55 protein-coding genes and 4 pseudogenes are annotated in these 57337 nt (G+C 60.6%); 30 read left to right on the plus strand and 29 right to left on the minus strand.

The window, feature by feature from the left end; translation table 11 throughout:
• Positions 1–148 precede the first annotated feature (148 nt).
• Both P9236_RS11170 and P9236_RS11175 read right to left on the minus strand, forming a co-directional pair.
• Positions 149–1090 (minus strand): sugar ABC transporter substrate-binding protein, encoded by a 942-nt coding sequence (locus P9236_RS11170; RefSeq protein ID WP_278074680.1) that lies wholly within the window; start codon positions 1088–1090, stop codon positions 149–151.
• A 382-nt stretch (positions 1091–1472) separates the two neighbouring features.
• Complete coding sequence (locus P9236_RS11175) at positions 1473–2348, minus strand: MurR/RpiR family transcriptional regulator (RefSeq protein ID WP_278074681.1); 876 nt, start codon at positions 2346–2348, stop codon at positions 1473–1475.
• 196 nt (positions 2349–2544) lie between these two features.
• On the opposite strand from P9236_RS11175, the gene iolD reads away from it, so the two are divergent.
• The 5 genes from iolD to P9236_RS11200 all read left to right on the plus strand — a co-directional run bounded on the left by iolD (position 2545) and on the right by P9236_RS11200 (position 8519).
• On the plus strand, positions 2545–4386 hold the full coding sequence (iolD, locus tag P9236_RS11180) for a 3D-(3,5/4)-trihydroxycyclohexane-1,2-dione acylhydrolase (decyclizing) (protein WP_278074682.1): 1842 nt from the start codon (positions 2545–2547) through the stop codon (positions 4384–4386).
• A 382-nt stretch (positions 4387–4768) separates the two neighbouring features.
• Positions 4769–5509, plus strand: a complete 741-nt coding sequence (locus P9236_RS11185; RefSeq protein WP_278074683.1) for an ATP-binding cassette domain-containing protein — start codon at positions 4769–4771, stop codon at positions 5507–5509.
• A gap of 55 nt (positions 5510–5564) precedes the next feature.
• On the plus strand, positions 5565–6626 hold the full coding sequence (locus P9236_RS11190; protein WP_278074684.1) for an ABC transporter permease: 1062 nt from the start codon (positions 5565–5567) through the stop codon (positions 6624–6626).
• Between the two features lie 50 nt (positions 6627–6676).
• Positions 6677–7681, plus strand: coding sequence for a substrate-binding domain-containing protein (locus P9236_RS11195; RefSeq protein WP_278074685.1), 1005 nt, complete (start codon positions 6677–6679; stop codon positions 7679–7681).
• Positions 7682–7769: 88 nt separating this feature from the next.
• The gene (locus P9236_RS11200; protein WP_278074686.1) at positions 7770–8519 is read left to right on the plus strand and encodes a glucose 1-dehydrogenase; all 750 of its coding nucleotides are present in this window, start codon (positions 7770–7772) and stop codon (positions 8517–8519) included.
• A gap of 1199 nt (positions 8520–9718) precedes the next feature.
• Here the strand turns inward: P9236_RS11200 and P9236_RS11205 are convergent.
• From P9236_RS11205 to P9236_RS30855, 3 genes and pseudogenes are all read right to left on the minus strand, one after another.
• Positions 9719–10801 (minus strand): tartrate dehydrogenase, encoded by a 1083-nt coding sequence (locus tag P9236_RS11205; protein WP_278074687.1) that lies wholly within the window; start codon positions 10799–10801, stop codon positions 9719–9721.
• Positions 10802–10884: 83 nt separating this feature from the next.
• A complete protein-coding gene (locus P9236_RS11210) occupies positions 10885–11667 on the minus strand; it encodes an SDR family NAD(P)-dependent oxidoreductase (protein ID WP_278074688.1) in 783 nt (260 codons plus the stop codon).
• Positions 11668–11786: 119 nt separating this feature from the next.
• Positions 11787–11873: pseudogene (locus tag P9236_RS30855) on the minus strand (short-chain dehydrogenase); the annotation flags it as partial.
• 261 nt (positions 11874–12134) lie between these two features.
• Between P9236_RS30855 and P9236_RS11215 the strand changes: the two are divergent.
• The 4 genes from P9236_RS11215 to P9236_RS11230 all read left to right on the plus strand — a co-directional run bounded on the left by P9236_RS11215 (position 12135) and on the right by P9236_RS11230 (position 17439).
• On the plus strand, positions 12135–13577 hold the full coding sequence (locus tag P9236_RS11215) for an aldehyde dehydrogenase family protein (RefSeq protein WP_278074689.1): 1443 nt from the start codon (positions 12135–12137) through the stop codon (positions 13575–13577).
• Between the two features lie 143 nt (positions 13578–13720).
• A complete protein-coding gene (locus tag P9236_RS11220; protein WP_278074690.1) occupies positions 13721–14656 on the plus strand; it encodes a LysR family transcriptional regulator in 936 nt (311 codons plus the stop codon).
• 93 nt (positions 14657–14749) lie between these two features.
• Positions 14750–16270 (plus strand): M81 family metallopeptidase, encoded by a 1521-nt coding sequence (locus tag P9236_RS11225; RefSeq protein WP_278074691.1) that lies wholly within the window; start codon positions 14750–14752, stop codon positions 16268–16270.
• Positions 16271–16305: 35 nt separating this feature from the next.
• The gene (locus P9236_RS11230) at positions 16306–17439 is read left to right on the plus strand and encodes an alanine racemase (RefSeq protein ID WP_278074692.1); all 1134 of its coding nucleotides are present in this window, start codon (positions 16306–16308) and stop codon (positions 17437–17439) included.
• 227 nt (positions 17440–17666) lie between these two features.
• Here the strand turns inward: P9236_RS11230 and ugpC are convergent, their stop codons facing one another.
• From ugpC to P9236_RS11255, 5 genes are all read right to left on the minus strand, one after another.
• Positions 17667–18737: a sn-glycerol-3-phosphate ABC transporter ATP-binding protein UgpC gene (gene ugpC / locus P9236_RS11235; protein ID WP_278074693.1), complete on the minus strand. Its 1071-nt coding sequence runs from the start codon at positions 18735–18737 to the stop codon at positions 17667–17669.
• 25 nt (positions 18738–18762) lie between these two features.
• Positions 18763–19593 carry a carbohydrate ABC transporter permease gene (locus P9236_RS11240; RefSeq protein WP_278074694.1) on the minus strand — a complete coding sequence of 277 codons (831 nt, stop codon included), beginning with the start codon at positions 19591–19593 and terminating at the stop codon, positions 18763–18765.
• Entirely contained in the window at positions 19583–20494 is a 912-nt protein-coding gene (locus P9236_RS11245) for a sugar ABC transporter permease (RefSeq protein WP_278074695.1), read from the minus strand. The genes P9236_RS11240 and P9236_RS11245 overlap by 11 nt, the downstream gene beginning before the upstream one ends.
• A 79-nt stretch (positions 20495–20573) precedes the next feature.
• Positions 20574–21755, minus strand: a complete 1182-nt coding sequence (locus P9236_RS11250) for a sugar ABC transporter substrate-binding protein (protein WP_347405185.1) — start codon at positions 21753–21755, stop codon at positions 20574–20576.
• A 303-nt stretch (positions 21756–22058) separates the two neighbouring features.
• The gene (locus P9236_RS11255; RefSeq protein ID WP_278074696.1) at positions 22059–22934 is read right to left on the minus strand and encodes an NAD(P)-dependent oxidoreductase; all 876 of its coding nucleotides are present in this window, start codon (positions 22932–22934) and stop codon (positions 22059–22061) included.
• 215 nt (positions 22935–23149) lie between these two features.
• On the opposite strand from P9236_RS11255, the gene P9236_RS11260 reads away from it, so the two are divergent.
• Both P9236_RS11260 and P9236_RS11265 read left to right on the plus strand, forming a co-directional pair.
• Positions 23150–23944 carry a glucose 1-dehydrogenase gene (locus P9236_RS11260; protein WP_278074697.1) on the plus strand — a complete coding sequence of 265 codons (795 nt, stop codon included), beginning with the start codon at positions 23150–23152 and terminating at the stop codon, positions 23942–23944.
• Positions 23945–23960: 16 nt separating this feature from the next.
• Positions 23961–24932, plus strand: coding sequence for an ornithine cyclodeaminase family protein (locus P9236_RS11265; RefSeq protein WP_278074698.1), 972 nt, complete (start codon positions 23961–23963; stop codon positions 24930–24932).
• 62 nt (positions 24933–24994) lie between these two features.
• On the opposite strand, the gene P9236_RS11270 is transcribed toward P9236_RS11265, so the two are convergent.
• From P9236_RS11270 to P9236_RS11305, 8 genes and pseudogenes are all read right to left on the minus strand, one after another.
• Positions 24995–25138, minus strand: coding sequence for a hypothetical protein (locus P9236_RS11270; RefSeq protein WP_278074699.1), 144 nt, complete (start codon positions 25136–25138; stop codon positions 24995–24997).
• A 392-nt stretch (positions 25139–25530) separates the two neighbouring features.
• Positions 25531–25683, minus strand: a complete 153-nt coding sequence (locus P9236_RS11275; RefSeq protein ID WP_278074700.1) for a hypothetical protein — start codon at positions 25681–25683, stop codon at positions 25531–25533.
• A gap of 340 nt (positions 25684–26023) precedes the next feature.
• Positions 26024–26203 carry an RNA-binding protein gene (locus tag P9236_RS11280; protein ID WP_278074701.1) on the minus strand — a complete coding sequence of 60 codons (180 nt, stop codon included), beginning with the start codon at positions 26201–26203 and terminating at the stop codon, positions 26024–26026.
• 380 nt (positions 26204–26583) lie between these two features.
• Complete coding sequence (locus tag P9236_RS11285; RefSeq protein ID WP_278074702.1) at positions 26584–27774, minus strand: MFS transporter; 1191 nt, start codon at positions 27772–27774, stop codon at positions 26584–26586.
• An 84-nt stretch (positions 27775–27858) separates the two neighbouring features.
• Positions 27859–28245: a VOC family protein gene (locus P9236_RS11290; RefSeq protein ID WP_278074703.1), complete on the minus strand. Its 387-nt coding sequence runs from the start codon at positions 28243–28245 to the stop codon at positions 27859–27861.
• A gap of 503 nt (positions 28246–28748) precedes the next feature.
• Positions 28749–29090: a hypothetical protein gene (locus P9236_RS11295; protein WP_278074704.1), complete on the minus strand. Its 342-nt coding sequence runs from the start codon at positions 29088–29090 to the stop codon at positions 28749–28751.
• Positions 29091–29346: 256 nt separating this feature from the next.
• Positions 29347–29601: a hypothetical protein gene (locus P9236_RS11300; protein WP_278074705.1), complete on the minus strand. Its 255-nt coding sequence runs from the start codon at positions 29599–29601 to the stop codon at positions 29347–29349.
• A 117-nt stretch (positions 29602–29718) separates the two neighbouring features.
• A pseudogene (locus tag P9236_RS11305) lies at positions 29719–30090 on the minus strand (ABC transporter permease subunit); the annotation flags it as partial.
• 71 nt (positions 30091–30161) lie between these two features.
• Here P9236_RS11305 and P9236_RS11310 point away from each other — a divergent pair.
• The gene (locus tag P9236_RS11310; RefSeq protein WP_278075009.1) at positions 30162–30662 is read left to right on the plus strand and encodes a hypothetical protein; all 501 of its coding nucleotides are present in this window, start codon (positions 30162–30164) and stop codon (positions 30660–30662) included.
• Between the two features lie 145 nt (positions 30663–30807).
• Positions 30808–31599 carry a sulfite exporter TauE/SafE family protein gene (locus P9236_RS11315; RefSeq protein WP_278074706.1) on the plus strand — a complete coding sequence of 264 codons (792 nt, stop codon included), beginning with the start codon at positions 30808–30810 and terminating at the stop codon, positions 31597–31599.
• 370 nt (positions 31600–31969) lie between these two features.
• On the opposite strand, the gene P9236_RS11320 is transcribed toward P9236_RS11315, so the two are convergent.
• Together P9236_RS11320 and P9236_RS11325 are read right to left on the minus strand one after the other, a co-directional pair.
• Positions 31970–32284, minus strand: a complete 315-nt coding sequence (locus tag P9236_RS11320) for a hypothetical protein (RefSeq protein WP_278074707.1) — start codon at positions 32282–32284, stop codon at positions 31970–31972.
• A gap of 1083 nt (positions 32285–33367) precedes the next feature.
• A complete protein-coding gene (locus P9236_RS11325; protein ID WP_278074708.1) occupies positions 33368–33937 on the minus strand; it encodes a hypothetical protein in 570 nt (189 codons plus the stop codon).
• Between the two features lie 23 nt (positions 33938–33960).
• Between P9236_RS11325 and P9236_RS11330 the strand changes: the two genes are divergently transcribed.
• The 4 genes and pseudogenes from P9236_RS11330 to ligD (P9236_RS11345) all read left to right on the plus strand — a co-directional run bounded on the left by P9236_RS11330 (position 33961) and on the right by ligD (P9236_RS11345) (position 36581).
• Positions 33961–34173: a hypothetical protein gene (locus P9236_RS11330; protein ID WP_278074709.1), complete on the plus strand. Its 213-nt coding sequence runs from the start codon at positions 33961–33963 to the stop codon at positions 34171–34173.
• A 270-nt stretch (positions 34174–34443) separates the two neighbouring features.
• Positions 34444–34629, plus strand: coding sequence for a DUF3606 domain-containing protein (locus P9236_RS11335; protein WP_278074710.1), 186 nt, complete (start codon positions 34444–34446; stop codon positions 34627–34629).
• Between the two features lie 219 nt (positions 34630–34848).
• Positions 34849–35616, plus strand: a pseudogene (gene ligD / locus P9236_RS11340) (non-homologous end-joining DNA ligase); the annotation flags it as partial.
• 236 nt (positions 35617–35852) lie between these two features.
• Positions 35853–36581, plus strand: coding sequence for a non-homologous end-joining DNA ligase (ligD, locus tag P9236_RS11345; RefSeq protein WP_278074711.1), 729 nt, complete (start codon positions 35853–35855; stop codon positions 36579–36581).
• A 991-nt stretch (positions 36582–37572) separates the two neighbouring features.
• Here ligD (P9236_RS11345) and P9236_RS11350 read toward each other — a convergent pair.
• The 5 genes from P9236_RS11350 to P9236_RS11370 all read right to left on the minus strand — a co-directional run bounded on the left by P9236_RS11350 (position 37573) and on the right by P9236_RS11370 (position 42135).
• On the minus strand, positions 37573–39171 hold the full coding sequence (locus P9236_RS11350) for an FAD-dependent oxidoreductase (protein WP_278074712.1): 1599 nt from the start codon (positions 39169–39171) through the stop codon (positions 37573–37575).
• Positions 39172–39346: 175 nt separating this feature from the next.
• The gene (locus P9236_RS11355; RefSeq protein ID WP_278074713.1) at positions 39347–39832 is read right to left on the minus strand and encodes a DUF2269 family protein; all 486 of its coding nucleotides are present in this window, start codon (positions 39830–39832) and stop codon (positions 39347–39349) included.
• A complete protein-coding gene (locus P9236_RS11360; protein WP_278074997.1) occupies positions 39832–41115 on the minus strand; it encodes an SDR family oxidoreductase in 1284 nt (427 codons plus the stop codon). Before P9236_RS11360 ends, P9236_RS11355 begins: the two co-directional genes overlap by 1 nt.
• Before the next feature lie 79 nt (positions 41116–41194).
• A complete protein-coding gene (locus tag P9236_RS11365) occupies positions 41195–41758 on the minus strand; it encodes a hypothetical protein (RefSeq protein ID WP_278075010.1) in 564 nt (187 codons plus the stop codon).
• Positions 41704–42135 (minus strand): GFA family protein, encoded by a 432-nt coding sequence (locus tag P9236_RS11370; RefSeq protein WP_347405183.1) that lies wholly within the window; start codon positions 42133–42135, stop codon positions 41704–41706. Before P9236_RS11370 ends, P9236_RS11365 begins: the two co-directional genes overlap by 55 nt.
• A gap of 59 nt (positions 42136–42194) precedes the next feature.
• Here P9236_RS11370 and P9236_RS11375 point away from each other — a divergent pair.
• The 13 genes and pseudogenes from P9236_RS11375 to P9236_RS11435 all read left to right on the plus strand — a co-directional run.
• A pseudogene (locus P9236_RS11375) lies at positions 42195–42647 on the plus strand (ATP-dependent DNA ligase); the annotation flags it as partial.
• Positions 42648–42969: 322 nt separating this feature from the next.
• Positions 42970–43296: a low affinity iron permease family protein gene (locus P9236_RS11380; RefSeq protein ID WP_278074714.1), complete on the plus strand. Its 327-nt coding sequence runs from the start codon at positions 42970–42972 to the stop codon at positions 43294–43296.
• A 266-nt stretch (positions 43297–43562) separates the two neighbouring features.
• Entirely contained in the window at positions 43563–44015 is a 453-nt protein-coding gene (locus P9236_RS11385) for a DUF982 domain-containing protein (protein ID WP_278074715.1), read from the plus strand.
• A 354-nt stretch (positions 44016–44369) separates the two neighbouring features.
• The gene (locus P9236_RS11390) at positions 44370–45152 is read left to right on the plus strand and encodes a heme-binding protein (protein WP_278074716.1); all 783 of its coding nucleotides are present in this window, start codon (positions 44370–44372) and stop codon (positions 45150–45152) included.
• Positions 45149–47029: a methanol/ethanol family PQQ-dependent dehydrogenase gene (locus P9236_RS11395; RefSeq protein WP_278074717.1), complete on the plus strand. Its 1881-nt coding sequence runs from the start codon at positions 45149–45151 to the stop codon at positions 47027–47029. Before P9236_RS11390 ends, P9236_RS11395 begins: the two co-directional genes overlap by 4 nt.
• On the plus strand, positions 47010–47879 hold the full coding sequence (locus P9236_RS11400) for a substrate-binding domain-containing protein (protein WP_278074718.1): 870 nt from the start codon (positions 47010–47012) through the stop codon (positions 47877–47879). Before P9236_RS11395 ends, P9236_RS11400 begins: the two co-directional genes overlap by 20 nt.
• Positions 47876–48409, plus strand: coding sequence for a c-type cytochrome (locus P9236_RS11405; protein WP_278074719.1), 534 nt, complete (start codon positions 47876–47878; stop codon positions 48407–48409). Before P9236_RS11400 ends, P9236_RS11405 begins: the two co-directional genes overlap by 4 nt.
• The gene (gene coxB / locus P9236_RS11410) at positions 48406–49419 is read left to right on the plus strand and encodes a cytochrome c oxidase subunit II (RefSeq protein ID WP_278074720.1); all 1014 of its coding nucleotides are present in this window, start codon (positions 48406–48408) and stop codon (positions 49417–49419) included. Before P9236_RS11405 ends, coxB begins: the two co-directional genes overlap by 4 nt.
• A complete protein-coding gene (gene ctaD / locus P9236_RS11415; protein WP_278074721.1) occupies positions 49416–51392 on the plus strand; it encodes a cytochrome c oxidase subunit I in 1977 nt (658 codons plus the stop codon). The genes coxB and ctaD overlap by 4 nt, the downstream gene beginning before the upstream one ends.
• The gene (locus tag P9236_RS11420) at positions 51389–51994 is read left to right on the plus strand and encodes a cytochrome c oxidase subunit 3 (RefSeq protein WP_278074722.1); all 606 of its coding nucleotides are present in this window, start codon (positions 51389–51391) and stop codon (positions 51992–51994) included. Before ctaD ends, P9236_RS11420 begins: the two co-directional genes overlap by 4 nt.
• Position 51995: 1 nt before the next feature.
• On the plus strand, positions 51996–52337 hold the full coding sequence (locus P9236_RS11425; protein ID WP_278074723.1) for a hypothetical protein: 342 nt from the start codon (positions 51996–51998) through the stop codon (positions 52335–52337).
• Positions 52334–53212: a cytochrome c oxidase assembly protein gene (locus tag P9236_RS11430; RefSeq protein ID WP_278074724.1), complete on the plus strand. Its 879-nt coding sequence runs from the start codon at positions 52334–52336 to the stop codon at positions 53210–53212. The genes P9236_RS11425 and P9236_RS11430 overlap by 4 nt, the downstream gene beginning before the upstream one ends.
• A complete protein-coding gene (locus tag P9236_RS11435) occupies positions 53193–53609 on the plus strand; it encodes a c-type cytochrome (protein ID WP_278074725.1) in 417 nt (138 codons plus the stop codon). The genes P9236_RS11430 and P9236_RS11435 overlap by 20 nt, the downstream gene beginning before the upstream one ends.
• Positions 53610–53794: 185 nt before the next feature.
• Here P9236_RS11435 and P9236_RS11440 read toward each other — a convergent pair whose 3' ends face one another.
• The 4 genes from P9236_RS11440 to P9236_RS11455 form a co-directional block, all read right to left on the minus strand.
• Positions 53795–54304, minus strand: a complete 510-nt coding sequence (locus P9236_RS11440; RefSeq protein WP_278074726.1) for a DUF892 family protein — start codon at positions 54302–54304, stop codon at positions 53795–53797.
• A 73-nt stretch (positions 54305–54377) separates the two neighbouring features.
• Positions 54378–55172, minus strand: a complete 795-nt coding sequence (locus P9236_RS11445; protein ID WP_278074727.1) for a hypothetical protein — start codon at positions 55170–55172, stop codon at positions 54378–54380.
• Positions 55139–56041 (minus strand): alpha/beta hydrolase, encoded by a 903-nt coding sequence (locus P9236_RS11450; RefSeq protein WP_278074728.1) that lies wholly within the window; start codon positions 56039–56041, stop codon positions 55139–55141. The genes P9236_RS11445 and P9236_RS11450 overlap by 34 nt, the downstream gene beginning before the upstream one ends.
• A gap of 534 nt (positions 56042–56575) precedes the next feature.
• The gene (locus tag P9236_RS11455; RefSeq protein ID WP_278074729.1) at positions 56576–56899 is read right to left on the minus strand and encodes a hypothetical protein; all 324 of its coding nucleotides are present in this window, start codon (positions 56897–56899) and stop codon (positions 56576–56578) included.
• Positions 56900–57337: the final 438 nt, after the last annotated feature.

Raw genomic sequence — 57337 nt, forward strand, 5'->3', positions numbered from 1 at the left:
CTCAGCCCGCCAATGCCATGCGATGTCTGTGACACGTCTTCTTCCTCCGAATGACCGCGCCCGTCCTCCCGCCCGGTAGGGCGGGAGAAGGAAGGGAGCGGCGCGCTTGTTCCGATTGGACGCGCCGCCCCGTATCGAGGCGCGCGTCTCAGTTCTTCTTCAAGAACTTGTCGATGTTCGCCGGCGTCACGAGCTGGAACGGGATGTAGACCTTCTTGTCCACCTTCTCGCCCTTGGAAAGCTTCAGCGCCGCGTCGAGCGCGCCGGCGCCCTGGCCGGCCGCATCCTGGAAGACGGTGACGTCGAGATCGCCCGCCTGCATGGCTGCCAGCGCGTCCTGGGTGGCGTCGACGCCGCCGACCACGACCGACTTCATGTCGATGTTGGCGGCCTTCATCGCCTGGATGGCGCCGATGGCGCTTTCGTCGTTGTTGGCGATGACGCCGTCGAAGGCCTTGCCGGACGACAGCCAGTTGGTCATCAGGTTCTGCGCCTCGTCGCGCTGCCAGTTCGAGGTCTGCTTGTCGATGATCTTGATGAAGCTGCAGTCAGGCGTGGCGATGACTTCCTCGATGTCCCTGGTGCGCTGCACCGCGGCCTGGTTCGAGAGCTCGCCCATGATCACGTAGACATTGACTTCCTTCTTGCCGGCTTCCTTGAGCAGGCGGCAGGCTTCCTTGGTCTCGAGCGTGCCGGACTCGGCCTCGTTCGAGGCGACGAAGGCCTGGTTGTCGGGCAGCGTGTCGACATTGATCGGCTGGCGGTTGACATAGACCAGCGGGATCTTGGCCGCGGCGGCCGCGTCCGACATCGCCTGGGTGGCCGAGGTGTCGACGGGATTGACGATGATGGCGTCGACGCCCGAGGCGGCGAAGTTCTTGATCTGATCGAGCTGCTTGGCGACATCATTCTGCGCGTCCTCGACCTGCAGCTCGACGCCGCTCATGCCCTTGGCCTGCGCGATCATGCCGTTGCGCAGCACGGTCAGGAAGTTGTCGTCGAACCGCGCCATCGAAACGCCGATCTTGGCGGCGAAGGCGGATGAACACATCAGCGCCGATAGCGCGACGCCCAAAAGCAGTTTCTTCATTTTATTTCTCCTCCACTTGGTGTCCGGCTGCACCCATTGAACCGGAATCCCCGATTTGCCCGGGGAATCTCTCCGCCTCTCGTTCCGGTTCCTGAAGCCACCATCCCGAGATTGGATGGCAATGAAAAGGATTGGCCGCACTGAACCAGCGATCCTCCTTAAATCGATCCGCAACGATAATTGCAGAGCATCGATATTCTGCAACAGCCGATGAGTCAATTCGCTTTCAATTTTTTTGATGAACAGACCCGAATTGCAAAATTCATTGCGGGGCAGACCGAACGTTTGCCTGCCTGCAATCGGACTATGCTGCCGCCGCCCGTATCTCTGCCATGGCGAGAGGCAAGAAGAGGACTGAAAGCCAACCTGCGAAGCAGGAGAGCTATTGCCCTGTCACTATCGGGATGCGCGGGTCAATGCCGTTGTTCTGCAAGCGCGCTGCCAGCGCTACGGTTAGCGCCTGCGCAAGGCACATCGGGGCCGCAAGCGATCTTGAAAATGTGTATTCGTGCTCGGGCACCGCAAAAAGCACGCGTGCGCTCTTGGCCAGCGGCGACAAGGTGCTGTCCGAAATCGCCACGATGGGGACGCCCCTGCTGGCAGCCTCTTCCACGACATTCACGACCTCATTTGCATAGAAGCGAAACGACACCGCGAAAAGCACATCCTGTGGGCGGATCACGCGAGCCATATGCGTGGCGAGCCCGCCGCCAGGGTCCAGCAATGTGCATCGCTTGCCCAACATCGTCAGTATGTACCGCAGGAGTTCGACCACTGGCGCCGAGCGCAATTGCCCGATCAGATAGATGACGTCGGCCTTTTCCAGCAGGTTGACGGCTTCGGCCAAATCTTCCGGCGGGATAGCCGTGAGCATCTCCTGCAGCGAGGCTATGTCACGAACGACCAGATCGCGCATCAGACCGAACTCGCTGCGGTCGGTTCGCGCCCCGAGTTCCGTCTCCAGCGCCTTCACGCGCGCTTCAAAGCCGGGCGCCGCGGTGGACAATCGCTTCTGGAAAAGGGTTTGAAGATCTTTGAACCCCTCATACCCCAATGCCTGGCCAAAACGCACGAAGCTCGATGCATGAACGCCGCTGCTTTCCGCGATCGCGTTCACGGATCGCACCGCGACATCATTCGGGTTCTGCGTGAGATACAAGGCTATCTTCTGGTATGACTTGCTCATTTGCTCATACCGATCGTGGATCACGCGGATGAGTTCCTCGTAGTCCTTTGGGGCTTTGACTTTCTCTTCCACGACCGACATCCTTGCAATTTTCGTTGCATGATGGCTTGTTTGCGCTTGGTTTACCAGCGGAGAATTCCACCTCGAAAGCCGACGATCCGAGGTCTGCGCTACTTCTTCTGCAATGACACTTGCAAAAAAGTAAATTCTGCAATAGGAATTGAATTCGTCATTCGGCATGAGTTGCCGCGATGCCCGGAGGAGTCAAATGTCAGTGGTCCGTCTGACCATGGCGCAAGCCCTGGTCCGCTATCTTTGCAATCAGTTCACGATCGTCGACGGGGAGCGAGTTCCGCTCTTTCCGGGCGTCTTCGCTATCTTCGGACACGGCAATGTGACCTGCCTATCGGAAGCGCTGGAAGCGGTCCAGGATCGGTTGCCTACATGGCGCGGACAGAACGAGCAGTCGATGGCTCTCGCGGCAATCGGTTTCGCCAAAGCCAAGCGTCGCCGGCAGATCATGGTGGCTGCGACCTCGATCGGCCCCGGCGCCCTCAACATGGTCACCGCCGCGGGTGTCGCCCATTCGAACCGTCTGCCGGTCTTGCTGCTTTCCGGCGATACTTTCATCAATCGCCGCCCTGACCCAGTCATGCAGCAGGTCGAACACTTCGGCAATCCGACCATCAACGTCAACGACGCCTTCAAGGCGGTGACCCGTTATTGGGACCGCATCGTCCATCCCGAAGGCATAATCTCCTCCCTCCCCCAGGCAGTCGCCACCATGCTGGATCCGGCCGATTGCGGTCCGGCATTCATCGCACTGCCGCAGGATGTCCAGGAGATGGCTTGGGAATACCCAGAGGAATTCTTCGCCGAGACGGTGCACGCGATTCCGCGGCCGCGACCCGACGCCGAGCGGCTCGCAGAAGCGGTGGAGTTGCTGAAAGAAGCCAAGCGCCCGCTTATAATTTCCGGCGGCGGAACGCGCTACTCAGGCGCCGAGCAGGTATTGGCCGACCTTGCCCTCATCCACGGTATTCCGTTGTGTGAGACGATCGCCGGCAAAAGTACGGTCAGCCACAATCATCCGGCCTATGTCGGGCCTATTGGCATTGTCGGCTCGACCTCTGCCAACGCACTGGCCGCCTCGGCGGACGTGATCGTTGCCGTGGGCACGCGCCTGATGGATTTCACCACGGGTTCCTGGAGCGCGTTCGCGAAAGATGCCAAGTTCATTTCCATTAATGCGGCCCGCTGGGACGCCACCAAGCATCGAGCCCTGGCAGTGGTTGGCGATGCCTTGGCCTCGCTCAAAGAGTTGGCAGCGGCGCTGGAGGAGTGGCAGGCGCCAAAGGAATGGACCGAGAAAGGCCGTGCCGAGTTCGCCAAGTGGAACAAAGCGCTGGACGGGTACCAGCAGCCGACCAATCAGCCCGTCCCCAGCTACGCCCAGGTCATCGGCATTGTGAATGCACGCGCTGGCGAGCGGGACCTGGTCATCACGGCCGCGGGCGGTCTGCCGGGCGAGGTCATGAAGAACTGGCGCGTCAAGTCGCCTAATACGTTCGACTGTGAATTCGGCTTCTCGTGTATGGGTTACGAGATCGCCGCGGGTTGGGGTGCCGCCATGGCCGACCCGACGAGAACGCCGATCGTGATGGTCGGCGATGGCACCTACATGATGATGAACTCGGACATCTATTCGACCGTCCTGTCCGGCCACAAGATGATCGTCATCGTCTGCGACAATGGCGGATATGCGGTGATCAATCGCCTGCAGAATGCCAAAGGCGCGGCGTCCTTTAACAACCTGATCAAGGACTGCCGCGTCAAGGAGCCGTTCAGCGTCGATTTTGCAAAGCATGCCGAGTCAATGGGCGCCCTCACCCGGCGCGTCGATAGCCTCGCGGACCTCGCGCAGGCCGTCGATTGGGCCTTGGGAACAGACCGGACAACGGTTATCACGCTGGTGTCCGATGGGTTCAGCTGGACACCCGGCGATGCCTGGTGGGATGTGGGTGTGCCCGAGGTTAGCGCCCGGCCGCAGGTGCGGGAAGCGCACGCGGAACAAGCTCAAGCTCGCAAGAAGCAGCGCGTAGGAGTGTGACTTCATCGCAATCCAAGGGTCAAATTCATGTCGGCGTTTGTCGAGTTGCGCGATGTCGCAAAGACGTATGGGCTGAATCCCTTTCTCGAGGATCTCAGCTTGTCCGTCGATCGTGGAGAAATTCTTGCCCTCGTGGGCGAGAACGGCGCTGGGAAATCGACCTCAACCGCATGCTGGCCTGTCCACGCCCGAAGTCCGTTCGTTGCACACAAAGCAGAGCATAGCCAGCGACATCAAAGATCCTATTGCGCCGCAAGTCGCATCCCTGCACCACGCCCCGAAAATCCTGATCTAATAATGATTGTGTTGAATGCGTTTCGCTGATTAGCTGTCTTGCATAAGTCCGGGACAAGGTTGGCAAATGTCGTCCGGGAGGACCGCGATGCCGGTGCTTGAAGTTCGCCACGTTTCCAAGAACTTTGGAGCCATCCAGGCCCTGACCGACGTCAGCTTCCAGGTAGAGCGGGGCGAAGTCGTGGGTCTCATGGGGGACAATGGCGCCGGCAAGTCGACGATAGTCAAGACGGTGGCCGGGAACTTCCCGCCGAACGACGGCGAAATCGTCGTGGACGGCGAGGTTTGTCATTTCCACAAACCCGTCCAAGCGCGTGCCAAGGGAATCGAAGTCGTCTATCAGGACCTGGCGCTCGCCGATAATCTGACGGCCGCGCAGAACGTCTTTCTTGGCCGCGAGATCAAGAAGGGCTTCTGGCCGATCAGGGTGCTCAACAAGCAGGCGATGATCGACCGCTCGGCAGCGCTGTTCGAGGAACTCAAATCGGAAACCCGGCCGCGCGACCTGGTCAGGAAGATGTCGGGTGGGCAGCGCCAGGCGGTAGCCATCGCGCGAACCCGGCTTTCGAACGCCAAGCTGGTGTTGATGGACGAACCGACCGCCGCCATCTCCGTACGCCAGGTGGCGGAAGTGCTCGAATTGATCCGACGCCTCAAGGCGCAAGGGGTCGGCGTCATGTTGATCAGTCACCGCATGCCTGACGTTTTCGCCGTCGCAGATCGTATCATCGTGCTGAGGCGAGGTTCAAAGGTTGCCGACAAGCAGGTCGACAACACCTCGCCCGAGGAAATCACCGGACTGATAACGGGGGCCATCCGTGGCGAATAGTGCTCGGCAGTCGGTTAGTGTCAAGGAGTCGCTCGGGGAAACCGGCCGGCCGGCCATGTCGGACTTCGTCCCGACCAAGGAAAAGACGGCGCTGCAGCATGTGGTTTCAAGTCAGCCATTCTGGGTGACGATCGCGCTCATTGCTCTCGTCATGTTGATGACGGCCATGGAGCCGAGCTTCGGCACCTCCGAAAACGTCGCCAACGTCACACGCAACTTCGCACCTTTCGGCCTCATGGCGCTCGGCATGACGGTGGTGATCATCACCGGTGGCATCGATCTGTCGGTCGGTTCGATCATGGGTCTGGTGGCCATCGTCGCCGGCCTGTTCCTGACCTGGCACTATCCCTGGTACGTCGCCTTCGCCATCGGCCTTTTCTCCGGCCTGGCCTGCGGCGCAGTCAACGGGTTCTTTGTTGCTTATGTCGGAATGCCGTCCTTTGTGGTCACCCTCGGCATGCTGTCCGTGGCGCGTTCGCTGGCGGTCGTGTTCTCGGCCAACCAGATGCTCTACCAGTTCGGGCCCGATGCTCCGATCGTCAAGGCGATCGGTCAGGCGAGATGGCCGCTGCATGGGCCGCAGGACTGGGCACCCCACTGGATACCGGGACTGTCATCGCAGTTTTGGACCATGGTGATTCTGGCCCTGATCGTCGGCTTCGTGTTCAATTTCACTGCCTGGGCCCGGCATCTCTTCGCCATCGGCGGCAATGAGGAGGCTGCCCGGCTTACCGGCGTGCCGGTCGACTGGATCAAATTCCAGGCCTATCTCTTCTCGGCTTTCACCGCCTCACTCGCCTCGCTGCTGCTGCTTGGCTACAACGGCTCGGCCATCAACGCCATGGGCCAAGGCTATGAGCTGCGCGTGATCGCCGCGACAGTCATTGGCGGAGCCAGCCTCATGGGCGGCGCCGGCACGGCGTTCGGCGCGATTATCGGTTCGGCCTTCCTCGAGGTGATCAGGAATGCACTGCTGATGGCCGGTATCGATTCAAATTGGCAGGGTGCCTTCGTGGGCGCCTTCATCGTTCTTGCGGTTCTTTTGGGCATGCAAACCGGCGGCAGATCGATGCTCGCAGCGTCGCTGGCAGCCTTGATGCCCAAAGGAAGCCGCTAGAAACCCGCCGGCGGGAGGCCTGCGGGATCACACCAGGAGGAGAACGTCCCATGAAAAAACATCTGCTGACGGCGGCCGTAGCGCTTGGCGCAATGGTGCTCGCCGTTTCCGGTGCCCAGGCGAAATACACCTTCGCCCTGGTCCCTAAGAACATGAATAATCCTTTCTTCGACCAGGCACGCGATGGCTGCAAGAAAGCCGAAGCCGAATCGAATGGGGCCTTGGAGTGCATGTATATTGGCCCCGGCGAGCATGGCGGCGGCGAGGAGCAGGTACAGATCGTGCAGGACCTCGTTGCCAAGAAGGTGGACGGCATCGCCGTGTCGCCATCGAACGCCGCGGCGATGGCAGTCGCGCTGCAGGCTGCCAAGGAAGCCGGCATCCCGGTCCTCACCTGGGATTCCGACCTCCTGCCCGAGAACAAGGATCTTCGCGCCGCCTATATCGGCACCCACAATTATGAGATCGGCGTGAACCTTGCCAAGCTTGCCATGCAGATCAAGCCCAAAGGCGGCACGATCTGCATCCAGTCGGGCGGCGCGGCGGCGGCCAACCACAATGAGCGCATGCAGGGCATTCGCGATACGCTTTCGGGCACCAAATCGGCAGCCTCGCCCGGGGACCGGCTGACGGGCCAGAATGGCTGGACTGAAATCGAAGGCTGTCCGCTCTACACCAACGATGATTTCCCGCTTTCGGTGCAGCAGTTCGAGGACATCATGGGGAAAAACCCGAACCTCGACGCATTCATCCCAACCGGTGGCTTCCCGCAGTTCATCCCAGACGCCAACCGCGCTGCGGTAGCCCCGTACAAGGACAAGATCGCCTCGAAGGCCCTGGCCCTTGTCGTTGCCGACACGCTTCCCGTGCAGATCGATCAGATGAAGGAAGGGCTCTCCCTTGGCCAAGTCGGCCAGCGGCCGTTCGAAATGGGCTACAAGACGATGATGGCATTGAAGGAGATGAAGGACGGCAAGGCTCCGCCGGCTGACCCGACCTACACCGGCCTCGACGTCTGCACTCCGGAGACGGCGGATACCTGCGTCGCCAAATAGCGCTTTTGGGCGGGAGGAAACTTCCGCCCTTTCGTTGGAGCGAGATGCGGTTAGATTGAAGCATTCTCATCTCGCTCCAGGGGCTTCAATGTCGGAATTGTTCTCGCTCAAGGGCCGTGTCGCATTGGTCACAGGTGCTTCGCGCGGCCTCGGCTTCGCCATGGCTAAGGCACTTGCGGAAAACGGTGCGACGGTAATCGTCAACGCCCGCGGCGTGGACGCCCTCTCCGCGGTGGCGGAAAGGATCGGGGCCGAAGCCCTGCCGTTCGACGTTGCCGACGCGGCGACCTCGACGGCGGCGCTCCAAGGAATCGTCGAACGCCGCGGTCGTCTCGATATTCTGATCAACAACGCCGGCATCCAGCATCGCAGGCCTTTGGTCGAATGGGAGGACGAGGATTTCGACCGTGTGATTGCCGTCAATCTTTCGGCCTGCTTTCGCATGATGCGTGATGCAGTGCGCCTGATGCTGCCAAACAAATTCGGGCGCATCATAAACACTGGATCGGTTGCGGCGATCCTTGGCCGTCCCACCATTCACGCCTATGTGGCGGCAAAGGCGGGCCTGCATGGGCTGACGCGCTCCGCCGCCGCCGAAATGGGCCGTCACGGCATCACCATCAACGCGATCGCCCCCGGCTATTTCGCCACCGAGCTCAATACCGCGCTTATCAACGACGAGACGTTCACCAAATGGGTCGAGGCACGAACCCCTGCGGGCCGCTGGGCCCAGCCTGAGGAACTCGGCGGAGCCGTGGTGTTTCTCGCCTCCAACGCTGCCGGTTACGTCAACGGCCATGTGCTGGCGGTTGACGGCGGTCTGTCGGTTTCCCTCTGACCTGCGAACCGCAGCCCGTCAGAGCCCTATTCCGGAAGGCACTGGCGGCTTCGACGCCACAGCCGCGCCGAAACCGGAGGCAATCACGGGGGCAACGCCTGCCGAATTGCAGCCCACTCAGCGTCTCGCGCAGGAACAGGCACCTAGTCAGCACGGTGTCACCCTGAAAGATATGGTGTGCCAGGCTCGCTCAATCTGCATGGGAACCCGAATATGCTCACGCGAGACGAGGGTACCTCTAACCTCGGGCAAGGCTCCTCCGGGCAGTCCGTGCTTGTCGAGATCGAGAAGTTCTCAGGCACCGCCGCAGTCGGCGGCTTCACAGCACCTGTGACAGCGACATCTCTGACCTGAGCAAATTGTGCGAATAGACGCACTTCACTCAGTAGATCCCTATGATAGCACCACGCATGTCCGCTTTGGAGGACGGCGGCAGCAAGTGGAATGTCCGACATTTGGCGCAAAGCTGCCATTGGTCGGCGAGCGGCTGAACCAGATTCTTGAATCAGCTTTGGCGAACGGCGTGTAAGATGTTGATCTGTAACGATTTTTTTATCGCTGAGGGTATGAGACTCCAACAGAAAAAATCAATGGTTCAGCGGATGGTTAGCCAACCCATATCCTTCGTATCGTCTCGTATGGTCTGGCGAACCGAACAACAAGGAGACAGATTGAGGTGCGTCCCCTCTCCCGCTGCAAAAACGACGCATGCGGCACTGCAAGTACGTTGGTTGCGAGGACCCGCAATCACCCGACACCGCAATCACTGATCGTTTCGATTCGGCGATGCCAACCACACCAAGTTGGTGATTTCTTGGGTCCGGAGGACTGTTGAAGGGCTTGATTTCATTGTTTTTTTCGGGAGGCCAAAATCAAAAGCTTTCCCCTGTGGCTCGGTTTTCTGGCCAACTCGCCCATATCGGGCTGTTTGCGCGTTGAAGGGTCAAGGCCGGAGACGAGAACGCGCGACCGGTTTGGTTCACCAAGGTGGCGAAGCTGCTGCAGGACGAAACTGATAGTCGCGCATATAGGACAGCCGGCAGCAGATCGCTGATCGACGGCCGAGGCGAGATTACGATGCCGAGGGCCGGGGGCGAGCCTCCAGCGCGACAAATGCCGGAGCACTGAAGCGGGCCCGGCATCGCCCTGCCGCTTCGCCAGTTGCACTAGCCGGCCCGCCGGCGAACAGGAGAGCAACGTCAGCCCGTCAAAACGTTGCGCCCTCGTATGGCATTACTGACCGCCTCGGTGACTTGACGCGTGGTTGCATTGCCGCCGATATCGGGCGTCATGATGCCGGCTTCGCCGGCGCGCTCAATGGCGCGCATCAGCTGATCTGCAGCCTCCTGCTCGCCCAGGTGGCTGAGCATCTGCACCGCGGTCCAGAATGTGGCAACCGGATTGGCAATGCCTTTGCCGACGATATCGAATGCCGAGCCGTGAATCGGCTCGAACATGGACGGGAAACGCCTTTCGGGATCGATGTTGGCCGTAGGCGCAACGCCAAGGCTGCCCGCCAACGCGCCTGCGAGATCTGAAAGCACGTCGGCATGAAGGTTCGTCGCCACGATCGTGTCGAGGCTCTGCGGCTTCAGCACCATGCGCACCGTCATGGCGTCCACCAGCGTCTTGTCCCAGGCCACGTCAGGAAATTCGTGCGAGACATTCTCGGCGATCTCGTCCCACATCACCATGCCGTGGCGCTGCGCGTTCGATTTGGTGACGACAGTCAAGAGCTTGCGCGGCCGGGATTGCGCCAATCGGAAGGCGTAGCGAATGATGCGTTCCACGCCGACGCGCGTGAAGACGGACACGTCCATGCCGACTTCTTCGCGCAGGCCGCGATGCACCCGCCCGCCGGCGCCTGAATACTCACCCTCTGAATTCTCGCGCACGATCACCCAGTCGAGGTCGCCGATCCGGACGTCGCGCAACGGAGAAGCGATGCCAGGCAGGATCTTGGTCGGTCGCACATTGGCGTATTGATCGAAACCCTGACAGATCTGCAGCCTCAGTCCCCAAAGGGTGATATGGTCGGGTACGTCGACCGCGCCGACGGCGCCAAAAAAGATGGCGTCGAATTTCTTGAGCCGTTCCAGCCCGTCGGCCGGCATCATGACGCCATTGCGCTTATAATAATCCGATCCCCAATCGAAGTGGCTGAATTCCAGCTTCAGGTCGCCGCGCTGCTCGGCCAGCACCTCAAGCACGGTGATGCCGGCATCAATGACCTCTGGCCCAATTCCGTCTGCAGGAATTGCGGCGATCGAATATTCGCGCACTGTCAATCTCCTTGGCATAAGATGGGCGGCCCTCGCGCTCGATCTTCTGGCCGCCTGAGGCCAATGCGCCAAGTGCACCTAATCTAAAGGCACACATAACCGCCGTCGATCACCAACGCCGCCCCAGTCATGTAGCGAGCGGCGTCGCTGGCCAGATAAACCGACAGTGCGCCGAGGTCTTCGGGATCTCCCAACTTGCCCATCGGTATGGTCTGCATATAGGCTTCGATGATTTCCGGATTCTTCTGTGCCCAAAGCTTGTTCGGCTCGGTTCCGAAGATGCCGGGGCAGATCACGTTGACAGTGATTCCGTGCCGGGCCCAATCCACTGCAAGGCTTCGGGTCAGCATCAGCACCCCGGCCTTTGCCGTCTCGTAATGCCGGCCCTGGATGTTGCGGCCCGCGACCATGGCGTTTATCGAGGCAAGGTTGATCACGCGCCCGCCCTGGCCCCGCCGGATCATCGCGCCGCCGATATGCTTGCAGCACAGGAAGGTCGAGGTGAGGTTCAGGTCGACCAGCGCCTTCCACTGGTCTAACGGCATATCCTCGAGAGGCATGTTCATCCGCCGCCCGCCGATATTATTCACAAGGATGTCAAAGCTACCCTGCGCGGCCACTGCCTCAAGGCAGGCGGCTTCGCAAGTGGAAGGATCGCTCATATCCGCAACGATAGTCGCGACCTTGCGGCCCAGCGCGCGGATGTCGGCCGCGGTCTTGTCCAGACTTTCCACTGTGCGGCCGACCATAGTAATGTCGGCGCCAGCTTCGGCAAGCCCGAGGGCCATTTCACGCCCCAGCCCCCGACTGCCGCCCGTGATGAAGACGCGCTTGCCATCAAGCCGAAGCCGATCAAAAACACCCATGCTGCATTCTCACGCGGCCACCGAAGCAGGACCGTCACGCGTTGCTTACGCGACACCGCACGTCTTGTGGAATGCCAAGCTCGGATATTCCCATGCATCTGCGGCATGGCTCGCGGCACTCAGGAATTCAGCCATTCCTTGAAGGCATCGGTAAAGTCGGGGTGCCAGCGCGACAGGGGCGGACGGTTCTCGGCTATGTCACCTGCCCTGCAGCGAACAGCCCCTGAAGGAAACTCGACCTGGGACGTCCAGCAATAGCCGCCGATCGAAGTTTCTGACCGTCCTATTCGCCCCGCGGCATGGCGTCCGCGACGGAGAGGTTGGAGCCGGTTTCGTTCAGCACGGGCAAGGGAGGTACTGGCGCACACCCTATTCCAAATTTACATCACGTTATCGACGAAAGACATTGGCCCCCTGCCCGTGCAAGCCCTAGCCTGGGACATAATCAGCGGAAACTCAGGTGCATCGTGGCTGCGCAAATTCGACCTTATTGGCGAAACTTTATTGGTGGCGAATGGCTGGATAGTTCTGACGGGCGCTCCATCCCGATCGTCGACCCGGGCAACGGCAAGGTCATCTCTCAGGTCGCGTGCGGAGGAGCCGTTGAGATCGATCTGGCCGTTGCCGCGGCAAGGCGTTGCTTCCAGGAACGCCGGCTGCAATCACTGACGCCGGCGGCCCGCGGCGAATTGATGTTTGCGATTGCCGAGGAGCTCGAAACCCTTGCCGATGAGATCGCGGAGCTGGAAATCCACGACAACGGCAAGACACGCGCCGCCGGCTACAACGAGGTGAAACTCACCCAACGCTACCTTCGGTACTACGGTGGGATGGCCGACAAGCTGGAGGGACGGCAGATCCCGCTTGGAGACAACGCCGTCGACTATACGATCAGAATGCCTTACGGCGTGTCCGCCCAGATCGTGCCGTGGAATGGACCGCTTCCGGTGGGCGCGCGATCTATCGCCTGCGCCCTGGTCACAGGCAACACGGTCGTGCTGAAGTCGCCGGAAGATTCGCCCCTCAGTCTGTTCGTGTTAGCAGAAGCCTGCGAACGCGCGGGCGTCCCCAAGGGCGCCGTCAACATAGTTTGCGGATATGGCCCGGAGGCGGGTGCGGCTCTCGTTGCACATAAAGATATAGACCACATCGTCTTCACCGGGTCAGTGGCAACAGGAAAGAGCGTGTTACGAGCGGCTGCAGAGCGGGTTATTCCGTGCGTAATGGAACTTGGTGGTAAATCGGCCGCCATTGCCTATGCAGACGCAGATGTTGACAATGCGGCGCGAAACATCGCCCGCGGGATACTGCATCATGCCGGCCAAATCTGTTCGGCCGCCTCGCGGCTTGTGGCCCATCGTTCAATCGTCGGGCCTTTGGTTGAAAAGCTCAAGGCCGAGGCAGCTCGCCGCACTGTCGGCCCGGGGGCTGAGGGCTGCGACATGGGGCCCGTGATCTCCGAGCGCCAGCTGCAGCGCATCGAGACGTTGTGTGAAGTTGGCGTTACCGAGGGCGCCACCCTGGCAACAGGTGGAAAGCGGCTCGCGCGCGATGGATTTTTCTTGCCGCCAACGATTTTTACCGACGTTCGGCCAGATATGCGCGTCGCGCAGGAAGAATTCTTCGGACCGGTCCTGGTTGTTATCCCGTTTGACACTCCCGAGGAGGCTATCGCCATTGCCAATGGGACCGACTACGGGCTCGCGGCAGGAGTCTTTACCCGCGACCTCAAACTAGCGCTTTGGACGGCCGATCGTCTCGTCGCTGGCCAGGTCTATGTGAATGACTGGTGGGTCGGCGGTGTCGAGACGCCCTTTGGCGGAACGCGGCGCTCCGGCTATGGCCGAGAAAAGGGACAGGAAGCCCTTCTAGGCTATGTGCAGACTAAGAACGTCGGGATCAAGCTGTAATTTTTCGCCGCAGTCTCGCCAATCTCCAGGCTGTACGCCACGGGCAGGACGGGCAGGAACGGCGAAACGACGTCATAACCTGGCTGGACATGGCTTTCGTTTTGACAATACTGCCACCAAAAAGCGAGTGACTGGGGTGCGAAATGGAAAGCCGTTGGCTTGAGGACTTTCTCAGCCTGGTTGACACTCGAAATTTCTCCCGATCGGCCGAGGCGCGCTACACCACCCAACCAGCCTTCAGCCGCCGTATCAAGAGCCTCGAGGACTGGGTCGGCGCGAAGCTCTTTGATCGGACCACCCAACCGATCAGTTTAACGCCCTCCGGCGAACGGTTCCGGCCTGTCGCCGAGGAGGTACTTAGAAGACTCCTTCAGGGACGGGAGGATGCGCGCCGGGTTGGTGAGACTTCGGCCAATCTCATCCGCTTTTCTGCAACGCACAGCCTTTCACTGACCTTCTTTCCCAACTGGATCAGGTCGATCGAGGCCAAGACACATACCTTCAACATCAGACTGGATTCGTGCCAGTTCAACGATTGCATGCAGTCGCTGATCAAGGGTGAATCCCATTTTGCCATCAGTCACGCTCACCCGCAGGTCGAGATGAATTTACCGCCGATGCACTTCACCTCGAAGCTTGTCGGCACCGACCGACTGCTGCCGGTTACACTGCCCGATTCTGCCGGCTCTCCCCTTGATAAACTTCCTGGCACAGAGGAAGAGCCCGTTCACTATCTAGCCTATACTGAAACGTCTGCGATCGGGCAGGCGGTCGAACACATGATCAACAATGTGGAAGAGCCGGTCTATCTGGATAAGGTTTTCGTCAGCCAGCTGGCGGCTGTGCTCAAAACGCTAAGTCGCGAGGGCCGAGGCATGGCTTGGCTTCCAGAGAGCAGTATTTCAGAAGAACTGGCATCCGGCAGCCTTGTATTGGCCGGTGGCGAAAAATGGTTCATCCCCGTCGAAATTCGCATCTTCCGTTCGCGCGAGCGGCTGCCCGCGATGGCAGAAGAGTTGTGGTCCATGCTGGACGGTGACGCCGGGCAGGCAGAGCTCCTTCCACCCGAGAACTACTGATACCCCTCACGCATCGAACAAGGCCAAGCTTGCATTGGAGAAGGTTGACATACCGGCCTATCCTTCCTGGAGGTGCAAGAGAGAGTACGGTCTATGTTTCGAAAAAAGAAAATCGCCCTTCTGGGACTTATGCTGGAGAGCAACAGCTTCGCTCCGGTAACCGGGCGCGATGATTTCCTCAGTCGGCTCTACGTGGCCGGCATCGAAATGGCCGAGGAACTCCGTAAGGACGAGTCGAAGATCCCTGCGGAAATGCACAGCTTCTGCGCCACGATGGACCGTTCCGTCGAATGGGAAGCCGCTCCGATACTGATCGGCCTTGTCGAGGCAGGTGGACCGATTGACCATGATTTCTTCGCCCAGACATTGGAAGACATGAAAGGTAGGCTTGAAGCGGCAATGCCGCTCGACGGGGTGTACATATGCAACCACGGCGCCATGATCACGACACAAGACCGAGATCCCGACGGCAATATCTTCGAAATGGCCCGTTCCGTGGTCGGAAAAGACTGCCCCATCGTCGCGACTCTCGATCTTCATGGAAACGTCTCCGACCGGATGGTTGCGGCAGTCAATCTGGTGGTGGCCTACCAGACCAATCCGCACGTCGACATGGTCGCTCGCGGTCGCGAGGCGGCTTTTGCAATGAGCTCCATGCTATCTGGATTGCGGCCGGCGTCTGCAATCATCCGCCTGCCAGTTTGCCCGCCGACCGTGACCCTTCTCACCGACAAGGGACCCTATGCCGATCTGATGAGATATGGTCAGGCCAGGTCCGGCGGCGAGATCATGAATGTCTCGATACTCGGCGGTTTTGCCTATGCCGACACCACGAAAAACGGCCTGTGCATCATTGTGACCGCCCGCAGCGACCGCGCCATGGCCGAGGCAGTAGCCCAGGACATTGCCGAATATGCCTGGAGCGACTACCGGCGCTACGACCCGCATCTCACTCCGCTCGACGAGGCGGTGGCAAAGGCGGTGGCGACAGGAGAAGATCCGAGCCTGCCAACCATCATCCTCGCCGATGTCGCCGACAACCCCGGCGGCGGGGCGAACGGCAACACAACATGGCTTCTCGAAGCATTGATCAAGGCTCGAGCCAACGGGGCCGTGCTTGGCATTTTCAATGATCCGGTGCTGGCGCGAGAGGCCATGGAATTGGGAGAAGGCGCTTGTTTCTGGGCAGTCTTCAACCGAGTTGAGCCAGACAAGTTCTCGCGCCGATTTGAAGCCAATGCCACCGTGCTACGGATCCGCGACGGCGATTGTGTCGGCCGCCGAGGTTTCTACGCCAATCGCAGGCTCGATCTCGGCACGACAGTGCTTCTCGACGTCGAAGGCATCAAGGTTGTCGTCATTTCCATACGTACACAGTGTGCCGACCCTGTCTTCTTCGAGATGATGGGGATCGACATCAGCAAGGCGCGTTCAATCGTTGTAAAGTCACGTGGTCATTTCCGTGCTGGCTTTGACGAATTCGTCGGACCAGACCAGGTGATCGAGGTGGACGCGCCCGGCCTGTCATCGCCAATTCTCACGCGGTTCGATTTCAAGTTCTTGCCTCGGCCGATTTTCCCCATCGACCGCGACGTGACGTGGCCACGCGCCTGAAACCCAACACGAATTGCGCAAGGGGAAGCATGGAATTGGATAATCTCAGCACACCGAGCCTGATCCTGGACAGGATCCTGCTCGAGGCAAATACGCGCAGAATGACCCGCAGGCTCAAGGACCATGGCGTCCGGTTTAGGCCTCACATGAAAACGGCGAAATCCATTGAGGTTGCACGCATAGCGATCTCCGGAAATTTCGGCGGGGTGATGGTCTCGACGCTCAAGGAAGCTGAATATTTCGCAAGCCACGGAATCTGCGACATCACCTATGGCGTTACCGTTTTGCCAGACAAACTGGCTCGGATCGCCGAGCTCGTCAAACGCGGTATCAAGGTGAGCGTCATCCTCGACCAGCTAAGCCTTGTCCGGGAAGTCAATCGCCAAGCCCTCGATTTGGGCATTGTGGTCGACGTTCTCATCGAACTCGATTCAGGCGAGCAGCGTGCCGGCGTTCTTAGCGGTTCTGAGGAATTGCTGGATATCGGCCGGGCGCTTACCGAACTACCGGGAACCCGGCTCGAGGGCGTGCTGACCCATGCCGGTCATTCCTATCAATCACGCACCATCGAGGATATCCGCAAGGTGGCGGAGGAAGAGCGTGTCGTAGCCGTGTCCGCCGCTGAACGACTAAGGGCGATTGGCCTGGCCGTTCCGGTCGTTAGCGTCGGCTCGACACCGACAGCGACCCATGGCGTGAACTTTGCCGGCGTGACGGAGGTGCGTTGCGGCGTCTATATGTTCGGCGATGTCATGCAGTCCGAGATCCATTCCTGTGGGCGGGAGGACATTTCGCTTTCGGTTCTCGCGACGGTCATCGGCCATCGGCCCCAGTTCAACACTGCACTCATCGATGCGGGCGCGCTTGCCTTGTCCAAGGATCGCAGCACGGCGGCTTCGGGTCTGACGGAGGATGTCGGCTTCGGCATGGTCATGGACGTGCATTGCCAGGAACGAATTTCCGGGGTCACTGTTGGCTATGTTTACCAGGAACACGGCCTCCTGGTGAGCCAAAGCCCCTTCCCCTACGACGTCTTGCCGGTCGGTTCCAAGGTGCGGATTCTCCCTAACCATGCCTGCATGACCGCAGCGATGTATGATCGATATCATGCCGTTTCCGGAAACCATGGTGGCAACATCGTCGAATGGCCGCGCATCAACGGCTGGTGAGGAGCTGTCGAGGATTTGCTTCGATCGTTCAGCACCGATCTGATTGCAGACCTCGCGCCTGGCAACAAAGAAAGCCCCTGCGCCAACATGGCATCAGGGGCTTTGATGCATCTCGCGCGAAGTGCAGCCGGTCAGCTGGTTTGGGAAGAGGGCGCGTCGCTCGAAGCCTTTTCGACTTAACGCGCTTCGGGATGGCATTCGTTACAGGATACTTGCGGCAGACGCTCTCAAATCCTTGCGCCTGAAGATGCGTCGAAAAGGTGAACGGACGTCTCAGGGCAATGCAATCTGATCTTCTGTCCTGGATTGTGGGTACGACGTTCAGCGGACAGCGCGCAAATTCGCTGTCCCGCGACGTCTGCAAAGATCTGGATATTAGGACCAGTCGGCTCGATGACTTCGACTGTTGCACCGAACCCTTGGCTTCCGCTCGACAAGACAAGATGTTCAGGTCTGGCCCCATAGACCACCTTTTGGCCCAACTTGGCAGACGAATCGCGTGAAATGGCGAGCCGGGTTCTATCCTTAGCCATTACAAAAGGTCCCTCGTTATCAGCAGCGACGATGCCCTCGATAAAATTCATTGACGGCGAGCCAATGAAATCCGCCACAAACAGATTGGCCGGAAAGTCATAAAGATCCATCGGCGTACCAATCTGCTCCACGCGCCCTTTGTTCATGACGACGATGCGATCCGCCATCGTCATGGCCTCTATCTGGTCATGTGTCACATAGACCGACGTGGTCTTGAGCCTTTGGTGAAGGGCCTTGATTTCAGTCCGCATGACAACCCGAAGCTTGGCATCCAGATTCGAAAGCGGCTCGTCGAAGAGGAAGACCTGCGCATCCCGGACCAGAGCCCTGCCCATTGCAACGCGCTGTCGCTGCCCGCCCGACAACTGTCGCGGCGAGCGCTCCAGATAGGGTGTGAGATCGAGTATCTCAGCGGCTTCGTTGATCTTTTCCGAAATCTCCTGCTTCGACCTTTTCCTCAACTTCAGGCTGAAGCCAATATTGTCAAAGACGTTCATATGCGGATAGAGGGCGTAGTTTTGAAAGACCATGGCGATGTCGCGGTCGCGAGCCGGCACGTCATTGATCACCCGTGTGCCGATCGATATCTCGCCTTCCGAGATCGGCTCCAAACCGGCGATCATACGCAGCAACGTGGATTTGCCGCAGCCCGATGGCCCAACCAGGACGACAAACTCCTGGTCCTCAATGTCAATATCGATGCCATGGAGGATCTGCAGGGTGCCAAACCACTTCTCGACGCCGCTGATGGTAACCGATGCCATGTTGGAGGTCCTTATATTCGACGGCTTACTTGACCGCTCCGAGCGCCATGCCGCGGATGAGATAGCGTTGCAGCCAGGAGAAGACGATGGCGACAGGGACGGTAGCAAGCACAGTCGCCGCCATGACGTGGTGCCACTCTACTTGGTAACGTCCAGCCACCTGGGAGAATATCTGTACCGGCAGCGTGTAATCGTTCTGGCTGCGGATCAAGGTGAGCGCCAGCACGAATTCATTCCAGCTGTTGATGAAGGTGAATATCGCGGTCACGACCATGGCAGGAACGGCCAGCGGCAAGAAGATCTTCACCAAGCTGGTAAAGCCGCTTGCACCATCTATCCACGAAGCTTCCTCGAGCTCGCGCGGGATCGTATTGAAGTAGCTTTGCAGCATCCAGATCGTGAAGGCAATGTTGAAGGCGATATAGGTGACGACCAGCGAATTGAGGCTGTTGACCAGATTGAGATGCACCATCAGCCGGAATAGACCTAAGACGAGCACGATCGGCGACATCATCTGTGTCATCAAAAGGAAATTCCTGTAGAGCCCTTTGCCGGAAAAGCGGTAGCGCGACAGCGCGTAAGCGGCAGGAATAGAGAGCACGATGGCTATGATCGTCGAGGTCAGGCTGACGTAGAGACTGTTTAGAAGCGCACCGCCGAAATTGGTCTTTACCCACATTTCGACGAAGTTTCCCCAACGAAATTCACTGAAGGTCCAGGTCGGCGGATAGACGAAGAGTTCGTCGCGTGGTCGCAGGGCGGTCACGAACATGATGCCGAATGGCAGCAGGATAACAACGCAAAGCGGTGACAGCAAAAGCCAGTAAAGGAGGCTCTTTTTCAGTTTAGACGTCATGTTTCATCTCCTCGGCAGTGTTGTCGTGTTCCTGCCGCATCACCATCAGCACATAGGCGATGGTGAAGACGAACAGGACGGAAAACATGATAAGCGAGATCGCGGACGCTTTACCGAGCTGGCCGAAGCGAAAAGCCAATTTGTAGAGATAGGTCACCAGGATATCTGTGCCGTTGGCGGGCCCGCCTTCCGTCATTACCCAGATGATTGGAAGCGAATTGAAGACATAGATGACGTTGAGCACTATCGCGATGTTGATGAAGGGTTTCATCAGCGGCAGCGTGATATAGCGGAACAATTCCCAGGGCTTGGCGCCGTCCACAACCGCGGCCTCATAAGACTCCTGCGGCAAAGAGGACAGACCGCCAAGAAAAATCGTCGTTGTGAACGGAATGGAGACCAGGATACCGACCAAGATCTCGACGGTGAAGGCAAGTGGAGCCGTGGCGAGCCATTCGATCGGCTCGCTGATGATGTGGAAATCCAACAGCGTCGCATTGATGAGTCCAGCGCGACCGTTGAGGCTCCAGCGCCAGAGCACCGCTGTCATGGTCAGCGAAATCGCCCAGGGCAACATGACAATCACGCGGGCAAGGCCCCGACCATAAAAATCGTCGTTGAGCATAATCGCGATCGGCAGTGATATGATCAGCGTTCCACCAACCACCGCGACCGTCCAGATCACCGTGCGCACCAATGATGAATAGAAAAGCGGATCACGAAACACTTCGGTGAAATTCGCCAAGCCGACGAAGCCCATCATCTTTCCGAAGCGGCTGACCTCCTGCATTGACGTCCAGGCGAGGTCAACAATCGGATAGCCGATGATCGACATGGCCAGAAAGAAACTCGGCAGGATCATCAACAGGGGGGTCGTCGGTATGCGCGTCCGCGATTTCATGATCCCGTTCCACAGCTATTGAGGCTCGCTCAGGGAAATGGGCGGGCTACCCACGCCCGCCCATCTTTCGCGGCAGCGCCTACTTGCTGCGAATTTTGTTGATATTGGCAGCGGCAGCCTTGAGCGCTTCATCAGGCTTGGCTTGGCCAAGATAGATCTGCTGCAAGGCGCGAACTGTCGTGTCGGCGATCTCTTCCCAATTCGCGATGGTCGGAGCAAACTTCGCATAGGGCAGACCCGCTGCAAAGCCGGCAATATCAGGATCGCTGCTGTAGTATTTCTCGGCCGCGACATTCTTCGTTACGGGCAGGAAGCCTTCGCCGTGATCGAACTTGGTCCGCCATTCGTCCTTGTAGGCGAACTCGATGAACTTCCAGGCTTCCTTCTTCACCTGTGAGGAGGAGAAGAGCATCAGCGTGTCGGTCACACCATAGGTCGCCTTGGCCTTGCCTTCCGGGAAAGGCAGAACCTTATACTTCAGGTTCGGCGCCTCAGCCTTGATCTGAGGAATGAGCATCGGGAAGGTGAAGACCATTCCGACCTTGCCTTGCTTGAAGAGGTTGAAGACGTCTTCACGGGTGTAGTTGGTCGGGGAAGGCTGGGTCAGTCCTTCGTCGATCATTTTCTTGTACAGCGTCACAGCCTGGAGGGCCTCAGGCGTATCGAGGCCCGACGTCCCGTCAGCCTTCAGGATGTCGCCGCCGTGAGTCCAAAGGCTGTAGTAGAAATAGGCGTCGGTCTCGATTTCCTTGCCCTGCAGACCGAAGGCAAAGGTGTCGGGAAGAGCCTTGAGTTTCTCGGCAGTCGTATAGAACTCATCCCAGTTGGCGGGAGCCCTGGCGCCGGCCTTGTCGAGCAGATCGGTGTTGACCAGCATGGCGCGGGCAGATGCGGCGACCGGCAGCCCCATGGTCTTGCCATCGATGACCGACGGCGCCATGAAAGTGTCGATGAAGGTCGACTTGAATTCCGGCGTCAGGTAGGAATCGACCGGCTCGGCGATGCCCTGGGAGGCGAAGTCAACCAGCCAGCGCGTACCGATGATCGAAATGTCGGGAGCCTGGCCGCCGGCGATATCGGTGGTTAGCCGCTGCAGGAGCGTATCCCACGGAACCACCTGAATGTTGATATGGATGTCGGGATTCTCCTTCTCGAAAGCCGCCGCCACTTCCTCAAAGTACGGGCCAGTCTTGGAGCTGTACTCCGCCACAGTGAAGTTGACCTGCGTTTTGGCATAAGCCGGGCTGCCCGCCCAAGCCATGCCAACAGCGAGGGCTGACGCAGCCATCGCTTTGCGAATGCTGAAAGTCATGAATTTGTTCTCCTCATGAGGTGTTTCTCTTCTTTTCGACCCGAGGCGGCAGCACTCAGGCGCCGCACTGACCAAGACACTGTGCGCCAGCAAAGCGATAGGTTAAAATACAATTATCGCATAGAGGCATGAAGATGCAGCATAGGATGCATTAAGGCGTCTAGGACATTTATCGTAACAAGCACAACACAACAAAAGGCGATCTCCATCACCTTCCGTTGTGTTTCGATAGTAAACTTATGGCGACGCGTTCTAGATTTGCTTGAAATTGAACTCCGGCTCGTAGTCGAGGACATGTCGCGCTTTGTCTATCGACAACAATGACTCGCGACCCTTGATCTCGCGCTTAAATTGTACGTCAGGAAAGACCGTTTTCATGAGCTCAGCGCTTTCTTGCTCCATTACGGTGTCGGCGTTGGCGATAATGAAATGATCTGCGCCGACGAGATCAACATGCAGCGCCTTGCGCACCGCCTGGGCGCAATCGCGCGCGTCAATGTAGCCCCAGCAGTTCCACTCCCTGACATGTGGGTCGTCCTGCCAGGACGAAAAACGCTCGTAATCGGACGGCTCCATGACATTGGAAAGCCTGAGCCCAATGAAGGTCGTCTCGGGATTCCACCGTTGCATCTGTCGGGCCATTTCCTCGCCAAGGTCCTTGGACAGTGAATAGGCGCTTTCCGGTCGCATGGGATGATCTTCGTCAATCGGCACGTAGGACGGTGGGTTGGACGGGCTGAAAGGCAGGCCCAACGTGGTCTCGCTCGATGCCCAAACGATCCGCTTGACGCCCACGCGGATGGCCGCGTCAAAGACATTATAAGTTGTCACGACATTGTTGCGGAAAATGACATCGTCGGGCATCAGGTCGGGTGCCGGAATGGCCGCCAGATGAACCACGGCATCTGGCGTGCGAAACTTGCGGAAAGGATGATCCTTGCCGCCGCTCCACTGCAAGGCGTCGACAACCTGGCCAAGATCATTGAGATCGACTTTGTAGAACGGGCAGACGGGATCCCTTGAAGCTTGCGCGTCAACATTCAAGACGCTGTAACCGTGCTCCACCAGACCACGACAGACTGCCCTACCCGCCTTGCCGCTGCCGCCGGTAACGACGATGTTTTTCATTGACTGTTCCCTGTATCTGCCACGCCGGCCAAAGCTCCTGCGGATTTCACCCGGCCAGCCAATCGAGGACACCCTACGGTCCAGGGTATCGGTAGGCGAATGCGAAATACTGATCCTGCCATGCTTGTTCTGCATTGGAAGACCGCATTGACGGCCGGTAGTGGTTGATCGGTGAGAAGAGCAACCGCCTGGACAGGCGACCGGGGAGATTAGACATGGCTCGCCATGACGGGACGATTGCGGTCGTGACGGGTGCAGGCCATGGGATCGGACGTTCTATCGCCAGTCAGTTAGTCGCCGAGGGCGCTGCGGTGGCGGTTCTCGAAATCGACGAGCCTAAGGGGAGCGAGACAGTCAGCCAGATTGTTGAGGCCGGTGGCCGCGCGGCTTTTGTCAAGGCCGATATAACAAATGCCGATCAGGTGGAGACCGCCTTTGCCGCGGCTGAGAACGCGCTTGGTCCGGTCAACCTGCTTGTCAACAACGCAGCCTTTACCGACGCAGGCGATCTCAAGGGCATGGGCCTCGACTCGTGGCACCGCGAAATCGATGTCAATCTCAATGGCACATATCACTGCATACGCGCCGTCCTCCCGCGCATGCGATCACGGGGCGGCGGCGCCATTGTCAACATCGCGTCGGTAAACGGGATGCGCTATTTCGGCAATTCGAGCTACAGCGCCGCGAAGGCGGGCGTTATCAACCTAACCATGTCGGTGGCCTCCGAATTCGGCCGTGACGGTATTCGATGTAACGCCGTCTCTCCTGGTTCGGTACGCACCGACAACATGACTTGGACCATTCGCCAGCAAAAGGACCCGGGCGTCTTCGAGAAGCTCGGCCGCTGGTATCCACTTGGCCGCGTCGCCGAGCCAATGGACATCGCCAAGGCTGTTTCCTTCTTGGGGTCCAATGACGCCGCGTATATTTCGGGAGTGGTCCTGCCTGTCGACGGCGGCATGCTGGCAGGCATGAACGTCATGATCGACGAATTCATCCTCGAAGCCTGAGAGCCCGGGGGGATCCATGCTGGTTATTTCTGAAACACTTGCTCGGGATCTCGTGGCCATCGAGGAGGCCTTGGACGCCGTCGAGCAGACCTTCTCCGCCATGGCCCGCGGCTTGGCCCGGAACTACCCTGTCGTGCGGGAAGTGGTCGGCCACGCGGACGCCGTATTCGGCGTGAAGACCGGCGCGGACAATTCTGTACCGTTTCTCGGTCTCAAGGCTGGCGGCTACTGGCCACACAATCTGGCACGTGGATTGACCAATCATCAGTCCTCGACCCTGCTCTTCGATCCCGATACAGGACGGGCTTCGGCTCTGGTCAGTGCTAATTACTTGACCGGCATCCGCACCGGGGCGGCAAGCGCGATCGCCACGAAGCACCTTTCGCGCCCGGATTCCGAGTCACTCGGGATCATCGGGACGGGCACGCAATCCCTCTATCAGCTCAAGGCCATCCTGGCTGTCCGCAGCATAAAGACTGTCCATGCCTGGGACCCTTCGGCGGACAATCTGGCTGCCTTCGGCAAGACGGTTGCCGAGTTTGGCATTGCCTACCGCGCCTATAAAAACCGCGAGGACGCCGTCCGCCTTTCTGATATCCTTGTCACGGTCACGCCCTCCACCAAAGCGCTGGTCGAAAGGGAGTGGGTCGTGCCCGGAACCCATATTTCCGCCATGGGGGCAGATACTCGGGGCAAGCAGGAGCTTGATCCGCAGCTTGTCGCCGCCGCAGCGCTCTTCGTCGACGAGATGGCGCAGTCGCTCAGCATTGGCGAATTTCAGCATGCTTACGCGCGGGGCATGATCAAGGAAAATGACATTCGCGGTTCGATCGGCGCCATTATTGCAGGCATGGCCGATGGACGCAGATCGGCGGAAGAGATTACAATTTTCGACGGCACCGGCGTTGCCCTTCAGGACCTGGTCGTGGCAGAGCTCGCTGTGCGGCGCGCGACCGAAAGAGGCCTCGGATCGCGAGTGGAATTCTGATCACTCCCTGTGGCTGGGCTGCCCGCGGCCAGCGGGACTATGCTTTTGTCGGCACAAGCTTGCTAAATGGCGGGGTCGGCGGGAATCCGCACATTTCTTCTTTTGCGTTTCACTTGGCGCAGCTGATCGAAATCATAAAAAGCCAGCGTGGACTGCCGCCCCGTCGCGTAGACCGTCGATGCGGTCAGCAAACCTTCGGCGACCAAATGAGCACACCCAACCGTAAGCGATCAAATCTGCTGCCGATGCACTGCTCGACGTAGGCAAACGCGGCGACGTCGTGCTCGATCCTTTCTTGAGTCGTGCTCGATCCTTTCTTGAATGGAATGATCTCGTGACCGAAGAGAGCAAGCTGTTTGATGGCTCCCTATCCGAGATCCCGCCGTTCGCGTCGAACGGCTGGAATTGAGGCGCTCAGTTGCCGGCCGCATGGCGGCCGTGGGCCGTCTGCTGACAGTCTGTTGTCGGGAGAAGCTGCCTTTCCGCTCGTGATCCATGACAGCTGTAGCGAGTCCCTTTGCCTCGGCGAGAAAGCAGACTCCTCGACAAGTCTCCGCGTTGACAGCACACGCTTTTTGGCGCAGCGCTTGGCTGCCAGTCAGCGACCGAAAAGCATTCCTTTCATAACTCCATTGCCGAACAGGATCGAGTGGACCAGCGCGGACAGGATGTGCAGGCCGACGAGCGCGCGCGGCGAATATCCAGACAGAGTGCCATGGATCGCGATGAAGTCCCGTGCGGTCAGACCCACGACGTTCGGCGCCCGCGGTACCGGGAGGACTCCGAAAAGGCGAGCCGGAGGCCATCAGGGGCATCGGTCGGTAAGCGAGCCAGCCCGTTATCACGATCGAAACAATGAGGCCGTACAAGCAGGCATGACCCGAAGCGCCGCCGATCGCACAAGCCAATGCGCTTGCCGGACGGGAGCCTTGGTGACGGCACGAACGACCAGCCGCAGGACAAGGATGCAGGATACGTTACGCCGATGGAAAGATGCGTGGGCAGCCAGGTCATCGCGATCACGCCCGCCGCTTTCATAGGGCCGAGGGCGACGACGGCCTGCAGGAATGGCTGGTGCGGGAAGGGCTGACCTATCCTTCGATGCCGATGGACGGCGGCATGCCGATTTCTTCACCATCAACGGCTAGGAATTCCCGCTGTTCCCTATCTTTCTTGGCCAGACGGCGCTCGTCACACAACCGATCGAACACCCGCTGGAGCATGTCCAGATCAGCGGGCCAGTACACACCACAGTAGCGCGACAATGACATTGCCGGCGCCTCAAACGCAGCTTGGATATTTATCTCACATACTGACGCTGATGCGAAGGATATGCGCTGTCCCAATGTAGAACGAATTCATGGCTTAATGATTTAAGGTAAGTGGTCGATTCCTTGGTGGCAGGATGTAGCCGCTCCCAATCGCAGGAAGCCCGTCGCTTACGCTCATTAGCAGCGACGGGCTTCTGCGTTCCCCAAAATGCAAACTGACCACTACCCGTCCACGCCACAAGCGATGCTGGCAGAGGAACGCGCCTCGCGCCAATCCACGCATGTCGCCGGACGGCGGCTACGCCTGTGCTTTTCCAGTTAGGCAGCAAACGAGCTCTCCTTGCCCATCGATCCGTCCGACACGAGATGCCTTAGGTCGGTCAGTTTGACCGTCCCCTTCGGCCTACTCTCCGTCCCGCGAGGAGGAAAAGTGGAAGCGAAGCAAGCTGCATCGCGGCGGCGAAGACGGCCAGTTCAAGCGTCGATCGATCATAGAGGAGGCCGATAGCGACGCTGCCCAATAGCCAACCTCCACCATAAGCGGTGTAGAACAAGCCGAACGCCAGGCCGCGCCGGCCTTCCGGAAGCAGGCCCGCGATGATCGCCTTCATCAGCGTATCCTGGACTGCGTAACCGATGCCCCACAATGGCATCGCGATGAGGGCCGCAGCGAGATCGCCGCCCTCAAGAAGAACCGGAGCGAAACAGGCCGACAGAACGATTCCCACGATGAGCGCCGTCTTTCCCGAGCGGTCATAGAGCCTGCCAAGGATCAGGTTGGAGATCACGCCTGATCCGGTGGCGAAGGCAAGCAGGACCGGGATCCATTCGGTCGGGACAGTCCGGGTCCGTTCGAGGTGAAACGCGCCCAACTCATAGCTGAGCAATCCGGCCGCGAAGAGCGCGCCAGCAACCATGTAAAGCCAGTATGACAGGCCGAGCTTTTCCGCTGTTGCAGTGCGACCCCGCTCCAACCGCTCGGGGACCGGGAACGTCAGCCGCGCAGCGACCAGCGCAACGATCGCCAGCACGACCGAGATGGTGAGCAGAGCATAAGCGGTGCGATAATCGCCGCGCATGAATAGAATGAGAGCGGCGATCAATGGCCCCAGGGTTGCTCCCGCCTCGTCAAGGGCAGTGTTGAGGCCAAAGGCCCAGCCTCGCCCGAGTTCGCCGGTAGTATAGGAGATCATCGCCTCGACCGTCGGCTTGCGTATCGCACGGCCTACCCGTTCGGCAATGATCAGGGCGCCTGCAAGCTCCCAGCTGCCGGCCAGCGCCATCGCGGGCACCGCGCAGAGGTTTATCGCATAACCCACGAACGTGACTGCCCAATATGCTCGCGTTCGGTCGGCGACCCAGCCGGCCACAGGCCGCAGCGCATAGCCGGCGAACTCCCCTGCGCCCGCAATGATACTGATCGCCGCGGCACTTGCCCCGAGCATTCCCAAGAACTGGCCGTTGATCGCCGCGCCGCCTTCATAAGTGACGTCGCCGAAAAGATTGACCACACCCATTATCAGGACAAAACGGAGCGCTGACGATCCGGCGACATCGAACGCGAGCTTCAACTGTCATCCCTCCTGCGAGGTCTTGGTCTGCGTATGCGCCGACAAGGCGACCCCGAGCCAGTCGAAACGACGCGCGCCAGATTCTCAGCGACCCGCCGCCGGCTGGAACAGCTCGATGACGTTGCCGGAAGGATCTTCAAGCAAGATTTGCGAGCCGCCTGGACCTTTGACGATGTCGTTGCGGAACTTGACGCCCCGCGCGCGAAGCTTGTTGACCTCTGCGGCGAGGTCGGAGACGACCAGCTCGAAACGGTTCCAGCCGCCGGGCTCCGGACGTCGGCCGTCCGGCATGGGACGACCCGCAGAGCTTTTTTCCCCGCTGAGTAGCAGTCTCAACGGGCCGCGCCTTACGTCTGCAAAGGCCGGCGCCGCATTGGAAATCTCTGTGAAACCCAGATTGGCGATGTACCAATCCACAGACTCCTTAACGTCGTTCACCATATAACGAACATTGACCTGGTCCTGGGGCACGTCACATACCTCATTGCGAGCGGCAACTCCATTCGCAGTAGCTTTTCGCGGGAGCGGCCGTATTAAGGGGAAGCCAAGGCCCATTGTCTCAGAGCATAATAAAACAACGTCCCATTAGTTCCCGCCGCGAACAGTCGCTGATGCCCTTATCGAGCTCACCGGCTGCGTCGTCTCTGTAATGTTTCAAACAATCCCGTTCTGGTAATCGAATTCCCGGCCTTGGACCACCCAAATGCATGCGGCGTCCGTCGGCAACGACTGCTCCATTCCCGTTCTTCGCGTGGCTGAGGGATTTGAGGCACACAAGCGGACTGGCCCGAGGGAAAAGACTGCTAGCATAGGCACAGTTGATCGAAACCAAGTAGGCCGCCGCTACTGAGCATGCCAAGTGGGCCAAGCTATTCATCGTTATCAACATTGCGCACAGAGAGCCCCCGCACGCGCGGACTCTCTAATTATCGGGCTGTGCACTACACTGACCGAGCTCCAACCCTCCCCGTTGACTACCGTCCTTGTAGGAAATCCATGAACGGAGGGAAGGTGAGGAGCAGACCGACGAGGAGCAGCGCAAAAGCGGCGATATTGACCCTGCTCATCGCCACCGCCCTGTTCCCCCAACGACGGGCGAGGATGGTGGTTTGGATCGGCGGCAATGACGTGTTGGCGTTGGTCTTCCCGAAGGTTAGGTTCTTCCTCCGATTGTTCAAGCGTTTGCCGCGGAACCCTTCACCGGAGTGGTTCCGCGAATGCCTGTCAGACTTGGCCGGAAGATTGAAATCACAGACCTCGGCGACCGTCGCACTTGTTCCTTGGCGCCGATAGGCGAGGCTTCGGATTCCATCCATCCCATTCCAGTGCGAGTTGAACCGCCGCACTGCTTAGTATTCGACCATTATCGCCGATATCGCGCGCGCCGAGGGATGCCAATATCTTCCCTTGCACGAGATCATGCAGGCTGAGTTTACAGCCGCGCCCGGTAAGGCCTTCACAGCTTTCCGCTTCCTGCCGTTCTACCGCGATGCCCTTCTGACTGTCGTGCTACGACAGTCCGCCGAACTGGCGCGTAAGCACGGTTGGCGGCTACACAGCGATGGGGTCCATCTAAACAGTCGCGGTGGTCGGATTGCTGTCGACCTCGTGCAGCGGTTCCTCGACAGCACTGACTGACGCGTCCGTACCCATCATGGCCGCGATGATGGTGATGGCATCGCGCAGACATGAGATGGGCCGTTTTCTTGCGACGTTTGGGCAGCGTGTCCTCGGGTGGGCCGTCACCGCGATCATGGCCGGAGCAACCGTAGCGATGTTCATTTTCAGCTGAGACGTGTTGAAGGCAAGCTTGTCAAGCGTGTTCAACCAATGCCTGCAAAGGGGATAATAATTGCGCTGCTTATTTGCAGTTCTCGAAACGTCACGGCGCTCTCTTCCATCGGACTGACGGAGCATCGGCGCCGGACCTGGACCGCCAGCACCTCAGATTGCCAGGAAATTCGTAGCCAGGTAGAACACGCCGGCGATCGCAAATATCTCGAACACTGCAAAGATCTGGCTCATCAGCCGCTTGGCGTAACCAGTGACTTCCAGCACGGTGATCGTGGACGCAAGGCTGGTGCCCTTCAGCGTCAGCACCAATTCGTTGCCATAGGCCGGCAAAGCCTGGCGAATGGCGAGCGGAAACTCTATGCGGCGGAAGCGAAAGGCTCGCGACATGCTGCAGGCCTGCGCCGCCTCGATGAGACCCGCCGGCTCCGACGTCAGCCCGTCCCGCAGGATCTCCGACGTATAGGCGGCCGTGTTGAGCGCCAGCGCCAGCACCGCGCAGCGCGCACCGTCGCTCACCACCCACCGCAGCGCGGCGCAAGGGCCGGAGGTATGGGCATGACGCGGCCCGAAGAATTGCTGATCGAGCTGCCGGAATGGACTGGCGGTCTTTGCTGCATGCGAATTTCCAGACTGAATTGGGAAAGCAGGTTTGCAGTGCGCCAATTTTCGGGAATACGGCGATGGAGCGCAGCGTTGAAGACAACGAAGGGACGGCCGCCCCTGCCGCTGTTGACCTTCCGAGCAACTTAAGGTCGCGCATCGGACAGGATGTTGAACTCCTTGCAATGATTGGAGAACCCATCATGCGAATGCTTATCCTCTTTGCTGCGTTTTCGCTGGTTGCCGGTCCCGCGTCGGCAGCCGATCACCTCTTCAGCGCCACATCGGCAGGTGGCTTGACGACCTCGAGCCAACCCTTCCTGAACGGAACAAACAACAGCGCGCCGACAGCCGATGCCGTACCGGGCCAGGGTAGTCCGCTGTCGGGCGCCGAGCATACCGTGCCGGCCACCGACACGCAGACGGGTGCCTCACTCAGGACCATGCCGTCGGCCACTCAGGGTAAGACGGCGCCATCGGCCAACGCCCGCTGACGGCCTTCCGAATATCCAGGCGGCACTCGGAGAACCGTCAGCGAGCGCCGCTTGGAACATTTGTTCGGACTGCACCGCCGGGCATACAACTGTCATGCGCACGCATCGACCGGAACGGCCGAGCACGGCGCGCGTTTTCCGCCCGATGGACTGGCTGCAACTCGGACTGCTTGGTGGCGCCGGCTTTCTGGCCTGGACCCTCAATACGCTATCGGCGGGCGGCGGCGGTCTGCTGCTGATCCCGGCGGTCACGTTCCTAACCGGCAGCGCCGCCGTTGCTCCGGTAATCACGCTCACCGAGCTCATGGCAAATCCGGTGCGCATCCTGGCGTTTCGCCGCGACGTCGACTGGAGCATCGTGCGCTGGTATTTGCCCGGAGCCATCATAGGCTCGGCTGCGGGCGCCTGGCTGTTTGCCAGCGCGCGTGCCGAGTGGCTGCAGATCCTCATCGGGCTCTATCTTATAGGCGCGGTTTGGGAGTTCCGCGGCGGCGCACGCAAGCGCAGCTATCGGGCACAGCGCTGGTGGTTCCTGCCCGCCGGGCTCACCGTGTCCCTGCTTTCGGCGCTGATGGGCACCGTAGGCCCAGTGCTGAACTCGCTTTACCTGAACTACGGCTCCAGTAAGGAGACGCTGGTGGCGACCAAGTCGGTAAGCTCCTTAGCGACCGATGTGGTGAAGATCGCGGTGTTTACCGGCCTCGGGGTGTTCAGCGGTCACGCCCTTGCCTTCGGCCTGGCGACCGGCCTTGGCGCGGCGCTATCGACGGTTGCGGCAAAGCCATGGCTCGAGCGGATGAGCGGCCGCCAATTCCGCACGGCCGTCGTGGCGCTGATGGCCGTCAGCGGCGCGCTGATGATCTGGAAACAGCACGGGCTCATCGTCGCGATTTATCACGAGTTGACGCTCATTAACCGCGACGGGCTTTTCTTTTAAATTAGGACAACCGGGCTGCGCCAGCAGTTCAGGATAGCATATCATGGTTGAGAAAAAGAGGGTCGGCCGCCAGGGCAACGAAGCGACCGGCCCTCTTGTTAACAAAGCCTCGCAGCGCCCAGAGACGGGGTATGAGGACAGACACCAGGCGGCTGCGGACCCTGTCGCAACGTTAGCACTTTAGCAGGCGCTTGGATCACGGAATCGATGCTGCGGTGCGGCTTCGGCCAAAAAGTGAGGCCGAAAACGGAGCCGACCGGCCTTCAGTTCGCATGCGCCAAAGAGGTGGCCAGCTTTTAGGGGACAGCCGACCCGCTGCGACTTTCATCAAATCCCGATCTGCATCCGCTCGGCAAATCGCACTTGGCCGCTACTGGTCATCGTCATCTTTCGCGGTAATCGTCCGCCATATTGATCCGTATTCCTTGACGCCGCGCTCGGGATCGTAGGCGATGCACCAGTCTAATAGTTTGGCGTAAGCCCGCTTCCATTCCAGGGCGTTCTCACTGTCATTCTCGTCTTCCGTGCAGTGGACCGTTTTGTAGAACTCCAGCACTTTGCAATAATATGCGATCGCTTGCTTATGCTGCCGGTCCTTCTTCCATGCGGCCCATACTCCCCAAATCATCCATGCGAAGAAGCCAAGGACTATCCACGAGGAGAGGTCATGCAACAAACGTTCCATCCCTGGTCGCTGAAAGAAATCCGTTGGGAGCAGCTGGTCATCTGGCGCGACGAATAGATGAACAGCGGGCGGCCCGGCACTCCGGCGGGGGTAGGCTTGGCGGGGCCGGGCCTGAGCGGCGAGCTCGGAAGCGAAACACGGCGCCGGCTGACGAAGAAATATATGCCACTGCCGAAATAATCGGCACGCATCCATAAGGACGAGGCTGGAAGCAGGCCAACCCAGCCTCCATGCCGCATAACAGGCACCGTTGTCTCAGTGTCTCATCTCGGGACGGAAGGCTTTGGCACCGGTCTTGCGTGGAACAAATTGCCGGAAACAGTGGAGTTGGACACTTGCGTTTGATCGCTCAGCCTGGGCGAAAGCCAGGGTCACCGAAGTGCCTATACTCAGAGCGACTGCAGATTGATGATTTGCAGAGCGGTGAGAATGGTGAGATCACCATCTCGATAATTGCAGATGACATTTACACGAAGAACTCCTCGCAACGCTATCAGATCAGCTTGACCGAAGCCGAGGTCAGCTTGCTCGTCGCTTGCGTCAGACTGCGCCGGCGAGCATGACGGCGCCGATCGCGCCCCGAGGTGTATCCAACAAGGGTCGAAGGTCCTCGGCTCGCTCCAAAGATCATTCATACCTTGCAGGCCTTCGTAACCTAAGAAGCCACGATTCCTTCGCTCAGTATTTCAAAAATCTGCGATGTTGTTGCAAAATCGCCGGGAGTCTTGGCGTCGGTTAACCTGATCTTACTTTAGCAAAAACTTAATAAGCTGGCGGGCAACTTCATTTGCCGACATTTATCGGCGGCTGCACTCACGAGCGTGGCGCATGATCGCTGGCCCAGGCCCGGATTTGTCATAGGATCCGACCGCCGCAAGGACTTTCATGCCGAACTGGATAATTCAAAGGGTAGCGCCCTGGCGCTGCCTATATCCGCTCGAACCCCAATATTGCGGTCGGAGGTCGATTTGCGACGCGATGATCAAGCCCCGACTTCGGACCCGGTCCCTCAGTTGAGACCTAAAGTTCGGCCTTTCAGCCAGTTGCACGCGCCGCGTGACGGAGTTTCTGAATGAGAACTTCTCACGGTTGCAGAGCCTGGTACTGCTTGGCGCTGCCTTCATCACGCAGCGGTCGTGCTGAGACTACGCTCCGGGCCAAGTCGGCCGGAACGCCGGCGTCCGCAAGGACAGCCGCGGCCTGCCCTCCAGGCAGCGCGTTGAACCAGCGATAGCCGGCGGTGCGACGCGCAGCCGGGTCGACTTCGCCCCACAGCCTCACGCGGGAGATGCCGCCGTCCGGAAAGGCCGAGAGACGCACATGGGTGAAGCGGCGGCGGTCGGAGACGTCGAAGCGGTTGTGCGCGTCGCCCTTGAGCGGCGAGCGTGTGACGATCTCGATCCATTCGGTGTCGGACGACTGCAACGCCTTCGGACTTTGATAGCCCTCGACACCGCAGGCCTCGATGCGGCACGTGGTCGGGAAATTGCCAGTGAAGAAGGACGTATCGACATCGATGCCGGTGATGATGCCGGCCGCACCCAACCGGATCAACGCCCAGTCGTGACCGGGCTCGCGCCGCCGCTTCGTCTCCCAGCCGTCGACGATCTCGCCGCGCGGTCCGCGTCCGAACCCGTTTGAGATAGTCTGCATAAGCCGCGCTGAGGGCGGCGGCCATGTCGGTGTCGCGTTGCAGTGGTGTCTGCTGGCCTGCTGATTTGGATATGGTCCAGCGGGTGTTTGACCGCTTGTGCGATGAGCGTCGCCTAGCCAAGAAAGACCGGGAGCAGCGGGAATATCTGGCTAAGGAACTGTTCCAACTTTTCGATAACGGCACCATCGACGAAACTGCCCTGTTGCGAGCGCTTTCGAAGCGCGGTAGGGCATAACCGTCTGGGTTGACCTCTTCCTTTTGCGCACGATGCCGCTATCCTCTCCACCAGCCCGCCGCTACGTGTCCCTAACTCCTTGGAAAGCGCAGAGGGCTGTGAGGGCTGGCGCCGGGTAGACGTCGGCCCTCTTCCTATTCACGGTGATTTTTTCACACAGATTGATTGATTTCCCGTGAGCCTTCTTGCTCGGCTCAGGATCGCAAAACGACCCAAAGCGTTACAGATCGAACGTCTTGACCGCGCACCTATGAAACAGGGGAGACGATAATGGCAGACAACAAATCGAGGCGAGGTGCCGCGGACCGTCGGCAGGTTTCGGGCGGTGAAGGCTATGAGGTCAATTACTTCGCCCGCAAGCACGGTATCAGCAGAGAGCAGGCCGAAGCCCTGATCAAGCGGGTTGGCATCGACCGCGACAAGCTCAATGCCGCCGCGGAGAAACTGAAGAAATAGGCTGCAGATTACGAATGGCGCATCGAGCGGTTGGTTTTGTTTGAGTCAGGTCAGGTGAGCAAGTCAGCTTTGCGTCGACCCACAATCAAAGGACCTTCAACTACCCTTGCGAAGCCAGCCTCGCGAGGCGCAGTCAAACTCGCGCCACCCGCGTTTCGGCCGGTCCAGCTTGCAAAACTGGTGGACGCGGTTCCGGCCGGCGACCGCTGGATCCACGAAATGAAATACGATGGATACCGTATTCTCGTCGCCGCGGGCGGTGGCGAGGCGCGCGCCTATACGCGCTCCGGCCTGGACTGGTCCGGCCGCTTTCCATCCATTTTGGCGGAGGCGCGCAAGCTCAAAGTTCGCTCCGCCCTGATCGACGGCGAGGCGGTTGTCATCGATACGGAAGGCCGATCCAGTTTCCAGGCGCTGCAGAACGCGTTGAAGGGCGCCCCCGCGAGCATCGATTTTTATGCCTTCGACCTGCTCCAGCTCGACGGGGAAGACCTGACGAGACTGCCGCTCCTGGAGCGCAAGGCGAAACTGGAGAGGATTTTGCCGGCCAGGCCCACCCTTCGCTACTCCGACCACATCCAGGGCCGGGGGGAAGAATTGCTGAACCGCTTCTGCGACGCCGGCCTCGAAGGGGTTATCTCGAAGCTAGCGGATTCGGACTATGTCGGGGCCCGCGATGGAAGCTGGCTGAAGATCAAGTGCATCAAGCGTCAGGAATTCGTGCTCGTCGGCTGGACGCCGTCAGACAAGGATCGCGCATTTCGATCGCTGATCCTCGGCGTCCATGACGGCGGAAAGCTGCACTATGCCGGCAAGGTTGGGACTGGTTTCGATGCCGCCGGGATGGCCCGGCTGATGAAGACCATGGCGCCGCTCGAGCAGAAGGCCGCCACGGTCGAGGCGCCACGCGCGGAGGTCCGCGGCGCGCACTGGCTGCGTCCCAGGCTTGTCGCCGAGATCGCCTTCACCGAGATGACGAATGAAGGGACACTGCGCCATCCAAGCTATCTCGGCCTGCGCGAGGACAAGAAGCCGGAAGCGGTTGTGATCGAGGCGGAACATCCCACAGCGACCCTGCCGCCGGCGGCGACAAGCGCGGCCGCGATCAGCAATCGCGGCCGCGTGATCTACCCCGAATCCAACATCACTGGGACAGCTTGCCGATCATTACGCCGACGTTGCCGCGATTATGCTTCCCTGGGCAGGCAGCAGGCCGATCAGCCTTGTCCGCTGCCCGCAGGGGCGCGCGAAGAAATGCTTTTTTCAAGCATGACGCCGGCAGCTTCGGCGACAAGGTCCATCACGTCGGGATCACCGAAAAGGACGGCCACGAGGAGCCCTACCTTTACGTCGACGATGCCGAGGGGCTTCTGACCTGTGTCCAGATGGGAACAATCGAGTTCCATGGATGGGGAGCGCGCATCGAAGACGTCGAGAAGGCCGACCGCCTTGTATTCGACCTCGACCCCGACGAGGGACTGGATTTCGAGGCGGTCCGCGCTGCCGCATTCCAGTTCCGGGATATACTGAAATCCATTGGGTTGACCACCTTCGCGATGCTGACGGGCGGCAAAGGCGTGCACGTGATCGCGCCGCTCACGCCGCGAGCTGAATGGCCTCACGTGAAGGCCTTCGCCTCCGGGCTTGCTCAGGCCGTCGCGCAGAGCGACCCCAGCCACTTCACGGCGGAGTTGTCGAGGGCCAAACGCAAGGGACGGATCTTCGTCGACTATCTGCGCAACCAGCGCGGCGCAACGGCAATCATGCCTTATAGCGCCAGGTCGCGGCCGGGCGCCCCGGTCGCAGCACCTGTCTCTTGGGCGGAGATGAAGACAATCGATGCGCCCTCGCATTTCCATGTCGGCGACGCGGCCGAGTTGAAGAAGCGCGCCGCATCGAAGGCCCTCGCGGGCTGGGGACGGGCCGACCAAGTCCTGCCGGATCTGCAATGAACGTCAACGGCCGCCTGCCCGTGCAGCAGAGCACACCCGAGATTGTCTGTCTCCAGGAAATCAAGGCGGCGCAGGGATTGCCGTCGGAAGATGGAGACAGCGGACCAGGAAGCGAGCCGGCGACGCACGTGGAAAGACATCCCTCTTGATCTGGAGTCAGACGATCCCCCACCTAGCGGTCCTATCCCACAGAGATCGGTGGCTGCACATCCGAGCTCCGGCACAGTTCATGTCTCTTCGCCCTTGGCGCGCCGCCAGGCGGCGCGCGGCAGCGAAAGCTGCGCTAACGCGATGAGGGAAAGGCGTCGCCAAGGCCCGTGCGGAGGATGGACAACCAAGACCGACGGGCTGGGATGCGTTCGAGTGGATCTGCTGCGCTAACGTTTCTCTGAGCGCCGCCTAGCCATCGGATGACTTACTTTAGGATTTCCGCGATCAGGCCCAGCTCAACGCTTCCTCAGCATGGAGATAACAGTTGCTGATGGGCGCTGGTAGAGTTCGTCGACCGAGAGTCTGCTGCCTTCCACAAGCTCCCGAACCCTTCCATTTCCAGCTTGTGAGCTGTTTGCAGCTGGCTCAACTGCTCGCGGATGATCTGGATGCCCGCCTTGATCGGTCCGCAAAGCCGGACAGCCTGATCCAGACGGCGCTCATGGATGAGCAGCACCGGTCAGGAACCGCCGTTCGCGCGGAAAAGCGGCGAAGATGGTCACGCCGGCCGAATAGACATTGGTCTTGCCGACAAAGTAGGCATCACTGCCCCCGTGGCGACGGAACGATCTCCATGGTCCGCCGAGCAATGTCGGCGTCACCGCCTTCCGTGTTCAACTCCCTGACCAGATGCTCGTTCGATCCGCGTTGTCCTGCAGGCGTTGCGGGAAGAAGCTCAGCGTGTCAGCGCTGATCCTGCCGTTCAACAAAATGTTGGGGCGGTTGAGAAGCTCCTGGTCGGAGAGTCTCTCGGGCAGGCATTGATGTTCATGGGTGTCCTTCAGGCTGCACCGTCCGTTGTCGCGGTGGGTTTCTCGTGTTTGGCGATTGGACGCGCATCGCCCGTGGCGTCCTTCTCCGGCAAAGCGTGAATGGCCGGCCCGTTGAGAACGCTGCCGTCAGGTGCAAACTGCGATCCGTGGCATGGGCAGTCCCAGCATTGTTCGGTCGAGTTCCAGTGGACGATACAGCCGAGATGCGTGCAGGAAGCGGAACGCGTATGGACTTGCCCGCTTTGGTCGCGGCAAACCGCCAGCTTGCTCAGGCCGTCCCGGAGGATGCCGCCTTCGCCAGGTTTGAGATCGTCGGCCGACGTGATTTCGCCCGGCAGCAAATATTCGGCGAAGCTCTTTACCGCCCTGAGGTTCTCGCTGACGTAATTCGCCAGCGCCGCCGGTGGCATCCGATCGGGAGCATAGACACTTTCCCACTTGCTTGACCCCTTGACGATCAAGTCGCGGATGAGAAGTCCCGCCAATGCGCCGTGCGTCATGCCTTGCCCAGAATCTCCGGTGGAGATGAAGACGTTGTGGCTGCCAGGGCTGCGGCCGATGAAGCCGCAATAGTCGACGGTATTGAGAACCTGGCCCGACCATCGTGCCGTCTCATCGTCCAAGCCGGGCACCAGCGCTCGGATCCATGCCTTGAGAGCATCAAAACGCGCGTCCCCATCGTCGGCTTCTCCGGATTTGTGATCTCTTCCGCCCGCGATCAGATAATCGATTTCGGCCGCACCGGGATGGAGACGAACGTAGTAGTAGGGATCATCCATATCCCAATAGAGCGCGTCCGGAAGCGAGCCCTTGGGCAATTCGAAAGCCATGGCGTAAGTGCGGTAGGGCGCCATCTTGCTGTGGATCGCGACGACGGTGTTGATGGGGGAGTTGGTGGCGAAGACCGCACTCTCCGCCGTGATCGTCCCTCCACCCTCGACACGGAGGCGAACCTCCTGCTCGCCTTCCTCGACCTCGACGACGGCGCTGTCGGCGAACACCTTGCCGCCCCGTTTCTCAAAGTCGGCCAGAAGCGCCTGGAGATATTTGAGCGGGTGGAAGGTGGCTTGGTTGGGATAGCGCAAGACAGGTGCCGACTCGTGCCCTTTGAGCGGGACGCCTTTGCCGTGCTCGGCCGTGGCACCAACCTTGCCGGCCGCCTCGTATTCTTCTTCGCAAGTCTTTCCGGCTTCCTCTTCGTCCATCCACGCCGCCGGAAAGAGAAAACCGTCGAGACGCCGGAAGTCGCAGTCTATCCCGAGGTCCCTTACATGTTGCTCGATCCGGTCGACGGCAGCCGCTTGGCTCTCCTGGAAACCTCGTCCTAGTTCCTCGCCGCGTACCCTGACGAGTTCGCTCAGCCCGTCGTCGCAGATCGGCGCCAAGTGAGCGGTCGTGCGAGACGTCATGCCCCCCAGTAGCGGGCCGCGGTCTACCAATACTACTTTCCGCCCCGCCAGGGCGAGTTCGTAAGCCACGGAAACACCAGCGATGCCGGCGCCCACCACAGCGACGTCGCATCGCTCATCTTGTTTGAGCCGTTGAGCCGGAGGGAATTTCGCATTCTTCATCCAAAGGGATTTGGTGGCTTCGCCGCTGACGTTCATCGCTGCCTCCGGGATGGCTCCGTCTCTAACGGCTGGCGGAACTATTCGATCCAAGCCGACTGATGAATCCGAGGAATGTCGGCCGCACGCCTGGTCAGGACTGGATCGAGAGGTCAGGACGAGGGTGAGGCTTGGCCCGTCTACCGGAGAGACCGGAAGAGACTCAGGCGCGCCATCAGCTAGCCCCAAACCAGTCGATGACCGGGCGTGTAATCATCAGCCACAAGATCGCGGCGACGGCGCCGAAGGCCGGAAAGCCGAAGAGGAACCAGAGCCGGAATAGCTGGTGGTAGCGGTGCGGAAGCGGCTGACCGGCCTGCGCTGCCGCCGACGCCCGGTCGCGCATCTCCATCTGCATCCACACCACCGGGAGCCAAAAAAGGCCGGTGACGATGTAGAGAACGATCGACAGCGCGATCCAGCCTTCCCAGAGCGAATAGCCGACGTGCCAGGCTAGCGCGACGCCGGTGATCGGCTGCGCTACGACTGCGGTGGCGGTGAAAAGGAAATCCGCAATGACGACGATGCGGGCGACAGCTGCCACGGTTGCGGCATTGCCGGTCCGGTGCGCGAGCAGCATGAAAAAGGCGATACCCGCGCCTGTTCCGAGCAGGATGGCCGCGCCGACCACATGCATGTATTTGAGGACAAAATAAAGCATCAGCGCTCCTCCAGAACCGCGAGCGCCACGAGATGCAGTAGGAAGATCGGCAGGATCTTGATCAGCGGCCCCAGCGGCTCGTTCCAAAGGTCGGGGCGCAGGATCGTGCCGGCCAATGCGTAAAAGATGCATATGGCGATCGCTCCCAAGAGCCCGGTGCGCGCCGTCTTGCGAAACGCAATGAGCGCGCCGACGATCATGTCGGCCAAGGCACCCGCGACTACCAGCGGCGCTGCCAGCGCGCCGACCGAAGTCCCGACGAGAAGCTGGACTCCGCTTGCCCAGCCCGTAGTCAAGGAAATGACGCCCGTCATGATCCAGAAGAACGGCAGTACCGTGAAGATCACCGGCTTGATGAAATACAGGCCCGCAAACCACCTGTCCTGCACTGTGGCCGGGTTAGCCCCAAGCGCAGCCGCGAGTCCTTGAGGCTCAATGCCTGTGGCTGTCTTCCATGGCTCTGGATCACCGATCGCACCTCGGGTGATTTCACGGGCAGCGTTGGTTCGCACAGGCGGGCGCCACTCCAAAATGCTTGCCGCATCGCCGAGGCTATAGAGGAGACGCGCCGCCCAGTGCGGGAGAGCAAACACGCGTGCCTTTGTCCATCCGAACCATTTGCGGTAGTGCGCGATCAACTCCTCCATGGTGAATGCATCCGGCCCCGCCAGTTCGACAGCAACACGGGACGGGCTGTCGGCGCTCAGGAAAAAGATCACCGTTTCCACGACATCGCCGAGTTGGACCACCTGGAGCCGGCCGGTGTCCGGCATCAATGGGAGAACGGGCAGTGCGGCAAGCCCGCGAATGAGGGCGCTTGCACCGAACACCGGTTGCCCCAGAACGACAGAAGGCCGCAGGATGATCCAATCCAGGTCAAGCGCCATAAGCGCCTCATCTCCGACCAGCTTGCTGGCGGAAAAGGCTGACGGCTGCTCCCGATCGACACCGATAGCGGAAAAATGGATAATCCGGCGCACGCCTGCTCGCGCGCAGGCGCGAAACAGCGCCGCCGCGCCCGAGGCGTGAACCTCCGCCATATGATCGAGGGCGCTGTCCTGCAGGACGCCGGCACAATTCACTACCGCATCGATACCTTGAAGAGCATGGTTCCAATCCTCGGGGGCCAAGGCCTTCGCCATATCGATGACGACCCTTCCGTCTCCGTCGGCTCGGTCCGGTTCTCGTCGCGATACCCGGACAACTTCGCATCCCTCGGAAATCAGTCGTGCGCAAACTGCCGTGCCGATCAAGCCGCCAGACCCTGTGACGAGAACTCTCATCTCCGGGTTGCCGTCGGACGTGATCCCGCGCTTGAATGGGTGATGATGCCGCTCCAGAATGATTGAGGGCATTGACGGTTCACCCACGCCTCCTCTCTGCCTTTTCCTTAGGCCTCATAGGCCGCTTGCCAGATGACGCGAACGCTTCGTCAGCCGCGCTTTCCATTTCCTTCAATGACTTTGAAAGCGTCAGACCCCAGACGATATGAGCTGCTATCATCAGCGAGTTTCTTCTGAACGCATGGCAATGCGCAGGCGCCAGAATGCGGGCGGCCGGAATCCAGCCAAAGTAGCTCAGCGCCCACACGCCAAGGCCATAGACTACCCCATCCCCTCGAATGGCAGGCAGCAGGGCGAATAAAGCGCCCGTGAGACCGCCGAATCCGAAATGCGCGAGCAACGTCTTCGACCGCAGGCCATCCTCGTCAGGGGCCACGACGGAGTTGTCGACAAGTTCACGAGGTGGAAGCGGATAGCGCTCGTCGTCAGGCAAAATCGCGTGCAGCCGTCTCATCGTCGCAGTCATCGCCATGGTCGCCGCGACACCAGCAAGGATGCCGAGCAACGCTCTGTCGAACGGCCGACCGCTCACCACCTTTCCTCCGTATTTCGATTTGGTAAGCCAATGCCGCAGCGTACCCAACCAAGCCTTTGACTCGCGCCATAATTATAACGCGGCTCAAAACGTTCAGGTGCGTCCAAAGTGCCGGCGTGTAGCGCAAGCTCATCCTGATTTGCATCGTAAGCCAGCGTGAGCGGCGTACCGCAATTCTCGCAGAAACCGCGCTCGGCTAGCGGTGACGAGCGCCGGTATTTTCGCCTTCCGCTGGTCCAGAATAGAGCATCGACTGGCTTCCATGCCAACACCGCGAAGGCGCTGCCGGTAGCCCTGCGGCACATTTCGCAATGACAATAATGGACGGGAGGCGTGTTCGTAACGCGATATCTTACGATACCGCACAAGCAGCCACCCGCGATCTCCGTTTCGGACATATCGAGGTTGTCGTTCTTGGGCGCCATCCAGAACAACCGCGACCCGGCCGCTTCTGTTCCCGCAGCAAGATAGCGACAAGAGCCGTATCATCGCAAAGCGGCGTGACCATCCGTATCTCTGCTGCGAGCGCGCGATGATAAAGATCAAGCGCATGCAGAGCGCCGACTGCGTGGTTAGCGGATTCCCTTACCTCGCCGAACGACAGGAAGTTGGGTCCTTGCTGCTCGGCCTTTATAATGAAGACGGCAAGCTCGACCATCTTGGCTTCACTTCGACGATAAGCAACGAGAATAGGCCCGCAGTAACCCGGCGCCTGGAAGCGTTGCTCGGGTCGCCGGGTTTCACCGGCAAAGCGCCCGGTGGTCCTGGTCGCTGGAGCACAGAACGGAGCGGAGCCTAGGAACCGGTCCGACCGGAACTGGTCGTCGAAGTCCGACACGACCACGTCACTGGCGGTTCCTTTCGACACGGTACGAAGTTGCTGCGTTGGCGCCCGGACAGAGCACCGCGCCAATGCACTTTTGAGCAGATCAAATGACGCCAATCGAGCTGCTTTCCCTAACAGCGTTCTTCCCGAGCAAACTCTTGTGAACGCGTATAACGCTCCGCTTTCGCGTCGGCCATGCATTGTTCGGCTAGCTTCTCGGCGGTGATTTCGGCCGGGATTGCAGCCGGTGCTTCCGCCTTATACTCGTCGATCCATTCTCTGACGAAGCGTGCGGTCCGCCTCATTAGATCCATCGCACGCCGATTGCGTGCGAAGGATGCACGGTTTTGTCGAAAGTTGTTGTCGCTTCAGGATCGCTTCCAGCGCCTAGCCCACGAGCTGGAACCAGAATCCGGGCCGAAGGTTTTTGAAGATGGCAAATCACTCGATCACAAGTCTGGTGACCTCAATCGGCACATTAACGTCTCGGCCTGCAGCATTCCTGGTTCTGTTGGCTTACGCGGCGCTCTGGTTGGCTTTCGAGCCTCATAGCTTAAATTGGCACGGGGCGGCCACCCTCTTCACCTGGGCTATGACGTTGTTCATTCAACGGGCAGAGCATCGCGACACCCAGGCAATCCACGCCAAGTTGGATGAGATGCTGCGGTCAAACAGCTCGGCCTCGAACATCACCAGTATTGACGATAAGGAGCCTGAGGAAATCGAAAAGCATCGCAGCCTCAAACAGCAGGGCGATTGAGACCTGGCAGAGTGGAGAGCACGTCCCCCGACCGAGAAATTCACGGACTGGCTGGCCAGCAGGCTTCATTCGCAGCTCTAGTCATGCCTCCTTTGCCGTCCGTCAAACAGATCAATAAATAAGCAAGATCAGCATCCACTGGCCGCCTCTTGACGCGGAAAATCGCGCTTCCAATATTTCCGTCTACGGCGTCCCTAGTGCGCCCAACACGATGCGGAAGGTGTCCCTTTGGCCGTCGCCGAGCGGGGGATTGACCGGAGGAACGAATGGGCCCCAAAGTCTTTCAAGAACCTGTGCCGATCGGCCCCGGACATCCGGGCAACATCGAAATTTGCGATCCAGAAACCGGCCCATCACTGGCTGCATCAGCAGCAGGATGTAGCGCGATGAAGTCCGATGCGTTCTCAGAGCCCGTTCTCGTCGATGACGCGCCATTCGGCGTAAGGAAAATACGCTGCGCCATGGACGCGATCGAGTTTCTGGAGGAATGGCCGTTCGAAAAGCGCGGCAGGCTGCACGGCCTGGCCAGCGACGCTTGCTGCGCAGCCTATGACGGCCGTGGCGCGATCGCTGCAGCTAGGAGGGTATTCGTGACCTGGGCTGTCCAGGCCGGCGTTTGCGCCTGTGCGCCTCGCCTCGAACTCGACGCTGGCGAGACCGGAGGGCCGAGTCATAAACAGTGGCAAGTCCTGATCAGGAAGAACACGCCCACCCCGTAAGGGAGAAACACGAGCACAAGGGCCAGCCAGTAACCGCGCTGCGCCATTGCCGCAAAATCTGATCGAAGCTGCTCCATTGCCTGCCAACGCAGGCCGGTTCAGCTTGTTCCCCGGTCCGCACGTCATAATCCAAGGCCAAGAACCTCTCGACAGCTGCAAACCATCCATGAAGGGCTGGCCCGCAATTCTTGCGGTCCCTTCTTGGACAACAGGAACAAAGAAGCCCGTTATCCGTTCGGTTTCGCGCAGCAAGAGCAGGATCAGATTGCAGGACGGAGCGACTGGAGTCTCCGCCACCCCGGTTCGGTCGTTCCCTTGCTGTCCGAGTTGAACGAGGTGGGTGTTCCGAAGGCCATGCGTTACCGCAAGTCTCCGTCAGCTGCTCTTGGCCTCCTGATCCTGGCCATCGTAGCGCTGTCACAAACCCCTGCGCGGGCGCAGGCGCCCTGCCCGGTCGATCACGACAAGCTGCTCTCGGCCCTCAAGGCCAATGTCAAGGCAAGCGGCGGTCCGGCGAATGGCGGCTTCGAGACCAATGAATGGGCTGCAATCGTCGCCCGCGACGGCACGGTCTGCGCCATCGCTTTCAGCGGCCCAACGGCGGATGCACAATGGCCCGGCAGCCGGCTGATCGCGGCCGAGAAAGCGAACACAGCCAATGGTGTCAGTGTGGCGAACATGGCCCTCTCGACCGCCAATCTCTACGCTGGGGCGCAACCGGCCGGGCCGCTTTTCGGCCTGCAGACCACAAGCCCCGTCAATCAGGCGGCGGCTTACGCCGGGGACGTCGGGACATTCGGCAGCGCCAACGACCCGCTGATCGGCAAGCCGATCGGAGGCGTCGTGGTGTTCGGCGGAGGCCTCGCTCTCTATGACGGCAAAAGGATCGTCGGCGGCCTTGGCGTTAGTGGCGATTCCTCCTGCGCCGACCACAACGTCGCCTGGCGCGTTCGGACGGCGCTGGGTTTCGACAAGGTTCCGGCAGGCGTCAATCCCAATCTCAAGGACGCCATCATATACGATATCGACCCCGGCGGGAAAAGCGCATCGGGCTGGGGTCATCCTTTGTGCCAAGGCAAGGAAGCCGACGTCGCCGCGGAACTGGGCGCCGGCGTCGGAGGCTCCGACCCGAAATGACGAGGACACAGCTGCTGGCACCGAAGCGCGTCGACGCAAGACGAACCGGCCGATCAGCTAATGGGCGGCGTTCTGCCGGGCCCGGTTTCGTTAGAGCGCTGCTGCTGGCATGCCTTCCATTTCTGGCCGCTGCCTCGGAAGCTCCTTCCACCTCGACGATCGCGCCGCCTGCCTCCGCAGCGCCGCCCGACGATGGGCAATGGACGATGCCCGCCAAGAACTACGCCTCTACCCGCTACAGTGAGCTGACGGAGATCAACGAAACCAATGTGAAGAACCTGCAGGTGGCCTTCACATTCTCGACCGGCGTGAACAAGGGCCAGGAGGCTGCGCCGCTGGTGATCGACAGCACGATGTTCATCGTGTCGCCGTTTCCCAACGTCGTCTACGCGCTCGACCTCTCCAAACCTGGCGCACCGATCAAGTGGAAATACGAACCCAATCCCGAGCCCGCGGCGCAAGGGGTAGCGTGCTGTGACGTCGTTAATCGCGGTGCCGCTTTCGCCGACGGGCGCATCTTCTTCAACACGCTGGACGGCCACACGATCGCGCTCGATGCGAACTCCGGCCAGCCGGTCTGGAACGCCCATATCGGCAACATCAATGTCGGCGAGACCATCACGATGGCGCCGCTGGTGGTGAAGGGCAAAGTGCTGGTCGGCAATTCGGGCGGCGAGATGGGCGTGCGCGGCTGGGTTAAGGCGCTCGACGCTGGCGACGGCCATGTCGTCTGGACGGCCTACAATACTGGTCCCGACGACCAGGTACTGATCGGCCCGGAATTCAAGCCACATTACGACATGGACAAAGGCAAGGACCTTGGCGTCACGACATGGCCGCCGGAAGCCTGGAAGATCGGCGGCGGCAATATGTGGGGCTGGATCTCCTATGATCCCGATCTCAACCTGATCTTCCACGGCACCGGCAATCCGGGGCCTTGGAATCCGGATCTGCGCCCCGGCGACAACAAATGGACATCGGGCATTTTTGCCCGCGATCCCGATACCGGAGCGGCGAAATGGTTCTATCAGTGGACTCCGCACGATCTGCACGACTATGACGGCATCAACGAGCAAGTCCTGCTCGACATGAACTGGCAGGGCAAGCCGCGCAAGGTGCTGGTCCGCCCGGAACGCAACGGCTACCTCTATGTCCTTGATCGCACCACCGGCGAGGTGCTGTCTGCAAAACCCTATGGTCCGGTCAACTCCAGCAAAGGTGTGGATCTCAAGACCGGCAGGTTGATCGAAAACCCGGACAAGAAGATCGGGACCGGCAAGGTTGTCCGCGACATTTGCCCGACCGCATCGGGGCTCAAGGACTGGCAGCCTTCCGCCTTCTCGCCGAAGACGGGCCTGCTCTACATCCCGCACAACAATCTCTGCATGGACGAGGAAGGCGTCGAGGTGAACTACATCGCCGGCACGCCTTATGTCGGAATGAACGTCCGCATGATTCCGGGCCCCGGCGGCAATCGCGGCGCCTTCACCGCCTGGGACATCGCGGCGGAGAAACCGGCCTGGAGCCTCAAGGAAAACTTCCCGGTGTGGAGCGGCGTCGTCGTAACCGCCGGCAATGTCGTCTTCTATGGAACCATGGAAGGCTGGTTCAAGGCCGTCAGCGCGAAGACCGGCGAATTGCTTTGGCAGTTCAAGACCTCCTCCGGCATCATCGGCCAGCCGGTGACTTATCGCGGCCCCGACGGACACCAATATGTCGCGATCCTGTCTGGTGTCGGCGGCTGGGCCGGCGCCATCGTATCGGGCGATCTTGATCCGCGCGACGCCACCGCCGCGCTTGGTTTCGTCAACGCCATGAAGGATCTGAAGAATGCAACAACGGCGGGAGGCACACTCTATGTGTTCCGGCTGCCTTGACGCATTCAAACTGACCCCGCTGGCGAAAAGGTCTGCCCTGCGGGCCTTCGCGGCCGGTCTCGTCACGATGGTCTGGCTGGTTGTGGCCGGTGCGGCGGATGCGCGGGAACTGCGCGCCTGCGCCGATCCCAACAACATGCCGTTCTCCAACGCCAGCGGCCAAGGTTTCGAGAACAAGATAGCCCAGATCGTCGCCGCCGATCTCGGCGCCAAGCTGTCCTACACCTGGTGGGCCCAGCGCCGCGGCTTCGTTCGCAACACGCTGAAAGCCGGGCTTTGTGATCTGGTGCTCGGGATGCCCACAAATGTCGAAATGCTGCGCACCACTACGCCCTACTATCGTTCGTCCTATGTCTTCGTGAGCCGCCAAGACGGCCCGGATGTGACCTCCTTCAACGACCCGCGGCTCCGCGACGTGCGTATCGGCGTCCAGCTCATCGGTGACGACGGCGCCAACTCGCCTCCTGTGCAGGCGCTTGGCCGCCGCGGCATCGTCGGGCATCTCATCGGCTACCCCGTCTATGGCGATTACTCCGCTCCTAATCCTCCAGCGCGCATTGTCGAGGCGCTGGCGAACGGCGAGATCGACGTCGCGGTGGTCTGGGGTCCGCTCGCCGGCTATTTCGCCCAGAAGCAGAAGGTGCCGCTGCGGATCACGCCGGTCTCACCTCGCATCGACGGGCCGCAATTGCCGCTGATGTACGACATCTCCATGGGCGTTAGGCGCGAGGACGATGCGCTGCGCAGCGCAGTGAACAGCGCTCTCGCCAGGCACAAGACCGAGATCGACGCGATCCTGACGCAATATGGCGTGCCGCTTCTCGACATGGCCGGGAGCCCGGTGCAATGAAACCGGCCGCCGCCACGCTTCTCTTGGCGGTCTTAGCGCTGGCGGCATGCCAGCGCGAGGAGCGGGATACGCGCCCGCAATCGGCGCTCGGCTCCGGCGAACAGCCGACGCCGGTAACGACTTTGGAACCCGGCGGACAGCGCCCCTCCCCCACAGACAACAAGGCGGCGAGCTTCGAGGCCAATGCCTTTCATCTGAGCGAGGGCAAGCGCCTGTTCGGCTGGTTCAACTGTTCGGGGTGCCATGCCAATGGGGGCGGCGGCATGGGCCCCGCGCTGATGGACGAAAAGTGGATCTATGGCAGCTCGATGGAAAGCATCCATGCCACGATCCGCGACGGCCGTCCGAACGGCATGCCGAGCTTCCGCGACAAGATCCCCGACGATCAGATCTGGGAGCTTGCAGCCTTTGTTCGCTCGCTGAGCGGCAACGCGCCGTCCTCCGCCGCGCCTTCCCGCAATGACGACATGATGGCGCATCCCTCGGAAAACCGCATGCCCGATGCCGCCACGCTGGGGAAGTCGCCGTGAAACGCTTCGCCTCGATTGCGTTGGCCACGGCAATCGCCCTGTTTCTTCACGGGTGCGCGGGCTGGCAATCGGCTCTCGACCCGAAAGGCCCCGCCGCGAGCGAGTTGGCATGGCTGATCTGGTTCTTCACCGGGCTCTGCGCGGTGGTGTGGGTGCTGGTGATGATCGGTCTTGCCGCGCCGCTGATGATGCAATCGCGAGAACGTCTAGAGCCGCTTGTACTTGACGCCGGCGCCGACAATCGGAAGCTGCGCGTGGTGATGACCGCCGTCGGGCTGACCGCCGTGATCCTGGTCGGGCTCACTCTGCTCAGCTTCTTCGCCAACAGGACGCTCGCCGCGATTGGCTCGGACGCCGCGCTGACCATTCGCGTCACGGGCCATCAATGGTGGTGGGAGGTTCGCTACGAAGACGCCACGCCGAGCCGCATCCTGACCACGGCGAACGAGATCCATATTCCCGCCGGTGAGCCAGTGCGGCTTCTTCTCACCTCCACGGATGTGATCCATTCCTTCTGGGTCCCGAGCCTTTCCGGCAAGCTCGACCTCATTCCCGGCCGCATGAATGTGCTCGACATTAAGGCGGACAAGCCCGGCGTCTATCGGGGCCAATGCGCGGAATTTTGCGGCGCGCAGCACGCCAACATGGGCACCTTCATCATCGCCGAGCCGCGCGCAAAGTTCGACGCCTGGTGGCGGGACCAGTTGCAGCCGGCCTCCGCGCCAATGAGTGACGAGGCCAAGGCCGGAGGGGATCTCTTCCTGAAACGTCCCTGCGTGATGTGTCACAAGATAGGCGGCACGCCCGCGGGCGGTACGGTCGCGCCCGATCTCACCCATGTCGCCAGCCGGCAAACGCTCGCGGCCGGAACATTGACGATGAGCCGCGGCAATCTCGCCGCCTGGATAGCCGATCCGCAAGGCGTCAAGCCCGGGTCTCACATGCCGGTGGTCGATCTCAGCGGCGACGAGCTCAACGTCATCGTCGCCTATCTAGAGGGGCTGAAATGAGCAGCGCGGATCTCACAAGCGAACGCGATTTGCCGCCGGAGCGCGAGGCATCCGCCAAAGGCGATATCGCACCAGGGCGAGACGGACCGCGCGACACCGGCATGGATGACGCCAGCCTGCATCGCTGGCTGGCGCGGACGTGGCGCACGCCTGCCGGCATCATCGGCGCGCTGTCGAGCGTCGACCATAAGGTCATCGCACGAAGATACCTGATCACCGCCTTCCTGTTCCTGTGTTTGGGCGGGCTCAATGCCGTCGCCATGCGCATTCAGCTCTCGGGCCCGCAACGCGGCCTGATTGGCCCGGATCTCTACAACCAGCTGTTCACGATGCACGGCGTCACCATGATGTTCCTGTTCGCCGTGCCCATCGTGCAGGCGACCGGGATCTATCTGGTTCCGTTGATGGTCGGCACCCGCAACATCGCCTTCCCCCGCCTCAATGCCTTCAGCTACTGGGTCTATGTCTCAGGCGGGCTTTTCGCCTGGGTATCCTTCGCCCTCTCGATGGCGCCGGATGTCGGCTGGTTCGCCTATGTGCCGCTGTCCGGCCCGGAATACGGGCCCGGCAAGCGCGCCGACGTCTGGGCGCAGATGATCACCTACACCGAGGTGTCCTCGCTGGCTGTCGCCGTCGCGACCATCGTCACCGTATTCAAGCAGCGCGCGCCTGGCATGTCACTCGACAAGATCCCGCTCTATGTCTGGTCGCTTCTGGTCACGTCCTTTGTCGTCGTCTTCGCCATGCCGGCCGTGATGGTCACCTCGACCTTCCTGATCCTCGACCGGCTCGTCGGCACGCACATCTTCAACCCGGCCGAAGGCGGCGACGCGCTGCTGTTCCAGCACCTGTTCTGGTTCTTCGGTCATCCTGAAGTCTACATCATCTTCCTGCCGGCTACGGGCATGGTCTCCGCCATCATCCCGGCCTTCGCCCGGCGCCCGGTGTTCGGCCATCTCGGTCTGGTCCTGTCGCTGATCGCCGTCGGTTTCCTATCGTTCGGCCTCTGGGTCCACCACATGTTCGCGACCGGACTGCCGAAGCTCGGCGCCAGCTTCTTCACCGCGTCCAGCATGATGATCGCCATCCCCAACGGTATTCAGATCTTCTGCTGGCTGGCGACTCTCTGGGACGGCAGGCCGGTGATCCGCACGCCGCTGCTGTTCGTCCTCGGCTTCTTCTTCATCTTCGTCATCGGCGGCCTCACCGGCGTCATGCTGGCCTCCGTGCCGCTCGACCTTCAGGTGCACGATACTTATTTCGTCGTCGCTCACTTCCATTACGTGCTGATCGGCGGCGCGGTCTTTCCGCTGCTCGGCGCGGCTTATTTCTGGTTCCCCAAGATCACCGGCCGCATGATGAGCGAGCGCCTCGGGCGCTGGCATTTCTGGCTCGCCCTGATCGGCTTCAACGCGGCTTTCTTCCCCATGCACATCGTCGGTCTCTGGGGCATGCCGCGCAGGGTCTACACCTATCCGGCCGAGCTCGGCTGGGGAAACATCAATCTCTTCATCAGCGCCGGCGCGGTGCTCTTCTTCCTGAGCTTCGTGCTGTTTGCCTTCAACCTCGTCCACAGCGTGTTGAAGGGTGCGCCAGCCGGCGACAATCCCTGGGACGCCGGCACGCTGGAATGGGCGACGTCCTCGCCGCCGCCCAGCTATAATTTCGCGCGCATTCCGGTCGTGACGAATGTCGAGCCGCTCTGGGCCGAACGCGAGCCGCTTCCCGTCGCGACCGGGCTTCGCGTCGATGCTCGCGAACTGATCATCTCGACAGTGGCGGAGGCCCATCCCGACATCCGCGAAAAATCGGCGACGCCGTCGATCTGGCCGCTGCTGGCGGCCATCGCCGTGGGCGGCACCTTCCTCTACTCGATCTTCACACCCTGGGCGATTGTCTGGGGCGCCGCGCCGATCGCCGTTACCCTGATTGGCTGGTTCTGGCCGAAAGGCGATCCGGAGGACGAGGAATGAACCAGCGCCCTGCCATGGATATTTCCGGCCTGCCGACCTTTGGACATGGTCCGCGCAGCCCCACCTGGTGGGGCACGCTTGGCTTCATGGCGCTGGAAGGCACGGGCTTTGCGCTGGCCGCCGGGGCCTATCTCTATCTCGCGACGTTGTGGCCCAACTGGCGGCTAAGCGCCCCGCAGCCCAACCATTGGCCGGGAACGATCGTGACGCTGCTTCTCATCGTCAGCCTGGTGCCGAACCATATGCTCAACCGCTACGCCAAGGAATGTGCGATCGGGCCGGTGCGGATCGGCATGGTGGTGATGTCGCTGCTCGGCGTTGCACCGCTCATCGTGCGCTGGTTCGAGTTTCCGGCGCTGAACATCTATTGGGACACGAACGCCTACGGCTCGATGATCTGGGTGCTGCTCGGGCTCCACACAACGCATCTGATCACCGATGTCGGCGATACGATCGTTCTGACAGTGCTGATGTTTACGCACCATGGCTATAGCGGCCGGCGCTTCGGCGATGTCGGCGACAATGTCTTCTACTGGGATTTCGTGGTCCTCACCTGGATCCCGATCTACCTGCTCATCTACTGGCTACCGAGGTGGGGCTGAGATGCGCGCGCTGCGGCTTGGCACGTCCTGGGGAGGTTTGTTGTCGGGGCCTTTGGCCTGGGCAATCTCGACGCAGCTGAACTACGCGCTCGTGCACTGGCAGTGCAATCGCCAGGTGCAGGTGGTGCTCCCGTTGGCGCTGTTGCTCGCGGTGTTTTCGCTGCTCGGGGGCGCGCTGTCATGGCGGGCGAAGCGGCAGGGCGGCGCCGCCTTCAAGCTCGAGCGCACACGCAGCACCGAGCGTTTCGTCGCCGATCTCGGGATGCTCGCGGCACTGCTGTTCGCCCTCGTCATCGTCATGCAGGGCAGCGCGGCGCTCATCCTCGACGAGTGCCTGCGATGAGCCTCGAAGCGTTCTTCTCGACCTCTATCTGCTACGGCGCCGGTGCGCCGGAAGCCGGATGGACGTTGGCGTTTCCGATTACGCTTCCCTTGGCAGTGCTCGCGCTCATTTATGCGCTCGGCGCAAGTCGGCTATGGCGCCGCAGCGGCCGGGGCCGACCCGAGCGGCTACGCCAGGCTCTGTTGTTCGCGGCCGGTTGGGGCGTCGTGACGGGAGCGCTGGCCAGCCCGATCCATGCGCTCGGCGAGCGTGTGTTCTCAGCCCATATGATCGAGCACGAGTTGCTGATGGCCATGGCGGCGCCGCTTCTTGTCGCCGCTTGCCCCGGCGCGGCCTTGATGTGGGCATTGCCGGCCACACTTCGACGACGGACCGGGAAGCTGACACACAGCAAGTTGCTGCAGGCGGTCTGGGCGTTCGCCGCTCGCCCGCTCAGCGCGACGGTGCTTCATGGAGTAGCGATCTGGATCTGGCATATTCCGGCGCTGTTCGAGGCAGCGCTGCAGCAGGGCGTGCTGCATTATGCGCAACATGCGAGCTTCTTCGGCACTGCCTTGCTGTTCTGGTGGGCGCTTCTGCCGCGCTCTGGTCGACAGGAAACCTATGGCAGCTCGGTCATGCATCTTTTCTTCACATCGCTGCATACCGGCCTGCTGGGCGTGCTGCTGCTGGTATCGCCCAAACTCTGGTATCCGGCGAATGCGTCCGGCGCCGCGCTCTGGGGCCTGAGCCCCATCGAGGACCAGCAGCTCGCCGGGCTGGTGATGTGGGTTCCGGCCGGCCTGATCTATGGCGGAGCAGCCTTGCTGCTCGCCGGGCTCTGGATAAGCAACAGTGGAACCAGGGAGGAAACGCATGCGCTCCGACCTGGCTAGGCTTATCGGCGGCGCCCTCGCCGCGATCCTGCTGCTCGCCGCGATCGGCGCCGCGGCGGCCTTATGGATCGACCGGCGCGATCGCGTCCGGCACGAGGCGGATGTGGCGACCGGAGGCGTGGGCGCGCGGGCCATTCCGATCATGACCGCGAATGGCTGTTCCGCCTGTCATACGATTCCCGGCGTGCCGGGCGCGCAAGGTCAGGTCGGGCCGCGCCTCGACGGCAGCCTCGCCGGCCGCGTCTATATCGGCGGCGTGCTGGCGAACAATCCGGAAAACCTGATCCGCTGGATCCGCTTGGCAAGGGAAATCAACCCGCACACCGCCATGCCGTCGACGAGGATCACCGAGCAGCAGGCGCGCGATATCGCGGCCTACCTCTACGGGCTGAGATGATCCGCAAGGGACCGAGATCGCAAGCCGCGTGCAGGATCATCGCGGTGTCCAGGATGAGAATTACGAAATAGGCAGACATGATCAGACAGGCCGCTCGTCCGCGGTTCCGTCCGGAATTGGGTCAAAACAAGAAGATGAGGCGGTTCGCCGTTTCCGTGAAATAATGAACCGCTCTAATCGCCGTCTCAACGCTTGGCGTTGTCGCTGTCTGCTTCCGCACGCGTCAGGAACGTCTGGGTGACCTGCGGAAGGTGGTCCTTCAGCCACTCGGCCATGGCTTCCTCTTCGCGCAGGTTCTGTTCGCAGACGCGGGCAATCTCGGCTTCGCCCACTGCATTGGCCGCAGCGATGAGGATCGTGTAGGACGCGATTTCCATATGCTCGAACGTGTAGCTCGCCAGAGAGCCTTTCATGACTTCGTCACCGGCAAAGACGCCACTGATAGACTGCGCGGTGGCGGTCAGCTTGCCGCCTGCGTCCTTCAGCACGGACGATCCTTCGTCGAGGCCATCCAGGCAGGTCTTCAGCCGTCTGGACTGCTCTTTCGTTTCTTCCAGATGGCTACGGATTCGCTCGCTGAGTTCAGGGTAACTGTCTATCCGACTCAATTGGCCCGACAGCATCGTCTCGGCCTGTTCCTCCATTGCGTGAGCGTCCCTCAGCCATTGAACAAGCCATTCGCGCGATTCAGCCATTGCAGTGTCTCCATCGTTGACGCTGCCCAAACCTAGGGTGGCGCGCATTGTTCCTTGAACGTGTTAAAAAGCGTCAAGATTTCCGGGACGAGGACAGGTCGGAACCGGAGAATTGTTCTCGCACCGATTCGTCGGTCTTGTCGGCCGCGGCTTTGACGACGCCGCCGACCTTGTCGGCCAGCGTTCCCTCGCTCGAGGCTTGCCGTCCGGCTTCGTCGCTCGCCGTCTGGTAGGCTTCGGCCGCGACTTGCTTTGCAGCGTCGAGGCCTTCTTTCAAAGTGTCTTCGGCACTGTCCCGAAGCCTCTCGCGATAGGCACCCAATCGCTCATCCTCGATCTCAGTGTGGGGCAGCATGGCGCCGATCGCAGCTCCGATGGCGAGGCCGATGGCGGCTCCAGCGAGAGGCTGGTCCTGAAGCAGACCATGCGCCGAGCGGCCGGCACTCGTTGCCATGTCGGCCGCAGCCGCCGCCGAACTCGCCAGTGTGCCGGCTGCGCTGCTTGCCACGTTCGACATTGTGCCGGCAGCTTCGGTTGACATTCCCGCGACAGTTTCGGCCGCTTCGGCAACAGAGCCCGCGGCATCCGAGGCGGTCGAACCGGTTCCAGCGCCGAATGATCGATGATCGAGGCCAGGACCGCGCCGCGTCGCATCATCGGTATCAGCTGAGGTGGCGGAAGCGCCGCTGCCCAACATCAGCCAGGCCAGGCCCGCGCCGATCACAGTCAGCGGCAACGGATTGTCCCGCACCTGGGCCTTCAGGTTGTGAAGCATGTCGGAGCCCGCGCTGCCTCTGAAAAGCCCAGTAAATTCGTCGAAGAGCTGCCCGGGGGTCATTTTGTCGCGAATGGAGTCGGCGGTCGCCACCACCCCCGGAGCGTCGTATCGGAACGTTCCTCGTGCTGGCGACGCGGGCGTGTCTTAGGGACCGGAGAGTTGAATAGATTCCCAGAGACCGGGCCGGCAAAGCTCGCGAAAGCGGCAATCTTGTCGATCATCGTCAGAACCGCCTGCGGCTTGCTTTGATGCACCATATGTCCAGCATCCCGGACGATATCGACCAGCGAGTGGTCTATCTCGGCCTGCAGCCGTAGCGCCTCGGCCTTGGCATCGAACAGCTGATCGCGGGCGCCGGCAATTATCCCAACAGGAATGGCGAAGTCGGCATATTGACGATGTGGGAACAGTGCTGAGGCAAGCATCAGGAACGACTCCGCAGAGATGGACCGCAGTTGCGAGGGGCGGCTCGCGAGCCCCCTTGTCGTTGCTGCGAAAGGCGTCGCGACGGTTGCCGGGTGGAATATCTTCTCCATCGCCCAGCGCCAGTTCAGCCTGACCAACGAAGGCAGTATGGCGTGACGCAAAACCGTACCTATCAGCGGGATGGCCGGCAGCGCCGAGATGGCAAGTGCCAGCCTTGGCGGCGGATAATGGTAGCCAGCGACAACGACAACACCGGCGACGGATCGGGGATGCCGTCGCGCCATCTCGAGCGCCACGGCGGCTCCCCATGAGTGCCCGACAACCACATAGCTCCCGATGCCGAGTTTTTCGGCAGCGGCCTGGATGAGATCGGCCTGGGCGCCGGCTGTCCAAGGTCTGCCTACCGGGCGTGGGCTCAGGCCGAAGCCGGGCCTGTCAAAGGCAAGCACACGATAGCTGGCAGCGGCTTTGTCGAAGATGCCGCTTGTTGTGAAGTCCTCCGCCGAAGCGCCGTTGCCGTGCAGGAGCAGCACCGGTTGCCCATTGCCCGCTTCCAGGAAATGCAGCGTGGTTCCGCGGAGGTGGATGAAGCGCCCGAGCGGACGTCCAGCCAATGCCTGTCTCGCGAGGAGATTGTTGTAGAGCGCCAGCCCAGCCGTTGCCGCTGCAAGCAACAGGAGCAGGTTCCGCCTGGACCTTGTCACGAGAGCAGTCGCGTCGCTGCTCGCGATCAGGCCGACCCCTTCTGAGGCAGTTCGGTCTCTTCCTCGACCTGATCCCGCAGCGCCTGTCGTCTGGACTTTCGATCTTCAGCCCGAGGCGAGCGCTTTTGCCGTTCCAACTCGCGATCCACAGTCTCGCTCGAGCCTTCCGCGGGGTCTTGCTCCGGCAATGTCTCGGCTTGCCGGTTTGCCCGACCGCTGCTGGATTCCGACGCGACAGGATCGCTCTTTCCGGGGGACTTATTCATCGTATGCTTCTCTGTTGGACCGAAGGGCTGCATGGCTGCCGTGGATGAATCGGGTGCCAACTCCTGACGTCGCTCTTTGTTCCGCCACTGCTGACCGTTACCGCAGGCCCTCGGCGTCGTCCGGCGCCTCATGGTCGGGCTCGGCAGCTTCCAAGGCATCGATAACCGGTGCCAGTGAATTCTCCTCATCAGAATTCGATTCGGTCTCCGCATTCTCGGCGCCGCTTTTATCGAGCGCGCGTCGGATGACGTCTTCGATGTTGCCCACCTCCTGCTCCCGCACTTCGCGGCGGTAGCCGGCGGCATCGGCGTCCTGCTCGAACTGCCGCGCCAGCATCGGAACACTGACCTCGGTGTCGGCGGGCAGGGTGCCGACATTCTCCTCCAGCCAGCTGCGCAGGAATTCCTTCGTCGCATTCATGGGCATCTCCTTGCAGCGAGATAACCGGACCCTGGCACCGAGGTTCCCGCTAATCCGAGACCGCGACGAACGAATGGATCGATGGATGGTTGGGAGCCCGAACATTCCCGCGAGATTCCATGACCTTCCATGATGACAGCATTTCACACGAGCGGGATGGACCAGCCTGGACCGAGACAAGCTCCTGTTCCAGTCCAATATTTCCATCAACGGGCTGATCGACGATGAAACGGTCAGCTTCTTCCTCGGTCGTTTGGACACCGTGCGCAAAAAACAGTCAGGACATGATCATGGAGCTGAACACGAGCGGCGGCGAAGCGGACTCGGCGCGGCGCCGAAGCCCTTCAACGTCAGAATGATAGGCGGCGTTCTGCGTTAGACTTGGATACGGGGAACCTTCGTATCGCAAACCAGAGGTCACGGGAACAAACAAGCCTG

It is taken from the genome of Mesorhizobium sp. WSM4884, from assembly GCF_029625675.1.
Classification (GTDB): Bacteria; Pseudomonadota; Alphaproteobacteria; order Rhizobiales; family Rhizobiaceae; genus Mesorhizobium.

Excerpts from the sequence above, each read along its gene's own strand:
- P9236_RS11265 (WP_278074698.1), top strand. The coding sequence starts at position 23,961 with ATGCTGGTTATTTCTGAAACACTTGCTCGGGATCTCGTGGCCATCGAG.
- P9236_RS11280 (WP_278074701.1), bottom strand. The coding sequence starts at position 26,203 with ATGTCATTGTCGCGCTACTGTGGTGTGTACTGGCCCGCTGATCTGGAC.
- P9236_RS11320 (WP_278074707.1), bottom strand. The coding sequence starts at position 32,284 with ATGGAACGTTTGTTGCATGACCTCTCCTCGTGGATAGTCCTTGGCTTC.
- P9236_RS11435 (WP_278074725.1), top strand. The coding sequence starts at position 53,193 with ATGCGCTCCGACCTGGCTAGGCTTATCGGCGGCGCCCTCGCCGCGATC.
- P9236_RS11430 (WP_278074724.1), top strand. The coding sequence starts at position 52,334 with ATGAGCCTCGAAGCGTTCTTCTCGACCTCTATCTGCTACGGCGCCGGT.
- P9236_RS11190 (WP_278074684.1), top strand. The coding sequence starts at position 5,565 with ATGTCGGACTTCGTCCCGACCAAGGAAAAGACGGCGCTGCAGCATGTG.
- P9236_RS11220 (WP_278074690.1), top strand. The coding sequence starts at position 13,721 with ATGGAAAGCCGTTGGCTTGAGGACTTTCTCAGCCTGGTTGACACTCGA.
- P9236_RS11225 (WP_278074691.1), top strand. The coding sequence starts at position 14,750 with ATGTTTCGAAAAAAGAAAATCGCCCTTCTGGGACTTATGCTGGAGAGC.
- P9236_RS11255 (WP_278074696.1), bottom strand. The coding sequence starts at position 22,934 with ATGAAAAACATCGTCGTTACCGGCGGCAGCGGCAAGGCGGGTAGGGCA.
- P9236_RS11395 (WP_278074717.1), top strand. The coding sequence starts at position 45,149 with ATGACGAGGACACAGCTGCTGGCACCGAAGCGCGTCGACGCAAGACGA.
- P9236_RS11440 (WP_278074726.1), bottom strand. The coding sequence starts at position 54,304 with ATGGCTGAATCGCGCGAATGGCTTGTTCAATGGCTGAGGGACGCTCAC.
- P9236_RS11400 (WP_278074718.1), top strand. The coding sequence starts at position 47,010 with ATGTGTTCCGGCTGCCTTGACGCATTCAAACTGACCCCGCTGGCGAAA.
- P9236_RS11355 (WP_278074713.1), bottom strand. The coding sequence starts at position 39,832 with ATGCTTTATTTTGTCCTCAAATACATGCATGTGGTCGGCGCGGCCATC.
- P9236_RS11170 (WP_278074680.1), bottom strand. The coding sequence starts at position 1,090 with ATGAAGAAACTGCTTTTGGGCGTCGCGCTATCGGCGCTGATGTGTTCA.
- P9236_RS11405 (WP_278074719.1), top strand. The coding sequence starts at position 47,876 with ATGAAACCGGCCGCCGCCACGCTTCTCTTGGCGGTCTTAGCGCTGGCG.
- P9236_RS11335 (WP_278074710.1), top strand. The coding sequence starts at position 34,444 with ATGGCAGACAACAAATCGAGGCGAGGTGCCGCGGACCGTCGGCAGGTT.
- P9236_RS11325 (WP_278074708.1), bottom strand. The coding sequence starts at position 33,937 with ATGCAGACTATCTCAAACGGGTTCGGACGCGGACCGCGCGGCGAGATC.
- P9236_RS11455 (WP_278074729.1), bottom strand. The coding sequence starts at position 56,899 with ATGAATGCGACGAAGGAATTCCTGCGCAGCTGGCTGGAGGAGAATGTC.
- P9236_RS11240 (WP_278074694.1), bottom strand. The coding sequence starts at position 19,593 with ATGACGTCTAAACTGAAAAAGAGCCTCCTTTACTGGCTTTTGCTGTCA.
- P9236_RS11350 (WP_278074712.1), bottom strand. The coding sequence starts at position 39,171 with ATGAACGTCAGCGGCGAAGCCACCAAATCCCTTTGGATGAAGAATGCG.
- P9236_RS11380 (WP_278074714.1), top strand. The coding sequence starts at position 42,970 with ATGGCAAATCACTCGATCACAAGTCTGGTGACCTCAATCGGCACATTA.
- P9236_RS11185 (WP_278074683.1), top strand. The coding sequence starts at position 4,769 with ATGCCGGTGCTTGAAGTTCGCCACGTTTCCAAGAACTTTGGAGCCATC.
- P9236_RS11385 (WP_278074715.1), top strand. The coding sequence starts at position 43,563 with ATGGGCCCCAAAGTCTTTCAAGAACCTGTGCCGATCGGCCCCGGACAT.
- P9236_RS11195 (WP_278074685.1), top strand. The coding sequence starts at position 6,677 with ATGAAAAAACATCTGCTGACGGCGGCCGTAGCGCTTGGCGCAATGGTG.
- P9236_RS11330 (WP_278074709.1), top strand. The coding sequence starts at position 33,961 with ATGTCGGTGTCGCGTTGCAGTGGTGTCTGCTGGCCTGCTGATTTGGAT.
- ugpC (WP_278074693.1), bottom strand. The coding sequence starts at position 18,737 with ATGGCATCGGTTACCATCAGCGGCGTCGAGAAGTGGTTTGGCACCCTG.
- iolD (WP_278074682.1), top strand. The coding sequence starts at position 2,545 with ATGTCAGTGGTCCGTCTGACCATGGCGCAAGCCCTGGTCCGCTATCTT.
- ctaD (WP_278074721.1), top strand. The coding sequence starts at position 49,416 with ATGAGCAGCGCGGATCTCACAAGCGAACGCGATTTGCCGCCGGAGCGC.
- P9236_RS11360 (WP_278074997.1), bottom strand. The coding sequence starts at position 41,115 with ATGAGAGTTCTCGTCACAGGGTCTGGCGGCTTGATCGGCACGGCAGTT.
- P9236_RS11425 (WP_278074723.1), top strand. The coding sequence starts at position 51,996 with ATGCGCGCGCTGCGGCTTGGCACGTCCTGGGGAGGTTTGTTGTCGGGG.
- P9236_RS11210 (WP_278074688.1), bottom strand. The coding sequence starts at position 11,667 with ATGGGTGTTTTTGATCGGCTTCGGCTTGATGGCAAGCGCGTCTTCATC.
- P9236_RS11390 (WP_278074716.1), top strand. The coding sequence starts at position 44,370 with ATGCGTTACCGCAAGTCTCCGTCAGCTGCTCTTGGCCTCCTGATCCTG.
- P9236_RS11310 (WP_278075009.1), top strand. The coding sequence starts at position 30,162 with ATGGACTGGCGGTCTTTGCTGCATGCGAATTTCCAGACTGAATTGGGA.
- P9236_RS11260 (WP_278074697.1), top strand. The coding sequence starts at position 23,150 with ATGGCTCGCCATGACGGGACGATTGCGGTCGTGACGGGTGCAGGCCAT.
- P9236_RS11295 (WP_278074704.1), bottom strand. The coding sequence starts at position 29,090 with ATGGATGGAATCCGAAGCCTCGCCTATCGGCGCCAAGGAACAAGTGCG.
- P9236_RS11200 (WP_278074686.1), top strand. The coding sequence starts at position 7,770 with ATGTCGGAATTGTTCTCGCTCAAGGGCCGTGTCGCATTGGTCACAGGT.
- P9236_RS11245 (WP_278074695.1), bottom strand. The coding sequence starts at position 20,494 with ATGAAATCGCGGACGCGCATACCGACGACCCCCCTGTTGATGATCCTG.
- P9236_RS11250 (WP_347405185.1), bottom strand. The coding sequence starts at position 21,755 with ATGGCTTGGGCGGGCAGCCCGGCTTATGCCAAAACGCAGGTCAACTTC.
- P9236_RS11370 (WP_347405183.1), bottom strand. The coding sequence starts at position 42,135 with ATGGCGCCCAAGAACGACAACCTCGATATGTCCGAAACGGAGATCGCG.
- P9236_RS11315 (WP_278074706.1), top strand. The coding sequence starts at position 30,808 with ATGGACTGGCTGCAACTCGGACTGCTTGGTGGCGCCGGCTTTCTGGCC.
- P9236_RS11420 (WP_278074722.1), top strand. The coding sequence starts at position 51,389 with ATGAACCAGCGCCCTGCCATGGATATTTCCGGCCTGCCGACCTTTGGA.